This window comes from Sphingomonas sp. RIT328 (assembly GCF_000632225.1).
GTDB lineage: Bacteria > Pseudomonadota > Alphaproteobacteria > Sphingomonadales > Sphingomonadaceae > Sphingomonas > Sphingomonas kyungheensis.
This window is the reverse complement of record NZ_JFYV01000025.1, coordinates 1-43,884: the sequence shown is the minus strand read 5'-3', so window position 1 is coordinate 43,884 and position 43,884 is coordinate 1. Positions and strand designations below refer to the sequence as shown.

The following is a 43,884-nucleotide window of genomic DNA, read 5'->3' as shown; positions in this document are numbered from 1 at the left end:
GGCCGGGGCGGCGGGATCGACCAGGGTCAGGCCGCCGAAGCCGGCGAACATGAGCCGCCCGTCGCCCATCGTCGCGCCGCCGCCGGTCCAATAAGCGGTGAACGGCACGCCGTCCGCGGCACGCAGCGGCGTCACCGTCAGGCTGGCGGGGTCGATCTGCGCGATGCCGCCGTCGGTGCTCGCCCAGATCGTGCCGCCGCGGTCGGCCAGCAATTTGTCGACCGTATCGTGCGGCAGGCCGTCGCGCCGTCCGATATGCGCCGCCGCCCGCCAGCCTGCCGGTCCTCGCGCGAGGATGGTGATGCCGCCGCCGGCGGTGCCGGCCCACAGCCGCCCCTGCCGGTCGGCGAGCAGGGTAGATACGTAGTTGCCGCGCAGGCCGGACATTGCGTCGCCGCGGACCAGCCGCGTCACCGCGCCGCTGGCGAGATCGACGCGATTGAGGCCGCGCGCGGTGCCGACCCAGAGCAGGTTGCCGGGCATCATTGCCAAGGAGCGGACGCGTGGATCGGTCAGCCGGCCGCTCCATGGCGTCGGCACCGGCGCACCGGGGTGCCGCAGGTCGACCGTCGCGACGCCGCCGCTGCGCGCGCGTCCATTGTCGCTGCCCCCGCCGACGAACATCTGCGTCCCCCGGATCAGCAGCCGCGACCAGGGCAGCGGCGACAGCATGCGGCTGCGCCGCCCGTCGCGCGACACCTGATTCAGGCCATCGCCCCCGGCGACGAAGCCGTCGCCGGCCGGGGTGAAGGCAAAGCTCTGCGCGTCGCGGCGCGCGCCGGGCAGTCGCCGGACGGCGCCGGGCTGGCCCTTGCCGGTCGGCGCCAGGCGGGACGCGGGACCATCGGGCGAGCCGTACCAGATCGCGCCGTCGGGTGCGGCGCCGAGCGTCCAGGCGACGTCCACCGCCTCAGTCGGCGTCGGGCGCAGCGCGCCGACCAGCCCGAGCACCCGGCGCGGCGCTGGATCGACGTAGCTCAGCACGGCATCGCTCGCGATCCACACCAGCCCCGATCGATCGCGGAACAGGTGGTTGATGCCATTCTCGGGCAATGTCGCGGCGAGATTGGCGTCGTGGACGAGCCGGTTGATCTGCAAGCGGAGCGGATCGATCGTCACGATGCCCGCGCGCGAGGTCACCCAGAGCTGGCCCGCGCCGGCATCGATGATCGCGCCGAGCGGCGGCGATCGGCCATCGACGCGTAGTGGCCAGTGGCGCACGGTCCCGGCGGCGAGCCGATGCAGTCCCGATCCATGCGTCGCCAGCCACAGCCCGCCGGCGGCATCGTCATGCAGCCCGGTGATCTCGCCGTCGACGCCGGCGAGCGCGATCGGGACGAACCGTGCGCCCGCCTGACGGAACAGCCGCGTGCCGACCGCGACCCACAGCGTGCCGCCGCGGCTGCGGTGCAGCGCGGTGATCGCGCCGGCGGGCAGATCGCGAACCATCGTGGCGCGATGGTCGCGGCCGCGCACACGGCCGAGCCCGACGTCGCTGCCCACCCACAGGCCGTCACCGCCATCGTCGACGATCAGCGTGATATGCGCCTGGTCGAGCGCGGTGCGGTTGAGCGGGCGGCGGAACCGGTCGCTCTGCGGATCGCGCCACCACAGGCCGTCGGCGCTCATCCCCAGCCAGAGCAGCCCGGCACGGTCGGCGTAGACCATGTTGACCATCAGCTCGGGCAATGCGCCCGACCCGTCGGTCGGATCGGTCACATAGCTTTTGAAGCCGGTGCCGTCCCAGCGCGCCAGCCCGCCATCGGTGGCGAGCCAGATGAAACCCTCGCCGTCCTGCGCGACCGCGCGCGGCACGCCGGCGTCCGGGATCGCATCGTCGCGCGCGGCGATCTTGAAGAACAAATCGGCGGCGGCGACCCAGGGATCGGTGCGCGCGGCCGCCGCGGCCGGCGCACGCACCGGCGCAGCGATCATCGCGACCGCGACCATCATCGCAGAGAAACCATAGCGCCACGCCATGATGCTTCATTGCTGAGAGGCGGTTGAAGACTGCTTAATGTAAGTTATGTGATCCGTTTGGGATCACTTTGTTTCTTATCATCAGAACCAGCTTCGCACGCCGAGCACCAGCGCCGCGCCGTCGCCATCCCCGCGGCGATGCTCCCAGCTGATGCCGGCATAAGGGGCGAACTCCCGCCGGATCTCGTAGCGCAGCCGCACCCCCGCCTCGGCCTGCGACAGGCCCGCCGCGATTTCGTCCTGCGGCACGGCCTGGGCGGCGAGGTTGAGCTCGACACGCGGTTGCAGGATCAGGCGCTGGGTGATGCGCTGGTCGGTATAGGCCTGCACCCGGCCGAGCAGGTCGCCGCGATCGGACAGAAACAGCGCGCCCTCGACCTGGAACCAATAGGGGGCGAGGCCCTCGACCCCGATCGTCGCATAGCTGCGTCGCGACGCGGCGCCGACGTCCTGGCGCAGGCCCGCCTGAAGATCGAAATAGGGGCCGATCGCACGCGAATAGAGCGCCTGCACCTCGGCGCGATCGATCCGGTCGATGCGGCCATCGCCTTCGCTCTTGACGACGAGCCGGTCGCGATCGCCGCCGAACCAGCCTTCCCCGTCCCAGCGCAAGCCGTCGCGGCCGTCGCGGATCTGCACCTCGGCGAGATCGAACATCACTTGCCCGAAACGCATCCCGCCATGGTCGCGGCGCATCTGCCGATCCGCCGCCGCCATCGCTGCCGGATCATAGAAGCGCGCGGCGGCGCGATCGCCGGGCGGGGCGGGTGGCGGCGCATCGCCGGCGGGCTGATCGGTACCGATTGTGGCGGCGGCTGCGGGCTTCGCGGGAGCCATGGCCATGCCGGGCATGTCCGGCATGGCGGGCGCTATCCGGGGTGGCTGGCCGGCGGCGGCGCAATGGCCCATCGCCGCATGCTCCGGCGGGCAGGGGGCCGGTGTCGCCGGGGCAGCCTTGTGGAGAGGCGCGGCTTTCGGCCGGGGCTTCGGTTTGGCGCGGGCGGGCCTGGCCGGCGGCATCGGCATCGTCATGCCGGGCATGTCATGCATCTGCATCTGCGCGACCGGTGCGAGCAGCAGGGCGAGCGCGATCATGCCCCCGCCACCGCGCCGTCGGGGCGGACGCTGACCACCTGCATCATGCCCGCATGCATATGATAGAGAAGATGGCAGTGGAACGCCCAGTCGCCGAAGGCGTCCGCGGTCAGGTCGAAGGTCACCGTGCCGCCCGGCGCGACGTTGACCGTGTGCTTGCGCGGCGCGTGATCGCCATGGCCGGTGACCAGCTCGAAGAAATGACCGTGCAGGTGGATGGGGTGCGCCATCATCGTATCGTTGACCAGGGTGACGCGGACGCGCTCGCCCTGACGGAAGGGGATCGGCGCGGTGACGGCGTTGAGCTTCACCCCGTCGAACGCCCACATATAGCGTTCCATATTGCCGGTGAGGTGGATGCGCAGCTGCCGCGACGGCGCGCGGGTATCGGGATTGGCGGCGAGCGCGACGAGATCGCGATAGACGAGCACGCGGTGGCCGGTATCGGCGAGGCCCTGCGGCGGTTCGCCGGTGCGATCGGTCGGCATCGGCGCGATCGTCTGGACTGCGGGCGTGCGAGGCAGTTCGGGCGCGGTGGCGAAGTCGCGCATGCCATGCTGCATCGGCGCCGCGTCGTGCGTCATCCCCGGCATGTCGGGCATCGCCGCCATGCCGCTCATCGCGCCCATCCCCATGTCGCGCATCGTCGCGAGCGGCCGGGCGCGGAGCGGCGGCACCGCGGCGGTCAGGCCGGGACGCGGGGTCAGCGTCGCGCGTGCCATTCCCGAGCGGTCCCAGGCCTCCGCGACCAGGGTATAGGCGCGATCCTCCGGCGTGACGATCAAGTCGTAGGTTTCCGCCACGGCGATCTGCAGTTCGTCGACCGTCACCGGCCGCACATATTGCCCGTCCGCCTGCACGACGGTGAGCGCAAGGCCGGGGATGCGCAGGTTGAAGTTGGTCATCGCCGCAGCGTTGATGACGCGCAGCCGGACGCGCTCGCCCGGCGCGAACAGGGCAGTCCAGTCGTCCTGCGGGCCATGGCCGTTGACGAGATAGGTATAGGTCGCGCCGGTGACGTCGGAAACGTCGGTCGGGTCCATCCGCATCCGGCCCCAGTCGCGTCGCTCGGCAGCGGACTGGTCGCGCCCGGCGATCAGGCCGGCAAGCGTCTGCTTCTGATAGTTGAAATAGCCGCCCTGCTGCTTGAGCTTGGTGAAGATGCGGTGCGGATGCAGCGGGCTATGATCGGACAGCACGACGACATGCTCACGCTCCGCCGCGACCGTCTCGGGCCCGGCCGGGTCGACGACGATCGGGCCGTAATGCCCCATCTGCTCCTGCAACCCCGAATGGCTGTGATACCAATAGGTCCCCGACTGGACGACGGGGAATTCATAGGTGAAGGTCTCGCCCGGAGCGATGCCGGGAAAGCTGATCCCGGGCACGCCGTCCATCTGGAACGGCACCAGCAGCCCGTGCCAGTGGATCGAGGTCGGCTCGGCGAGGCGATTGGTCACCGCCAGCCGCGTCCTCTGTCCCTCGCGGAGCCGCAGCAGCGGCGCCGGCCAGCTGCCGTTGACGCTGATCGCATGGCCCGTGCGGCCGTCGATCGTCGCCGGGACATGGTCGACGGTGAGCGCGATGTCCGGTCCGGCGAGGGTCGGCCGGCCGGCGAGGCCGGACGAGACCCGCTGCGCCCAGCCCGGTACCGCGATCGCAGTGAGCCCCAGGCCGGCGTGACGCAACAGCCCGCGACGCGACGGACGAAGAGGGGATGTCATCGCCGACATCTGCGCATCGCGACGGCCGCTGGCAAGGTGTGTCACGTCGCGCGCGCGCGATGGCGATGCACCGCCACGGAACATCGACACGCGCCTTGCGCTATCCGGCGATCCCCGCCAATCGCGGGGCAGTCAGAACCAAAGAGGTATCCCGTGGCCGCAGACAAGCTCGACATCGACACCGCATCCGTGCTCGACAATCCGAACGAACGGCAAGTGGAGTTCTCCGGCGAGGTCGACGCCGAAGAATTGCAGTTCGCGGTGCAATATGACGTGCTCGAGGCGCTGAGCGGCGATGCCCCCGAAGACGACGATGCGGTCGAGATGTTCAACCGCTTCTCGGACGAGATCGCCGAGGCGGGGCTGGCCGCGCTGGCGCGCAATCCGGACCAGTCGCTGATCGTGATCAGCGAGAACGATCTCGAATAGGCGGAATTTTCGGCGCTTGCGGGACCTCCCGCAGGTGCCCGGCCTGTGGCGGCGGTGACCGCTTCGGCTTAAACCGGAGGCGGCACGGTCCTTTTTTCTGCTTCGGCTGGTTCAGGTTTCGAGCGAAGCAAGACGGTCGCAGACCTGCCAGTGCTCCAGCGAAGGCGGGCGCCAATTGTTCTTCGGCCCGCAAGCGATGGGTCTGATTGGCCTTTCGATTCCCGCCTGCGCGGGAATATTGGAGTGGCTTGGTGATGCGCGCGATCATCGACCTGGCGGAAAGCCTAGACGCCGCGTGCGCGGGGCAGGGGCGGCAGCGATAGCGGTGCCGCCCCGACTGTCTTATTCTTCGGTGCCGAGCGTATCCTTGGCGGCCTGCAACGCCGCCTTGGCGTTCTTGCGCGGTGCCTTGGGGGCGTCGGTGCCGTCCTCGCGCTTCTGGCCGGACTTGCGGCCGAGGCCGATCGTCTTGGCCATCGCGCTGCGGCTCTCGCTGTAGGAGGGCGCGACCATCGGATAATCCGACTTCAGGCCGTAGCGTGCGCGATAGTCGTCCGGCGTCAGGCCGTGCGTGGTCAGGTGGCGGCGCAGCGTGCGATAGGGCTTGCCGTCGATCATCGAGATGATGTGATCGCGCGAGGCGAGCGACTTGCGCACCGATACCGCCGGCACATGCTCGGGCGAGGCCGTATCGCCGTCACCGGCTTCTGGGCTGGCGAGTCGTTCGACCGCGGCGTGCATCGACTGGAGGAAGGCGGGCACGTCATCGGCGGTGGTGCGGGTGTTGGGGTTGCTGAGCCAGGCGATCGTCAATTCGGTGGCCAGCTCGACCGTGTTGGTTTCCGTCGTCATCGGGGGGTTCTCGCTTAGTCGGACATATCGCGCCGACGTCCTGGGGGAGACGCGGCGACAAGCGTTCATGCAGTTGAGCGAGGTAAAGTCAAAGGTCAATTTGCGAAAAACGGTGGACCGCGTAAATCTTGAAACATTTGTAACACACGTTTGCCGTTTTCGCCTCTTGTCGGAGCAATGTATCGGCGCGGACCGGCAAGTGGCAGCGCGACGAACGTGGGTTCGATCAGGCGGCGGGGAACGCATGGCGGCGCTTAACCGTATCGATAACGTCCGCTTGGCAAACAGGATTATCATGGCTCTCAACCCCCGCCTGTCCGGGCGTGTCGCGGCACGGGCGCACCATTCGCCCGCCGCGGCGATTTTGCAGAAGATGGAGCCGTTCTTCGCGATCGGGCAGGTATCGGGTGGGCCGTTGCTGATCGCCACGATCATCGCGCTGGTCGCGATCAACTCCCCGATCGGGGCCGATTATGCGCGGATGTGGGATCGGCCGCTGCGACTCAGCTACGGCGCCTGGAGCGTCGCCCGACCCGCCGCCGAATGGATCAACGATGCGCTGATGCCGTTGTTCTTCCTGATCGTCGGCACCGAGGTGAAGCGCGAATTCGTCAAAGGCTCGCTCGCCTCGCTGCGTACCGCGGTCTTCCCGATCGCCGGCGCGATCGGCGGCCTCGTCGTTCCCGTCGCGCTCTACGTCGCCTTCAACCACGGCACCGATGCGGCGCATGGCTGGGGCGTGGTCGCGGCGATGGATACCGCCTTCAGCCTCGCCATCGTCGCGATGTTCACCACCCGGCTGCCGATGGCGGTGCGCGCGGTGCTGCTCGCCTTTGCGGCGATCGACGACGTGTTCGGGCTGCTCGTCATCGCCTTCGCCTATACCACGTCGATCGCATGGGGGTTCCTGGCGCTCGCCGGCTGCGCCTATCTCGGCATCCTCGCGCTGCTGCGGCTGCGCTGGGTCGCATCGGTGCCCTATGTGCTGCTGGGACTGGTGGTGTGGATCGGCGTGTTCGGATCGGGCGTGCATCCGACGATCGCCGGCGTCGCGGTCGGGCTGCTGCTGCCGACCAGCTCGCGCCTGTCGGAGGCGGTGTTCGCGAAGCGCGTGCAGGACCCGGTCGACCGCTTCAAGGAAGCACAGGCCGCCGCCGAACGCGCCGACGATCCGGCGGAGGAGGAAGAGCAGCGCGACAAGGCGCAGCGCCGGCTGGGCTATATCCACGAGATGGCGGCGGCGACCGACGAGGCGGCGGACCGGCTGGTGCGGCTGCTCACGCCCTGGGTGTCCTATGTCGTGCTGCCGCTGTTCGCGCTGTCGAACGTCCGCATCCACTTCTCTGCGGAGCTGATCGGCAAGGCGGTGCACTCGCCGCTGACCGGCGGCGTCGTCGCCGGGCTGGTGATCGGCAAGCCGCTCGGCTTTCTCGGCGCGAGCTGGCTGGCGACCAAGATCGGTCGCGCCGCCTTGCCCAAGGACGTGACCTGGCCAATGGTGCTTGGCATCGGCGGCGTCGCCGGCATCGGCTTCACCATCTCGCTGTTCATCGCCGAGCTCGCCTTCACCGATGCGGTGCAGACCGAAGAGGCGGCACTCGGCATCCTGGTCGCCTCGATCGTGTCGGGGCTGTTCGGCTATGCGATGTTCTGGAAGGTCAGCCGCCCCGCCGCCGACGCCGGCTGACCGCGCTCAGCGCCAGCCGAGCGCCGGCGCGACGTGGCGCAGGATCGCCTCGATCACATGCGTGTTATAGGCGACGCCGAGCTGGTTGGGCACGGTGAGCAGCAGCGTATCGGCTTCGGCGATGCCCTCGTCGGCACGCAATTGCTCGATCAGCGCCTCGGGCTCGGCGGCGTAGGACCGGCCGAAGACGGCGCGCATATTGTCGATCACGCCGATCTGATCGCTGGTGTCGCCGCGGCCGAAATATTGCCGGTCGCGATCGGTCATCAGCGCGAAGATCGAGCGTGAGACCGATACGCGCGGGGTGCGGGCATGGCCGGCCTCCGCCCAGGCGGCGCGATAGGCGCGGATCTGCTTCGCCTGCTGGACGTGGAAGGGCTCGCCGCTCTCGTCCGCTTTCAGCGTCGAGCTTTGCAGGTTCATCCCCTTGCGCGCCGCCCAGATGGCGGTGGCGTCATTGCCCGAGCCCCACCAGATCCGCTCGCGCAGGCCCGGCGCATGCGGTTCGAGCCGCAGCAGCCCCGGCGGATTGGGGAACATCGGTCGGGGATTGGGCTTGGCGAAACCCTTGCCGGCGAGCAGCTCGAAGAACAACTCGCCGTGGCGCCGGCCCATGTCCGCATCGCTTTCACCCGCGGCCGGTCCATAGCCGAAATGCCGCCAGCCCTCGATCACCTGCTCGGGCGACCCGCGGCTGATGCCGAGTTGCAGACGGCCGCCGCTGATGAGATCGGCCGCGCCGGCATCCTCGACCATGTAGAAGGGATTCTCATAGCGCATGTCGATGACGCCGGTGCCGATCTCGATCCGCTTCGTCCGCGCAGCCACCGCGGCGAGCAGCGGAAAGGGCGAGGCGAGCTGCTGCGCGAAATGGTGGACGCGGAAATAGGCGCCGTCCGCGCCGAGTTCCTCCGCCGCGACGGCAAGGTCGATCGACTGGAGCAGCACGTCCTGCGCGGTGCGCGTCGCCGAACCGGGGGCGTCCGACCAATGGCCGAAGGAGAGAAAGCCGATGTTCTTCATCGCACGAAGCTGGGCGTTGGCGCCGCCGGCCGCAAGGCTTCACCCGGAATGGTAGCGTTTCCCAAATCAGCCCGGCGCGGAGCCGGTCTCCGGATCGAACGCCGGATTGGTGAAGTCGAGCGGCTCCGGCGTGATCCGCGCGGGCGGCGTCGCGCTTTCCGCCCAGGCGCGGCACAGCATGTCGCGCAGCATCGCCGCCCCCGCGCCGGTGCGTTCGTAGACGAGCGCGCGCACGTCCCGATCGGCGAAATCGTGGAAGCCGCCACGCTGTTCGAGCCGGTAGACCTCCTCCATCCGGTTGCCGGCGGTATCGAGGAAGGCGAGGATCGCGTCGAACATGTCGCCGGTGTGATGGCCGGGCGTGCCGAGCCGCGGCGCGATGTCCGCCACGGTCAGCTTCATGCCGTCGACGAAGCCGCTTTCGAAGCGGCCGTGGATCGAACGGTCGGTCGTATAATGCCGCGGATTGGGGCCGCGCCAGCCGTCGCTGTTGACGGAATCGTGCAGCGGTTGCGCGCCGTCGCCGATATAATGGCCGAGGCGGATGACGTCGAAGGCGCAATGCTGTTCGGCGAAGGCGGGGTCGCCGCCGGTCGCCTGCGTGGCACGGACCTGGCGCATGCAGACGATGATCCGCTGATAGGCCTCCATCGCTGCATAGGGCAGGGTGCCGGTCCAGCGTACGTTGGTGCGCGCCGCGGTGGCGGGGTCGCTCGCCTTGATCGCCTCATAGCGTTTGAACAGCGCGATCACGAAGGCGTAGCGCGAGCGCGGGATCGGTTTGAGGAAGGCGAATTGCTCGCGGAACCAGCCGTGGTTCGGGTCCTCCTCGATCTTGGCGAAATTCTCCGCATTGTTGCGCCAGCTGTCGGGCACCGCGGCGGAGGCGGCGATATAATCGACGTGGCGGCGCAGGAAGACCGGGCCATCGGCGGGAATCGCCTCGATCGCGGCGCGGTCGATCACCGCATGCGCGGTGCCGCCCCAGGCGAAAGCCGGGGTGGGCAGCAGCGTGAACGCGAGGGCGAGGAGGGCGGGGCGCATCGGCAGGCTCCGGATCAGGGATCGAGCGGGTCGCGCGGGTCGATCCGCAGCGACGACGGCGAGGGGCGGAATTCCACTTCGGTCGGCGACAGCCGTGCACCGATGCGGCCCGGCATATAGCCGAGCTCGCTCTGGTTGCGCTGTGCGAAGGCGGCGCTGGTGATCATCTCGCTTTGCCCGGGATTGCAGACGATCAGCGCCTCGCGATCGAAGGGCGCGCCGACCGCGGCGAGCAGCCGCGCGGCATTGCGCAAATTGGTGGTGGTGTGCCGCGCATAGGGCTCGATCAGGATCGCGTCGGCGGGAATGCCGTATCGGTCGATCAGCGCCTGACGCATCTGCTCGGCCTCGGTGAAGCGCGTCGCGCGCGGATGGGCGCGGCCGCCGGTGACGATGATCGTCGCGATATCGCCGCGCGCGAACCGCTCGGCGGCGAGGCGGATATGGTATTTGCCATAGGGGCTGAGCGGCATGTCGGGCGTTTCCGGCCCGACGCCGGTGAGGATTAGCGCGGTATAGTGCCAGTGTGTCCAGTCCAGCCGCCGTGCGCGCGCGGTCGCCGCGGCGTTGCGCCCGCCGGTGAGCGGGTCGAAGCCGATCGCGTCGGTCCGGTCGCTACCGTCGAGCAGAGCGAGCGCGAAGTCGACGCTGGGGTCGATCGCCTGCGCCGATCGCGCCCGCGGGGTCCGCGCCAGCCAATCGGCGGCCTGCACCCGCGCGCGCAGTTCGAGCGGATCGATCGGTCCGGCGCCGTCGATCTGCGGATAACGCGGCACCTGCGCTAAGCCGTAATCGCGCAGGATCGTGTTGATCCCGCCCGTCTCGCGCAGCGCCTGGGCCGCCGCGCCGTCATCGGCATGGCTGAGCCCGGCGGGCAGCGCGGCGGCGAGCGTCGCGCTCTCCTCCGGCGTCCAGACCAGCGCCTGCACCAGGCAGGCGAGGTCCGCGGTGCAGGCGGTACGCCGCGCCGCACGGCCGGCGAGCATCGCGGCGATCTGCGGCTGCGCCGTCAGCCGGGCGGTGGCGGCCGGATCGGCACCGACCGCGTCGAGCAGCGGGAACAGCCGCGCCGACAGCGCCGCGGTGACGCGATCGCCGACCGGCGCCTGCGTCACGGCCTGCGGCGCGCCGGCGACGGCCGGTGTCGCCAGCATCAGCGCGGCCGCCAGCGCGGCCCGCCTCACCACGACCGACCGACGACGAGGCGGACGTTGCGGCCGAAGATCGGCCGGCCATAAATGGCTTCGGGGCTGCCCTGGCCGCTGACCTGATCGGTGCGCGTATTGCCCTCGGTCAGGCCATGCGCGTTGAACAGATTGTCGCCGACCACCTGCAACTGCCAGCTGCCGTGCCGCACGGTCACACCCGCGCCGGTCGTGCCATAAGCGGGCAGCGCCGTGCGATTGTAGAAGTCGACATAGCGCTTCCCCATATAGGTGTAGCGGCCGTAGAGCGAGATCGCATTGTCCCCAAGATCGAAGTCGAAGCTCGGGCGGATGTTGCCGTAGATCTTGGGCTGGCGGATGATCTGCTTGCCCTCGGCGAGGGCGGGGTCGGCGCCGTTGGCGTTCTGGAAGTTGCGATAGGTCGGATCGCTGACGGTGAGCGCGCCGTTGAGCATGAACCATTTGGTCACCGCCAGCGCACCGTCGAACTCGACGCCCTTGACCTTCGCCTTGCCGATGAACGGCACGTTGACGTCGTTGCGTCCGGTCGTCGGGTCGAAGGCGAGGAACGAGGCATTGAGCGGATCGAAATTGGTATAGAAGCCGGTGACGTAAAGGTAGGACCGGCCGGCGGCGAGCTTGAGCCCCGCCTCATATTGGTTGGCGATTGTGGTGATGATCGTCGGGTTGATGCTCATCACCGTCTGCACGCTCGGCGGCGTTTCGAGGTGTGCGGCGCGGCCATAGATGCCGATATGGCGGTTGAAGTCGTAATTGGCGCCGACCGTCCAGTTGGTCGCATGCGTGCGCAGCCGCTGGTTGAGGATGCCGCCGGTGAAGGCGCGCGTCGAATCATCGGCGAGCGTCGTCGGGTCGCCGAGATTGGCCGCGCCGGTGAGCAGCGCATAGCCCTTGTAGCTATAGCCTTCGTAGCGGATGCCCGCGTCGATGCGCAGGCCGGGGATGATCTCCCACGTGTCGTTGGCGAACACCGCCGCCATCTTGGCGTCCGAGTCGCCCTGGGTCAGCGTCGCGGCATAGTTGAGCGCACCATTGTCGGTGACGCGGCCGATCCGCGCGCCGGCGGCATTATAGGCGACGAGATCGAGCAGGCGCGGGCGGCTCGCCACCTCAATCAGATAGTTCTGATAGATCGTGCGGCTGTCCTCACCGTACAGGCTGCCATAGACGCCGAGCTTGAGGTCGTGGCTGCCGATCGGCGTGTCGAACTTCTTGGCGACCGACAGATTGGCCTGGTTCGAATAGAAGCGCGAGCGCACGTCGCGATACTGGCCCTGCATGACGAGACCGGAGGCGGCGGCGGGATCGTAGATGGTGTTGGTGCCGGCGAGGACATAGCCGAACGAGGCGACCGGGCCGAAGGCCGCGGCGGCCTTGCTCACATAGCTGCTCGGGAAGGCGGTCGCATCGGCCGGATTGGTGGTCGAATAGAAAGCGGTGAAGTCGAGCCGCCCCATGGTGAAGCCCGCCTTGGCGGAAACCAGCCAGCCGTCGAATTCGGCATCATATTGCGTGCCGATGTTGACCATCCGCATATGCCGGCCGTCGCCGAGGTCGCTCGCCTCGTTCTGCACGACGCCGGCGCCGTTGCGATAGCGCAGATCGACGTTGCGCAGCGCCGGCGAATTGAGCGTGCCGCTGAAATAATCGATGTAGCGATCCAGCGACACCGCCGGGTTGCGCGGATCGGCGGTCGGGATCGGCAGATAGAAGACGTTGTGATCGTTGACGTAGTTGACGCTCAGCCGCAGCGAGCCGTTGGCGAGGTCGTGCTTGATGTTGGCGCGGAACTGGCCGCCCTTGTCATTGGGGAAGCCATTGTCGCGATAGCCGTCGTGATAGCGGACGAAGCCGCCGAGCGCGTAATAGGTATCGTTGCCGAGCGGGCCGGACTGGACGACGTCGCCACGATAGAGGCCGGTGTCGCCGAGCGTCAGCTGCGCCTTGCCGCGCACCGTGTCGCGCCCGGTCACCTCGATCGCGTTGACGATCGCACCCGAATAGCTGGCATAGACCGGCGCCGGGCCGCCGCGCACCACCTCGACCCGCTCGGTCATCAGATCGGGCTTGAGGATGGCGTCGCCGCGGAAGAAGACGCCGTCATTCTCGTGGAACAGCGGCAGGCCGTCCTGCTGGAAGCTGACGAAGCCGCCGTCATTTGGCAGGCCGCGGATGCGGTAGATGTTCTGCACCTCGCCGCCGGTGATCTCGGTCTGGAAACCGGGAAGCTGGCCGATCAGGTCGGCGAAATTGACCGGCGCGATCTTCTCGATATCGGTCTGCGTCACCGTGTTGATCGCATAGGAGGCATCGAAGCGGCGCTGCGCGCGCGTCGATCCTGTGACGATGATGTCGCGATCCGCAGGCTCGGGCGTGGTCGCGCCGCTCTGCTCGGCCGGTGCGGCGGCGGTGTCGGCGGGTGCGCTGGTCTGCGCGGTGGCAGGCGCGGCGAGCGCGACCGACAGCGATGCGAGCGCCGAGCCGGCGGCGAGAGCGGATGTCAACATAAGGCCCCATTGATGATGATCGTCTGATCGGTGCCGCCGTTGCGGCGTGCAGGGGCTCTTTGGTCATTGTTTGTGACATTTCCGCGCAATCACGCGGAAAAAGTCGGGCGGCGCAGGATCTTCACCCGCGCCGCCGGTCACCGTTCAATAACGGATCGCATCGAAGTCGCTCGCGTCATGCCGTTCGCGCAAGGTGGCGGCGGGATCGCCGTTCACCTTGTTGACGATCCGTCCGCGCCGCACCGCCTCGCGCGCGCTGAGCTCCGCATGCCAGCGGCGCAGGTTGGGGTAATCGTCGAGCGACAGGAAGGTGCGCGCCGAATAGATGTCGTCGAACAGGCCGCCGTACCAGGGGAAGATCGCCATGTCGGCGATCGTATAGGTGTCGCCGACCATGTAGCGCCGCTCGGCGAGTTGCGTGTCGAGCACGTGGAGCTGGCGCTTGGTCTCCATCGCATAGCGGTCGATCGCATATTGGATGCGGAACGGCGCATAGGCATAGAAATGGCCGAAGCCGCCGCCGAGGAACGGAGCCGATCCCATCTGCCACATCAGCCAGTTCATCGTCTGCGCCCGCGCCTGTGCGTCGCGCGGCAGGAAGGCATCGAACTTCTCGGCGAGGTAGAAGAGGATCGAGCCGCTCTCGAACAGCGGGATCGCCGGATCGACCGAGCGATCGAGCAGCGCCGGGATCTTCGAATTGGGATTGAGCGCGACGAAGCCGCTGCCGAACTGGTCGCCCTTGGCGATCTCGATCAGCCAGGCGTCATATTCGGCGCCGCTGTGGCCGGCGGCGAGCAGCTCTTCGAGCAGGATCGTCACCTTCTGGCCGTTCGGCGTCGCTAGCGAATAGAGCTGGAGCGGATGCTTGCCGACCGGCAGCTCGCGCTCGTGCGTCGCGCCGGATATCGGGCGGTTGATGCTGGCGAATTGGCCGCCGTTGCCGGGCTCCCACGTCCACACTTGGGGCGGGACATAGCCGGCGGGCTGATTGGCGGATGCGTCGTCGCTCATCGTGATCTCCTTTGCTCCCTTGATAGGAAGCGGTGGAGCGGTTCGCAAAGCGTCACGCCGGATGCGAGCGGAGCAGCGCGAGGCCGAAGCCGACGAAGATCACCGCGGTGACGCGATTGAACGCCCGCTTGACCCGCGGCGCGGCGAGATGCGCGGCGAGCGAGCGCCCGCCGAGCGCATAGACGCCGTACCAGAAGCATTCGAGCGCGGCGAAGGTGACGACGAGGATCGCGAACTGCGGCGCCTGCGGCGCGACGCGGGTGACGAACTGCGGCAGGAAGGCCGCGGCGAACAGGATCAGCTTGGGGTTGCTGATGCCGATCGCAAAGCCGCCGCGGAACAGCGCGGCGAGCGAGACGGTGCGCGGCAAGGGCGCCGCGCCGACGTCGATCGGTGCGACCTCCGCCCGCCACGCCCGCCAGCCGAGGTAGAGCAGATAGGCGACGCCCGCATAGCGCAGCAGCGTGAACGCGCCGGGCACCGCCAGCAGCAGCGTGGTGAGGCCCGCGGCGGAGGCGGCGAGCACCAGCACGAGGGCGGTCAGGCACCCCGCCATCGCCGCGACGCTGCGCCGGGCGCCGAGCTCGACGCTGCGCGACAGGATATGCAGCATGTTCGGGCCCGGCGTCCCGCACAGCAGGAACACCGCGCCGACGAACAGCCACCAATGATGCAAGGTCATGCGCCGCTCCCTCCGGGGCCGACGCCTATAGCGTCCAGTCGAGCTGGAGCCATAGCTTGCGCGTATCGACAGCGAAACGGTCGGCGCGATAGTCGGCATAGCGCAGGCCGGCGACGGTATGGCCGATCGTCGCCTGGGCGAGCAGGTCGATCTCATTGCCGTAATGGCGGCTCAGCCGGTCGCTGTCGAAACGGTGGTAGATCGCCTGCACGCTGACCGCGCGCAGGCCGGCCAGCCGGGGCCAGCTCCAGCCGGCGCTGCCATAAGCGTCGCGGACTCCGTCGGCCGGGGTGGTGGTGAACTTGTCCGCCCAGCCCTGGAACTTGAATACCGAGGCGACCGGCGTCTGGAAGCTCGCCAGCGTCGCGCCGCGGCTGCGTCCGCGTCCGGCGCCGAGCACTTCGTAGCCGCCGCCGAGTTTCGGCCCGGCGAGATCGAGCGCGACGTCGGCGAGCCAGTAATCGGCGGCATAGGCGTTGGGGTTGCGGTGATAGCCGGATTGCCGCGCGTGGCTGGCGCTCCAGGCGAGCGTCGTGCCGCCGATGCGGCGCGAGCCGACGAGGCGCGCGCCATAGGTCTGGCTCGACAGGCGATAGCCCTGAACAAGCCGCTCGTCCTGATCGACGAGATAGCCGAAGCCGGTCAGCGTGCCGACCGGCGTCGCGACGCCCAACGTCGCGAAGACGTTGTCGCCGGCGACCGCCTGCTGCCGCGCACCGACCCCGTCGATCCCCCAGATCGTGCGGACGCTCCACGCATAGGTCAGATCCGCCTTGACGCCGCGCAGCGGTCTGAGCTCGGCGCGCACGGCGTCGAACGTCTGGCCGTTGTTGCGGAAGCCGGCGGCACCGACGAAACGCTCGTCATCGATCTGCAACCGCTGGCGTCCCGCGGTCACGGTCAACGGATCGCTGCGATATTGCAACTGGGCGCGGTAGAGCGCGATGTTCTGCGGATCGCCGATCTGCGGACGCTGCGTCGCCGATCCGTGCAGCCCGTCATAATAATCGCCGACGATCGCGAGATTGCCCTGCGCCTCGGCCAGCGCGGTCCAGGCGCCGCGCTTCGCCTGCACGCCGGCGCGGATCCGCGCGGTCACCGCATCGGAGCTGTCGGGCAGGCCGTCCTGCACGACATGCTCTTCGCGCAGCCGCGCCTCGACCAGCGGCGTCAGCGTCTGTGCCGCCGCCGGCATCGCGATCCCCGCCAGCACCGGCAGCGCGCAGGTTAAAGTGATGCGTCTCAACGCCTTAGTTCCCCTATCTGCTCGTCCGCCGCCCCTAGCGTCGCGAGGGCGTGCGCGGCCAGAGCGGCGATGTTACAAAAGATGGCCCGGGCGGCGATCGCGATGGGCGCCGCGGCACGGGCTCCGCCGCGATATAGATTTTCTTCGCCCGCAAACTCAGCCCGACCGGTCTATGCTGCGCTGCACGCGTAATAGCGCACCAGTCCAAGGGGTTGTTTGTGACGATCATCAGCGAACTATTGCTCGCGGCAAGCTCCGCCGCGCTCGCCGCCCAGGCTGCGCCGGCGCCGGCCGGTCAGGAGCAGCCGCCCGCGATCGATCAGGCCGCGCAGGCCGCGCCGGTCGCCGATGCCGCGGCTCAGCCGAACGAAAGCGACGATATCGTCGTCACCGGTACGCGCACCGCCGGCCGCAGCCGCCTCGACAGCGCCGCGCCGGTCGACGTGCTGAGTGGCGCGACGCTGCAGCGGCAGGGCACGACCGAACTCGCCAGCGCGCTCGCCGCCGTCGCGCCGTCGATCGATTTCCCGCGGCCGTCGGCGACCGACGGCACCGACGCGATCCGCCCGGCGACGCTGCGCGGCCTGTCGCCCGACCAGACGCTGGTGCTGATCAACGGCATCCGCGGCCATGCCTCATCGCTGGTCAACACCAACGGCAGCATCGGCCGCGGTTCGGCGGCGGTCGATCTCAACACGGTGCCGACCGCCGCGCTCGACCGGATCGAGGTGCTGCGCGACGGCGCCTCGGCGCAATACGGCTCTGATGCGATCGCCGGCGTCGTCAACCTGCGCCTGCGCGAGGCACGCAGCGGCGGCGGCGCGTCGGTCACCTACGGCTTCTACGACACGCAGATCGACACCGCCAACAACCGGCGTAACGTGAAGGGCGAACATGCCGTCACCGCGAGCGGCTGGCAGGGGATCGGCTTCGGCGACGACGGCTTCATCACCGTGTCGGGCGAATATACCAAGCGCCAGCCGACCAACCGCGCCGATATCGACCTGCGCGTCGCGCCCAATCGCGTGACCGGCCGCTATGGCGATCCCGAGGTCGAGCAATATACCGGCTTCGTCAATGCCGGCACCTCGCTCACCGACAATCTCAAACTCTATGCGTTCGGCGGCTATCAGGATCGCGACAGCCGCAGCGCCGCCTTCCCGCGCATCAGCCCCGCGGCGCAGACGGCCGCCGCCGCCGCCACCCGCGCCCAGCTCGCGCTTGCCGGCTATGCCGACGGCTTCCTGCCGATCATCAACACGAAGTCGCGCGACATCAACTCGGCGGTCGGGCTGAAGGGTGACGTGTCCGGTTTCACGGTCGACCTGTCGCTGAGCTACGGCCGCAACAAGATCGACTATCGCACGCTCAACTCCGCCAATTATGCCTATGGCTCGGCAACGCCGCGCGCCTTCTACGACGGCGCGACGATCTACGACCAATATGTCGCCGGGCTCGACGTCAGCCGCCAGTTCGACGTCTTCCAGTCGCTGAACGTCGCCTTCGGGCTCGAAGGACGGCGCGAGGGCTATCGGATCGTCGCCGGCGAGCTTGCGTCCTACGGCTATCCGGCGGCGGGCACCGTCACCGGTGCTCTGGCGTCGGCGGCGCCCGGCGCGCAGGGCTTCGGCGGCTTCTCGCCGGACAACGAGACCAAGCGCAGCCGCCGCAACGGCAGCGCCTATCTCGACCTCGAAGCGCAGGTCACCGACAAGCTGCTGGTCGGCCTCGCCGGTCGGTTCGAGGATTATTCGGACTTCGGTTCGACGGTGAACGGCAAGGCCTCGCTCCGCTATGACCTGACGCGCTGGTTCGCGCTGCGCGGCACCGCCTCGACCGGCTTCCGCGCGCCGTCGCTCCAGCAGCAATATTTCACCCAGACCGCGTCGGTGGTGACCAACGGCGTGCCGATCCTCACCGGCACCTTCCCCTCGGTCAGTTCCGTCGGCAGCGCCCTCGGCGGCCTGCCGCTGCAGCCGGAGAAGTCGACCAACTTCTCGGTCGGCACGGTGATCCGCGCAGGCGGCTTCGACCTGACGGTCGACGGCTATCTCATCAAGATCCGTGACCAGATCGGCCTGTCGGAGAATATCCAGGCGACCGCCAGCACCCAGGTCGCGGCACTGCTTGCACCGTACAACGTCTCGGCAGCGCGCTTCTTCCTCAACGGCCTCGCCTCGACCACGCAGGGCATCGACGCGGTCGCGCATTACCGGCTCGCCACCGACGGCGCCGGCGCCTTCGACTTCACGCTCGCCGGCAACGTCAACACGATCGACGTCACCCGCGTGCCGACCTCGACCGCGACGCTCGATCCGGCACCGACCCTGTTCGCGCGCAGCCGCATCCTGACCCTCGAACAGGGGACGCCGGGCGAGAAGGTGACGGGGCAGATCGACTGGTCGCTCGACCGGCTCGGCGCGCTCGCCCGCGTGACCTATTACGGCGACGTCAACCAGCCCGGCACGCTCGCCAGCGGCACCGCCGACGTCCACACCGGCAAGCATGCGATCACCGACCTCGAGCTGCGCTATGCCGCTCCCAAGGGCGCGCAGATCGGGCTCGGCGTCAGCAACCTGTTCGACGTCTATCCCGACCGGACGATCGCGGCGAACAACACGACCGGCGTGCTCGGCTTCCCGTCCTATTCGCCGTTCGGCTTCAACGGCCGCTATCTCTACGCCCGCGTCGGCCTCAACTGGTGAGGCGCGCGGGTTAGAGGCCCTCGCCGCCGACCCATTGCGCATGGGCGAGGCGGCGGGCCAGCGTCCAGTTCTGCTGACGGATGTCGGGGACGGCGACGACCTCCCACAGGCCACCGCGGGTCATCGGCCCGATGCAGAACAAGCGCGGATCGGCCCGGCCGTCGGCGTCGATCACCTGCGACTGGGCATCGACGTCGAGGCCGATGCGCAGTGGATCGGGCCGGATCAGCCGCTGGCGCAGCAGGTCGCGCAGCAGCGGCTCGTCCGAGCGAAGCAGATCGCCCTGGGGGCCGGTGCAGTTGACGATCCGCGCGACGCGCGTCGTCGTCACCGCGTCGCTGCCGCGCGGTCGCCAGTGGAAGAGGGCGCGATCGCCGTCGGTCGCCGCTGCCACCGATTTGCCGGCGACGAAGTGCAGCCGTCCCGAGTCGCGCAAAGCCGCGATCTTCGCGGCGACCGAGGGGGCGAGGCGATGGCGATGCACGTCCCAATAGGGGCGGAGGTGCCGCAGGAAGCGGCGGCGCGTCGCCGCATCCGCCGCGCCCCACATGATCTGCGTCATCGGTCGCAACGCGTCGACCGCGGCGCGCCAGCCGATCGCGGCGGCGCGCGTGCGGAGCTGCGCGACCTGCTGCGCGAGGCCGCCCGCGGGGCGTTCGCGCAGGCCCGGTTGCGCCGGCGTATCGGCATGCGCACGCGGCACCAGCCCGCGGCGCGACATGGCGACGATCTGCCCGGTGAAGCCGGCCGCATCGAGCAACAACGCCGCATCGATCGCGGTCAGCCCGGTGCCGATCAGCAGCACGCTGTCCTCCGCCGCCAGCCCCTCGCTGATATTGCCGGCCCAGGGGTCGGCGCGGTAGCAGCCCGGCGGCAGTGCGGCGGGATCGAGCCCGGGCGGCGTATGCGGCGGCAGATTGCCGATCGCCAGCACCGCGACATCGGCGGCGACATCGCGGCCGTCGTCGAGGCGCACCGTCACGCCGCCATCGTCCCGCGCCAGTCCGACGGCTTCCCCCTCGATCAGCGTCAGCCGCTGCGGATGCGCGGCGACCGCGGCATCGAGCATCTCGCGCAGATAGGCGCCGTAGATGCGCCGCGACACGAAGGTGCGCGCATCGCCGAGCGCCTTGCCCTCCAGCCAGCGGACGAAATGGTCCGGATCGTCGGGGAGCGCGCTCATATTGCCGGCGCGGACATTGAGCAGGTGATCCTGATGCGCGGCGCTATAGGCGACGCCGCGCGCCATCTGGGTCGGGCGGCGCTCGATCAGCGTCGCGCGCGGCCCGTCGTGCCGCATCAGGTTGATCGCGAGCAGGCTGCCCGAAAATCCGCCGCCGACGATCGCGACATGATCGCCCTGCACTTCGTCGCTCCACGTCTCGCTTGTCGTCACCGCCGGTCTCCTGTCCGCCGCCCGTAGGCGCTCGGCGGCGTCGCGGCAACGGGCCGGCGGTGGACATGCGCGGGGCCGGTGGCCATGGTGCGACAGAGACGGATGCGGCAGGACGGAGCAGGGCAGGGACGGATGACGGTGACCATCGACGACCAGGGCCGCGACAGCGGCGCGGCGACGGTGCAGCGGCGCGCCGGTCGGCCGAGCCGTGAGGAAGCGCTGGCGATCGAGGCCTTGATCCTCGACGGCACGATCGATGCGATGCGCGACGCCCGCTATGCGACGCTGTCGATCGACGCGCTGGCGCAGGATATCGGCGTCACCAAGCAGACGATCTATCGCCGCTTCCCGAGCAAGGATGCGCTGATCGACGCGGCGATCCGGCGCAAGATGGACCAGCTCCACGCCTTCGCGCGCGATACCGCCAGCGCCGCCGCTGATCCGATCGAAAGCCTGCGCGCCTTCGCCCGCCATATGTTCGATATGATGCGCAAGCCCGAGAATGTCGGTCTTTCGATCTTCATCGATCATGCCTCGCTCACCGATGTCGCCTTCGCCCGCCGCCGTCAGCAATGGCACGTCATGCTGATGGAGCCGATGAAGACCGCGATCGCGACCGCCCAGGCGCAGGCGCGGCTCGCACCCGGCGATGTCGAGGTGATGGCCAATATGCTGTTCGATCTGCTCGCCGGGCCGGTCAACCGCATGCGCTATTGCGTCGCGCCCGACACCGCGCTCGGCGGGATGTGCGAGGACCGGGCGTTCTCCGCCCGCTTCGACGTGTTCCTGCGTCTCTACGCTCTGCCGCCGGATTGCTGCGCTGCAATAAAATAAAGGAACCGGGCGGTATTGTAATCGTTCAGGATCGCAGCCTAAGGGCAGCGCCCCGCGTCACTCATTGTGCGCGCGTCCCGTGTCGAGAGTTCCGCATGACCACCGCCGCCCTGCTGCCAGACGTGTCGACCGAACGCGGCTTTGTCGCGGCGATCGACGCGGTGCTTCCCGCGCTGCGCCGCTATGCGCGGCAGCTCAGCCGCGATCAGGGCGACGGTGACGATCTGGTGCAGGAGACGATGGTCCGCGCCTGGGCGGCGCGCAGCCGCTTCCAGCCGGGCACCAACTTCCGCGCCTGGCTGTTCCGTATCCTGCGCAACCTGTTCCTCAGCGGTCGTCGTCGCGCCGGTCGCAGCGTATCGTGGAATCCGGCGGTCGACGACGACCGGCTGGTCACGCCGGCGGATCAGGAATCGGGCGTGATGCTCGCCGATCTCGATGCGGCGCTCGACAGCATCACGCCGGGGCAGGCCGAGGCGCTGGTCCTCGTCGCACAGGAGGGGCTGTCGTATGAAGAGGCGGCGCTGCGGCTCGGCGTGCCGATGGGCACGGTGCGCAGCCGCGTCTTCCGCGCCCGCGCCGCGGTGATCGACCGGCTCGGCGGCAGCATGCCGGTCGCGTCGCTCCCCACGCCGGTCGTGGCGGCGTCGGCGGGTCATGCCTATCAGCAATGGAAACAGGCCGGCACCGGCCTGATCGGCTGATCCGGCGCTAGGCGTTGGCGCCGTCGCCGAATGGCGGCGGCATCGTCACCCATTCGACCCGCTGCGGCACCGTGCCGAGGTCGATGCCGTCCTCCCGCATCCGTCGCAGCAGCGTCAGCAAGACGTTGCTGCGCGCCTCGCCGGTGCTGCGCGGGCTGGAGACATGGGCGAGGCAGTTGAAGACGATCCGTCCGTCGGCGATGCCGTCGACCAGCGCCACCGGGCCCGGCGTATCGAGCACCATCGGCTCGATCGCGAACGTCTCCAGCACGATCGTGCGGACCCGATCGGCGTCGGTGGCGATCGGCACCGAAAAATGGATCTGGATCCGCCCCATCGGCCCGGCGAGCGTCTTGTTGAGCACCGACTTGGTGATGAGTTCCGAATTGGGGACGATCAGCGTCGAATGATCGGCAAGCTCGATCTCGGTCGAGCGCACGCTGATCCGCTTGACGTCGCCCTCGTCGGTGCCGACCCGGATCAGGTCGCCGATCTTGATCGGCCGCTCGGCCAGCAGGATCAGGCCCGACACGAAATTGGAGGTGATCGCCTGCAGGCCGAAGCCGATACCGACCGACAGCGCCGAGAGCAGCAGCGCGATCCGCTCCATGCCGATGCCGAGCGAGGCGAGCGCCCAGACAACGGCAAGCGCGATCGCCAGATATCGCGCGACCAGTCGGATCGAGTTGCGCACGCTCATGTCGAGATCGGTGCTCGGCAGATAGCGCTGGTCGAGCCAGGCGGTGAACTGGCGCACCAGGAACAGGCCGAGCGCGAGTACAGCGACGAATTTCAGGATCGTCCCCGGCGATATGGCGATGCCGCCGACGGTGACGCCGCGCGCCAGCCCGCCGACCCGGTCGAGCAGCGACCCGAACCCCGCGCCGAACGGGTAGAGCAGCAGCCCGAGCGCGACGACGATCACGGCGAGCCGCAGCACCGCCGACAGCAGCACGCCGAATTGATCGACCGCGCTGCCGCCGATCCCCATGCCGTGGCGCAGCGTCAGCCCAATGCGGCTGTCCCGCTGGAACAGACTGGTGGCGACATCGTCGATCACCACCATCAGCAGATAGGTGCTGACCGCGAGCAATGTCGCCCACAGCACCGCCTGCACGGTGACGATCGCCAGCCCGATATAGCCGATCAGCAAGGCGATGGCGGCGCCGGCGACGACCAGCCACAGCGCCAGCGTAATCGCGCCGACCCCCGCGCTCGCCGCCGCTTCCGCCGCGCTCTCGCCGTCGGCCGCCTCGGCGGCGCGCAGCCGGCCGATGACGATCAGCGTGCCGGCGATCAGGATGAGGTGGAGGATGATCTCGATCACCTGCGTCGTCACCAGCGCGGTCGGGCTCACCCCGGCCGCGGTGTTGAACGCATTGACGAGGATGACGAAGAAGGTCAGCGCCGCGCAGCCCCAGGCGACCGGACGCAGCGCCGCCGCCGTCGCGTCGGTCAGCGCCACCACCCGCCAGGACGGCTGCCGCGCCATCAGGAACGCGGCACCGACCGCGGCGATCAGGCCGCTGAACCCGGCGGCGGCGACGAGCGCATCGGCGAGCGCGTTCCACGACGGCGCGAGCAGCGACGACCAGCGTAGCCCCTGGACGAACAGAAAGGCGGCCCCCATCGGCATCACCGTGCCGACGAACACCCGCCACAGGGCATTGGCGGAGCGGCGGACGCGATGCCCCGGCGCATCGGCCACCAGATAGCGCTGGCCGAGCCGCCGCAACGCCTGCCGCACCGGCAGCAGCAGCGCGAGCGCCGCGAGGCCGCCGAGCAGCGCGCCGATCGGGAAACCGCCGCGCAGGCCGATCTGCACCTGCGACCAGCCGCGCCCGACGAAGCTCGACACGCGCCGTCCGTCACGGGGCAGCGCCGAGACGATGTCGCTCCAGAAATGCGGCGAAAGCGGCGAGGGCGTCCGCGCGGCGATGCGCTGGTTGATCTCTTCCGCCTGCGTCTCGTCGATCTCGGTGACGAGCTGTCCCGCCTCGACGGTGACGAGCTGGCCGCGCTTGACCTTCGAATCGAGCGAACTGCGCGCCTGCGCGAGCAAACGACGTTCGGCGCGGATGTCGGGAGCCTCGACGACGCCGGCGACCGGCGGCCCGAGCCCGGCGATACGCGCGTCGATCAGCGCGAGCTGGTCGCGGAGCTGTTCGGCCGCGTCGCGCGCATCGCTCTGCGCACCGAGCGCCTGGTCGCGCAACTTGCCGCGCGTCTCGCGATCGACCTTGGTATCGAGCGCCTTGTCGACCGCATCGAGCGCCGCCTCGGCGGCGGCGAGCTGCTTCGTCGCGGCATCGACCGGCGAAGTCTGGGCGGCGGCGGGGAGGGCGAGCGCCAGCATTACCAACGCCAGCAAACCGATCCACCACCGCCGCGCCAATGCCGTCATCACGCCCTCCGCTCGATCGTCCGTCTACGGAGAGATGAGCGACAAAGCGAGGGATCGAACAGCGCAGGGCTCCGATCCGTGCCCGGCCCGGCCAACCACCCAAGTCCAGCCCCCGCAGATGCGATCGGCGAGCTATCCCGCCTCTCGATTGCCGTTTACGAGTGTCTACTTCTCGCGACGAAGGGCTATGTCGTGATACCCCTGCGGATGGAATGCGAACCAAGCGATCGAAAAATCTTCAGCGTGTCCAAGTTGAAACTCGCATACCGCCTGCATCACGCCGTACGGGATCATTTCCAAGGGCGACCATGATGTAAAGTCGTTGAATATGAGATAGCCCCCCGGTTTTACTTTGTCCCAAGATGCAACGATATCCTTGGTTACGCTCTCGTAGTCATGACCGGCATCAATGTAGATCCAATCAAAGCTATCTTTTTCAAAATCGTTGACGATAGACCACGATACGCCTTCATGGAGGATTACTTGAGACGATGAAATGTAGTTGTCGAACCACGGCTTGTCGAAAAGATCGTAAGTTATATCGACGAGATGAAGTTGTTCAGGCTCGGCAACCTGGAGCATATGTTTGGCGAAATTCCCCCGTTGCGTACCGATCTCCAGTCCGCGGCCGCCTTTTGGCAGCCGAGCGATGATGGCTTCCCGATTCGGCAGTAGCTGAGCCTTCTCCATGACGGCTTCTGGGAGAGTCGGTGACGAATTTCCATAGTATTGCAGGATAGGAAGCTGCTTTGTGCACGCGTAATAAGCTGATATCGCCGTTTGCGAGCATGTGATGGAAGCATGTACCGCCTCGCCCAGTCTTCGCTCAAGCTGTTCTATATAGTTGTTTAGGTCATCCCGACTAATTTGATCTGTCATTATGCTGTTCCGTCATCCACGCCTAATTGGCAGGCAAGAAACGCGGTCGCCCGTCAACGGCCACCAAGATGGCCGGGTTACAATTTGGAGCGACCACGCTCTGCTGCATTATAGGGCGATCAGGAACGCTATCGCGTAATCGAATCAAATTGCACAATCCGCCGGTATGGTAGCCGGAGGCGCATTCGGGGTGCTTATCTGTTGGGTGAGGCGGTGCCCGTCCGCCCTCACCTTTGAACGGTTCACCGCCAGCCGGCGTCCATCCAGTAATTGTGCGCCGTGCACATCCTCGCGTCGTCCGAGGCGAGGAACAGCACCAGTGCCGCGATGTCCGCCGGCTCGATCCGGCCGTCGAGGCATTGCGCGGCGACGATCTCCGCCTCGCCCTCGGGCGTGTACCATTTCTCCTGGCGGGGCGTCTTGACGTTGCCGGGCACCACCGCGTTGACGCGGATATTGTCGCGGCCGAGGTCGCGGGCGAGGCTGCGGGTCAGGCCTTCGATCGCCGCCTTGGCGGTCTGGTAGAGGACGAGGTCTTCGAGGCCGAGATGCCAGCTGATCGAGCCGAAGTTGATGATCGATCCGCCGCCGGCGGCCTTCATCGCCGGGATCACCGCCTGCGCCGCGAAGAACTGATGGCGCAGGTTGACGTTCATCCGCTCGTCCCAATAGGCCGGCGTCACGTCCGCGACGGTATGGCGATCGTCGTTGGCCGCGTTGTTGACCAGCACGTCGACGCCGCCGAGCTCGCCCTGCAACTCGGCGAACACCGTCGCCAGCGCGGACAGGTCGGTGAGGTCGAGGCGGCGGAACAGCGGCGGATAGGCGGCATCGCCGAGCCGCGCCACCAGCGCCTCGCTGTCCGCCACCGCCACGTCGACGAAGGCGACGCGCGCGCCCTGCCGCACGAACGCCTCGACCAGTCCGGCACCGATGCCCGATCCGCCGCCGCTGATGATCACGCGCTTGCCGCGCAGGGATGGGTAAACCGCACGCGCGTCGGTGGTCGTCAAGGTCGTCTCCGTCGTAAGGGTCATGCGAGCAGGCCGCGGCCGGCGAGGTTGCGGATCAGCGCCGATATGCCGAAGCGCCACGCCGGCGCCGCCTTGGAGGTGCTGACGGTGTTGATCAGCCGGCCGAGCCGCGGCGTCGCGATCGCCACCGTGTCGCCGACCTTGTGGGTGAAGCCCTGACCGGCGACGTCGCGATCCTGCGTCGGCGCGAACAACGTGCCGAGGAACAGGACGAGGCCATCGGGATAATGATGCTCGCTCAGCGCCTGGCGGAGCAGCTCCTCGGGATCGCGGCTGATCTGGTTCATCGAGCTTGCGCCGTCGAGCGTATAGCCGTCGGTGCCTTCGATGCGCAGCGTGATCTCCGCCTCGCGCACGTCGTCCATCGTATAATCGGCATCGAACAGGCGGACGAAGGCGCCGAGCGAACAGGAGGCGTTATTGTCCTTGGCCTTGCCGAGCAGCAGCGCCGAACGCCCCTCGAAATCGCGCAGGTTGACGTCGTTGCCGAGCGTCGCGCCCACCGCCTTGCCGTCGGGGCCGGCGAGCAGCACGACCTCGGGCTCGGGATTGTTCCAGGTCGAGTCGGAGCGGATGCCGACGTCCGCGCCCCAGCCGACCGTCGCCAGCACCGGCGCCTTGGTAAAGATCTCGGCGTCGGGGCCGATCGCGACCTCGAGATATTGCGACCACAGGCCTTCATCGATCAACGCCTGCTTGAGCGCCGCCGCTTCGGGCGAGCCGGGGACGACCGCGCGCATGCTGCCGCCGATCCGGCCTTCGAGCCGGCTGCGCACCTCGGCCGCCGCGCCGGCATCGCCGCGGGCGCGCTCTTCGATGACGCGCTCCATCGCCGAAACCGCGAAGGTCACGCCCGCCGCCTTGACGCATTGCAGATCGATCGGGCTGAGCAGCCGCGGCAAACCGTCGACGGACAGGCCGATCGCGTCGAGGGCGCCGACCGCCTCGCCCTGCGCCGCGTCGAAGCGACCGCCGGCGACGAGGTCGGCGACGGTCGGGGCGACGCGTGCCATGTCATGCACGATGCCGTCGACGATCAGCACCGGGCTGGGGCCGGCGCCGAAGTCGATGCGGCCGAGCCAGCGCGCGCTGCGCCAGTCGCTGCCGAGCGCATCGGCGGGGTCGAAGGGGATCGGCATAAGCATCTGTCTCCGGATCGGTCGCGTCGACCGTCGGAGCGGCCGGCGCGGCGGTGGGGCTGGCCGCGACGGGATTGGCATCACCGCGGCGGGCGGGCAAGGTGCCGCGCGCCCGTGGCTGTCGCCCTCCATCCTCCCAGCTCGTTATCGCTACCATTACCTGCCGACTTCGCCGCCGCAAGCCGAAACCGCATACCATTTGTAGACGGGGCGCCCCGGATCGCAGCGGCCGGGGGCCGCGATCGGTCGCGCGGGTTGCCATTTTGCCCCCTCGCTGGTAGGGGCGGCGTTCGAACGGCGCGGACCATCGTCTGCCGCCGCTATTGCTATTGACCGAGGTGTTTCAGTTCCATGCAGATCGTCGTCCGCGACAACAACGTCGACCAGGCTCTTCGTGTGCTCAAGAAGAAGTTGCAGCGCGAGGGCGTGTATCGCGAGATGAAGCTGCGCCGTCACTTCGAAAAGCCGTCGGAAAAGCGCGCGCGCGAGCGTGCCGCGGCGGTCCGCCGTTCGCGCAAGCTCGAGCGCAAGCGCGCCGAGAAGGACGGCGCGCGCTAAGTACTGCCCGCGCCCCGTGGCCGCGCCGGTCGGGCGCAGCCGCGGGGCGCGACGTGAACCTCAACCGGTGACGGCCGGCCCGGCACCATAACCCTCAGGTGCCCCAACGATGTCGACTGTCACCGCCGTCCCGCTGCGCCCCGTCAAGCGCACCTATCTCATCTACCTCTGGGTAGGCATCGCGGTCGCGATCCTCGCCGCCTTCCTGCTGGCCCGGCAGGGCGACGATTTCCTCGCGCGGAACGCGCGCCGCAGCGACGTGGTGACCACCGCCTCCGGCTTGCAATATCAGGTGATCCAGCCCGGCGCGCCCGGTGCCGCCAAGCCGACCGACAGCGATGTCGCGCTCATCAACTATGAAGGCAAGCTGCTCAACGGCACCACCTTCGACAAGTCGCAGCAGCCGACGCCGATGCCGGTCGCCGGCGTCGTCCCCGGCTTTTCCGAGGCGCTGAAGCTGATGCCCAAGGGGTCGAAGTATCGCGTCTGGATCAAGCCGTCGCTCGGCTATGGCGCGGAGGCCAAGGGGCCGATCCCGGCCAATTCGACTTTGGTCTTCGATATCGAGCTGATCGACTTCCTGCCGGAGGCGGTGGTCCGCCAGATGCAGGCACAGGCCCAGGCGCAGCAGGGCGGCATGCCCGGTGGCCTGCCGCGCGGTGCGATGCCTCCCGGCGCGATGCCGCAGGGCGCTCCCGGCGGTCGCTGATCGATCCGCTCACGCCGGCGGCGGATCGTCCGCCGCCCGCGTCTTTTCCGCTCGCGTCGATCTGCGCCGGACAAAAAAATAGCGGCCCCGGTCGGGGCCGCCATCCTTTCCGCCGGAGCGGACGATCAGCTTAGTTGCTGTCCGAATTGTCGCTGCTGTCCGCAACCACGACGATGCCAGCGATCACCGCAGCCGCCGCGATCACCGCGACGATGATGCCGCCGCCGGCAAGCTCGTTCTTCTTCGCCGACGCCGAACCGGTGCGCACCGACTTGGCGACCGACAGGCTGGCGGCCGGATTGGCCGACGCCGCAGCGGCGGGGGCGACCGCCATGGTGGCGGCGGCGAGGGCGAGGATGGTCTTGCCGAAGGTCATGTCAAATCTCCCGAATAAGCTCGTCCGTTCGGCGCATGACAGATGATGGGAGCGCCAACAATCGTTAAGCCGCAGCGGCGCGGTTTCGAGCGACGCTGTTGCCGCCGCGCCACAGAGCAATATGTCAGCCGTCGCGCCGCGCCTGCACCAGCCAGCGCGCGGCGCCCTCCAGCCCCAGCGCGCTCAACACCCCGGTATCATAGGCGCCGGTATCGACCCCGATGCGATGCACCTGTTCGTCGAGGCCGTCGCTGATCGTATGGCCATGGACGATCATCTTCTCGAGCGCGCGATCGTGGTCGAGGAACGGATTGCGGATCCAGCGCAGGTCGGCGCCGCGCTGCGAGGCGAGGTCGGTGCCGGGGCGCACCCCGGCATGGACGAAGGCATAGTCGCCGATCGTCACCATATTCTCGAACTGTTCGAGAAAGGCCTGATGGTCCGCCGGGATGCGTGCGCGCATCGCGACGTGCAGCTCCTCATAATCCATCCGGTCGTAATCGGCGGCGTCGATGCCGTAGCTTAGGATCGTCTCGCGCCCACCGATCCGGCAAAACATGCGCAGCGCCTTGGGTTCGCCCTTCAACGCTTCGAGGAACACCTCCTCGTGATTGCCGAGCAGGAAGTGCGTGTCCGGCCGTTCGGCGGCGAGCGTGCGCAGCCGTTCCAGCACACGCGCCGAGGCGGGGCCACGATCGACCAGATCGCCGAGGAAGATCATCGTCGTCCGCGCCGGGGCGCGGCTGCGGTCGTCCGCGTCGATCCGGTCGAGCAGATCGTCGAGCAGATCGGCGCAGCCGTGCACGTCGCCGATCGCATAGACGCGCTCGCCATCGGGAATGGCGGTGGTGGGCGCTACGGGAGCGCGGCCTACCTTGAGCAGCTTCTTGAGCATGGAATCCTGTCGATCGTGAGCCAAGGCAGGTAGAACGGCATGAGTCTGGCTGCAACCGTCTGAACGCGACGTGACGCTCAGCCGACGAGTCGCAGCGACTCCGTCTGCCGTGCCGCGGCGGGCTGGTCGGGCCAGATGCCGCGGGTGTCGAGCACCAGCTTGTCGCTGCGCTCCTCGACCGGCACCGATCGGAACACGTCATGATCGACCAGCACGATCATGATCGGGCAGCCCTCGATCGCAGTGTCGATGTCGATCAGCGTCGCACCGGTGCCGTCGAATGGCGCGGGCAGGGTGCTGGCATAGGGTTCGACGATCCGGACCCGCTCGCCGTAGCGCTGCGCCAGCGCCTGCGCGACCTTGAGTGCGGGGCTTTCCCGGAAATCGTCGATGTTGGCCTTGAACGCGAGACCTAGGCAGGCGACCGGCGCATCGGGCCGCGCCTCGATCATGGCGCTCGCCTGGGCGATGACGTGATCGGTCTTGCCGTCGTTGACCAGCCGGGCGGTGCGGATCAGCGGCGTATGGTCGGGGGCGGCATGGACGAGGAACCAGGGATCGACCGCGATGCAATGGCCGCCGACGCCCGGTCCGGGCTGGAGGATGTTGACGCGCGGATGACGGTTGGCGAGGCGGATCACCTCCCAGACGTCGACCCCCATCGTATCCGCGACCAGGCTGAGCTCGTTGGCGAAGGCGATATTGACGTCGCGAAAGGCGTTTTCGGTGAGCTTGGTCATCTCCGCCGCCGGCGCCGTGGTGGTGACGCAGGCGCCGCGGACGAAGCGGCGATAGAAGGTCAGCGCCTTGCGCGCGCACCGCGGGGTGATGCCGCCGATGACGCGGTCGTTGTCGATCAGCTCGACGAGGATGCGGCCGGGCAGCACGCGCTCCGGGCAATAAGCGATGGCGACGTCGGCGGCCTCGCCGGCACGCCCCGGCACGCGCAGATCGGGGCGAAGCTGCGCGAGCAGGTCGCGGACGCGTTCGGTGGTGCCGACCGGCGAGGTCGATTCGAGAATGATCGTATCCCCCGCCTTGAGCACCGCGGCGATCGTCGTCGCGGCTTGCAGCACATAGGTGATGTCGGGCGCGTGATCCGCGGCGAAGGGCGTCGGCACCGCGATCACGAACACGTCCGCCGGCGCGATCTGCGCCGAGGCGCGCAGCGCGCCGCGCGCGACCACGCCCGAGACGAGCCCGTCGAGATCGACCTCCTCGATATGGACGCGCCCCGAATTGACCGTCTCGACGACCGACTCGGTGACGTCGACGCCGAGCACCTTCGCGCCGGTGCGGGCGATCACCGCCGCGGTCGGCAGGCCGATATAGCCGAGGCCGAGCACGACGACGTTCAATTCAGTGTCCGATAGCATCGGCGATGATCCTCGCGATCCGGGTGCTGGCGTGGCCGTCGCCAAACGGGTTATGCGCGCGCGCCATCGCGGCATAGGCCGATGTGTCGTCGAGAAGCGTGAAGACTTCGGAAACGATGCGCTCTTCATCGGTACCGATCAGCCGTGCGGTGCCGGCGGCGACCCCTTCGGGCCGCTCGGTGGTGTCGCGCATCACCAGCACCGGCTTGCCGAGCGCCGGGGCTTCCTCCTGCACGCCGCCCGAATCGGTCAGCGCGAGATCGCACCAGCCGAGCGCGCGGATGAAATGCGGATAGTCGAGCGGCGCGATACGCGCGACATTGTCCGGTGTGCCGAGCCAGCGATCCATCACCGCACCGACGTTGGGATTGGGGTGCATCGGGAAGAGGATGGCGACATCGTCACGCGCCGCGATCCGGGCGATCGCCCGTGCGATCGCCGCCATGCCGTCGCCGAAATTCTCGCGCCGGTGCGTGGTGACGAGGATGATCCGCTTGCCGGCGAACCGCTCCGCCAACGGGTCGAGCGTGGCGGCGAGGGCCGGGTCGGCGGCGATCCGCTCGCGCGTCCAGTGCAGCGCGTCGATCACCGTATTGCCGGTGACGTGCACCCCCGCGGTGACCGTCTCGCGTGCCAGCGCCGCCGCGGCGGTATCGGTCGGGGCGAAATGCAGGTCGGCGATCGGTGCGACGATGCGGCGGTTCACCTCCTCCGGCCACGGCTGGTAGATGTCGCCCGATCGCAGCCCTGCCTCGACATGCGCGACCGGGATCTTGCGGTAATAAGCGGCGAGCGCGCCGACCATCGCGGTGGCGGTATCGCCCTGGACAATGACGCGATCGGGCCGCACCGCGTCCATCACCTCGCCGAGCCCGGTGAGCAGCCGCGCGGTCAGCCGGTCGAGCGACTGGCCCGGCTCCATCAGGTCGAGGTCGATGTCGGGCGTCAGGCCGGCGATGGCGAGCACCTGGTCGAGCAGGCCGCGATGCTGCGCGGTGACGCAGGTCACCGTCTCGACTTCACCGGTCGCATCGAGCGCGCGGATCACCGGGAACAGCTTGATCGCCTCGGGCCGGGTGCCGAACACGGTCAGGATCTTGGGGCGGGCACGGGTCATCGGCGCTGACTAGCCGACCGGGCTTAATTTCGGGCTAAGCCGCAGGTCGGGCAGCCGGGGTCCTTGGGCAGGGTCAGCGTGCGGAAGCGCAGGCCCAACGTGTCGGCGAGCAGCAGCCGGCCAGCGCTGTCGTCACCGAACGGGTGCAGCGCGCGCATCACCTCAAGCGCGGCGAGGCTGCCGATCATCCCCGCCATCGGCCCGAGCACGCCGTCCTCGGCGCAACTGACGCCGGGCCGGTCGGGATCGGCGCCGACGAAGCAGCGATAGCAAGGCTTGTCCACTTCCCAACCGCGGAACACGCCGAGCTGGCCATCGAACTGGCCGATCGCCGCCGAGACGAGCGGGACCCGTGCCGCATAAGCGGCATCGGCGACGAGGAGCCGGGTGGTGAAATTGTCGCAGCCGTCGAGCACGACATCCGCCGTCGCGACCAGCGCCGCGACCGTGTCCGCAGCGACGCGCGTCGTCTCCGCGACGGCCGCGACATGCGGATTGAGCCGCCGCGCCGCCGCTGCCGCACGCTCGGCCTTGCCGGCGCCGATGTCGTCGCTGGTGTAGATCGTCTGGCGCTGGAGGTTGGAGAGGTCGACGTGATCGTCGTCGACGATGGTCAGACGTCCAATACCGGCGGCGGCGAGATACTGGATCGCCGGCGAACCGATGCCACCGGCACCGATCACCAGCACCCGCGCGGCGGCGAAGCGCTGCTGCCCGGCGCCGCCGACCTCCTTCAATACGATATGACGGGCGTAGCGGGTCAGCTCCGCGTCGGACAGCGTCACGCCGGCCAGGTGAAGGTCAGACTGGTGCGATACCAGCTGTCGGCATCGGTATCGCCCGGGGTGACATTGCCGCGCGCCATGCTCGACACCAGCCCGGCGGCATATTGCTCAACCGAAGGACAGGCGATGGCGCGGGGCACGACCCGCTTCGGCGTGCCGCCGGGCCCGACCAGCACCGCCAGATCGACCTTGAGCACATAGCCCTGCGCCGACAGCGTCGCCGCGTTGCAGCGGCCGGCCTTGACCTCGGCGCGGACGAAGCTGGACAGAGTGCCGCCGTCATCGGGATCGCGGCTGTAGGGGAGGGGACGGAGCTGGCTCCAGTCCTGCGGCGGCATCGGCGGGGCCGAGACGCCGGCAAGCTGTGCCGCCAAAAGCCATGCTGTAATCATCGGCCGGTCGATCCAAATCCTCCGCTGCCGCGCGCGGTATCGTCGAGTGCGTCGACCAAGACCAGCGTGGCGCGCTGAACCGGGGCGGGGACGAGTTGGGCGATCCGCTCGCCGCGCGCGATATCGACCGGCTCGGCGCCGAGATTGGCGAGGATCACCTTGATCTCGCCGCGATAATCGCAGTCGATCGTGCCCGGCGTGTTGAGGCAGGTGATGCCGTGCTTGAGCGCGAGGCCGGACCGCGGCCGAACCTGCACCTCATAGCCTTCCGGGATCGCCACCGCGAATCCGGTCGCCACCGCCGCGCGCGCGCCGGGGGCAAGCGTCAGCGTTTCGGCAGCGACGATATCGAGCCCCGCCGCGCCTGCGGTCGCATAGGCCGGCGGCGGGAGTCCCTCGCCATGGGGCAGGCGGCGCAGGCGAAGCTCGATGTCAGGACTCATCCGGGTTGAGCTACTCCGCCTTGTCGAACGGATCAAGAACCAGCGCCGCCCCGATCCGGTCGGCGAGCCGGCGTGCGACCGCCGCCTTCGGCAGTTGCTCCCATGATTCGACGCCATCGGCGGTGACGAGGTGGACCGTATTGGCCTCGCCGCCGAATACGTCGCCGGACACGTCGTTGGCGACGATCCAGTCGGCCCGCTTGCGGATGCGCTTCGCCGTCGCCTGTTCGACGACGCGTTCGGTCTCCGCGGCGAAACCGACGACGAGGCGCGGCCGCTGCGGCCCTTGCGCGAGCGTCGCGAGGATGTCCGGGTTTTCGGCGAGCACCAGCGCCGGCGGTTTATCGCCCTTCTTGACCTTCTGCGGCGCGGCGGCGACGTGCCAGTCGGCGACCGCGGCGACCATCACCGCGGCATCGGCGGGCAGCGCCGCCGCCACCGCCGCCGCCATCTCCGCGGCGGTGACGACGTCGATGCGGCGTACGCCCGGCGGCGTGGCGAGCGTCACCGGACCGGCGACCAGCGTCACCGCGGCACCCAGGTCGGCGAGCGCTGCGGCGATGGCGAAGCCCTGCCGCCCCGACGATCGGTTGGCGATATAGCGGACCGGATCGATCGGCTCGTGCGTCGGCCCGGCGGTGACCAGCACGTGGCGCCCGGCGAGCGGTCGTTCGCGCGGGGCGAGCATCGCCGCCACCGCCGCGGCGATCGCCGCGGGTTCGGGCAGGCGGCCGGGGCCGAACTCGCCGCAGGCCATCGCCCCGGCATCGGGTTCGAGGATGGTGACGCCATCGGCGTGCAGCTGCGCGACGTTGCGCAGCGTCGCGGGATGCTGCCACATCCGCACGTTCATCGCCGGCGCCGCCAGCACCGGCGTGTCGGTGGCGAGCAGCAAGGTGGTGGCGAGGTCGTCGGCGAGGCCGCCCGCCATCCGCGCCAGCAGATCGGCGGTCGCCGGCGCCACGACGATCAGGTCGGCCTGCCGGCTGAGCTGGATATGCCCCATCTCGGCCTCGTCCTTGAGGTCCCACAGGCTGGTGTAGACCTTGTCCTCGCTGAGCGCGGCGAGCGTCATCGGCGTGACGAAGTGGCTGGCGCCCTCGGTCATCACGCAGCGCACCTGATGCCCCTGCCGGCGCAGCAGCCGGATCAGCTCGCAGGCCTTGTAGGCGGCAATGCCGCCGCCGACGATCAGCAGGATACGCGTCATCGCACCACCCTCTTCACCGTAATCCGCCGCCGGTCGCCCGCCGCCTCGATCAGGTCGCGCAGGCCGTCGGGCGCGAAGACGAGGCCGACGAGCAGCAGCGGCGCGATCAGCAGGCCCCAATAGAAGGTATCGACGCGGCCGAACACGCTCAGCACCACGGCATAGCCGAGCAGCACCGCGAGCACGCGCAGTCCCGTCCGGTCACGCCACGCCGCCCAGCCGAACAACGCGAGTCCGACCAGCGGTGCGGCCAGCCACAGGGGCGCGATCATCAGCGCGGTCGACACGGTCATCGTCCGCACGAAGAAGCCGAACCCGAGATGCCCCGACCAGCCCGGCGACGCCGGATCGAGCGGCCCGACCACCTGCGCCACCGCATGGGCATGCGCCGCCAGCGCCAGCGTCAGGATCGCCGCGGCGACCGCCCAGGCCGCCGCCTCGCGCCGCTCGCCCTCGACGAGCGCGCCGACCGTCATCAGGAGCAGGTAGAGTCCCGCGGTCTCACGGATCACCGCCGCCGACAGGCCGAAGGCGACCGCGGGCAGCCACTGGCCGCGCCGGTGCACGCCGAGCGACAAAGCGATCAGCAACCCCGCCCAGATCTCGTGAAAGGCGAGCAGTTCGCGCTGGACGAACGCCATCAATCCGCCGGCGAGCAGCACCATCGCGATCACCCGCGGCGGCGGTCGCGCAAAGACGGGGGCAAGCCGCTGCCACCAGGCGAGCATCACCGCGGCGGCGAGCAGATAGAGCAGCAGCACGACGATCGCATGGGGAACCGAGGCCTGGACGATCGCCAGCGTCGGCAGGCGCACGGTGACGAACGGCCGCAGCGGATAATTGCCGGCGCGCATCGCCTCGGTCGCGGTGTCGTAATAGCCGGCGCCATGGCGGACGTTGGCGACGATCGTCTCGTACAGCACGACATCGGCCAGATCATCGTCGCGCCGCCCGGCATCGCCGCTCGCGGCGGGCGGCGTCGGCGCGGCGAAGACGAGCAACGTCGCGAGCAGCAGCAGCGCCAGTGCCGCCAGCGCCGCCGCGGCATTGCGCGGCGACAGGCCGGCGAACCGCGACGGCTGCACCAGCCATAACGGGGCGGGGCCGCGCCGCATCATCGGCTCAGTGGACGACCAGCCAGGTCGCACCGACGCTCGCCACCGCCGTCGCGGCGGCGACCGCGGCATAGCGCCAGCCACCGCCGATCCGCACCACCTCGATCTCGCGCAGCGGCGGGGCGGGGGGCTCGCCGCCCGGCGCCGGGTAGCGCGCCTCGATCCGGCGGATGAGTTCGGGCAAAGCGGCGATCGTCTTGACGTCGGCGATCAGCCGGTCGGCAATCGCCGCCTCCGGCCCCAATTCGGTGCGGATCCATTCGCGTACGAACGGCGCGGCCGACTCCCACAGATTGATGTCGGGATCGAGCCGCGTCGCGACGCCCTCGACCATCACCATCGTCTTTTGCAGCAGCAGCAGATGCGGCTGCGTCACCATGTCGAAATCGCGGGTGATCGAGAACAGCCCGTCGAGCATCATCCCGATCGACATGTCCTTGACCGGCAGGCCGCGCATCGGCTCGCCGACCGCCCGCAGCGCGGTGGCGAATTCCGCGACATTGTGGTGGCTCGGGACATAGCCGGCCTCGAAGTGGATTTCGGCGACGCGGCGGTAATTGCCGGTGATCAGGCCATAGAGGATCTCGGCGAGCCAGACGCGCGCGCGCCGGTCGATCCGCCCCATGATGCCGAAGTCGATCGCGGCGATGCGGTTGCCGGGCAGAGCGAACAGATTGCCCTGATGCATGTCGGCGTGGAAGAAGCCCTCCGCGATCGCCTGGCGCAGGAACGCCTGGACCAGGGTGTTGGCGAGCTTGGGCAGGTCATAGCCCGCCGCGACCAGCGCGGCACGATCGGACAATTTGATGCCGTCGATCCACTCGACCGTCAGCACGCGCGCGGTCGACCGTTGCCAGTCGATCGCGGGAACGACGAAATCGGGTTCGGCGGTCATCGACTCGGCGAGTTCGGACGCCGATGCCGCCTCGCGTCGGAAGTTGAGTTCGCGCGCGGTCCAGCGTTTGAAGTTCTCGACCGTCAGCCGCGGCCGCAGCCGCCGCGCCTCGATGCTCATCCCTTCGAGCTGCGCCGCCGCCCATTCATAGGTGGCGATCGCGCGGGTGAAATCCGCCTCGACGCCGGGGCGCAGCACCTTGACCGCGACGGTGCGGCCGTCGGTGGTCACCGCGCGATGCACCTGCGCGATCGAGGCGGCGCCGACCGGCTGCTCCTCGATCTGGCGGAACAGGTCGGACGGCGGCCGGCCGAGGCTTGCCTCCATCGCCGCGGCGATCGTCGCATAGGGGACGGGCGGCAGCTGGTCCTGCAGGCGCAGCAGATCCTGCGTCGCCTCCTCGCCGACCAGATCGGGGCGGGTGGCGAGCGTCTGGCCGAGCTTGATCGCGGCCGGCCCGATCGCCTGGAACGCATCGGCATAGCGCGGGGTCTTGGGCACGCGCGCGCCGAACCGGGCGACGCGGGCGAGCCGGCGCACCGGCGCGGGCGTGTTGGGATCGCGCTCGATGCCGCGCAGCGCGCCGTGACGGGCGAGGATGCGGCCCCATTTGAGCAGCCGCCAGACGTGGGTGACCGCCGCGGTCATCGGACGCGCCTTACGATCGTCAAATCTTCCACCCCGAATGGATCGCGACCAGCCCGCCGAGGATCGACTCCGCCTTGGTGCGGACGAAACCGGCCTCGCCGATCATCGCCTGGAAGCGCGGCATGTCGGGGAAGCGGCGGATCGATTCGATCAGATAGCGGTAGCTGTCGGCATCCTGCGCGAGCAACTGGCCGAGCTTGGGGACGAGCTTGTGCGAATAGCTGTCGTAGACGTCCTTGAACCCCGGCCAGGTCGTCGTCGAGAATTCGAGGCAGAAGAAACGGCCGCCGCGGCGCAGCACGCGATGCGCCTCGCGCAGCGCCTTGGGAATGTCGGTGACGTTCCGGATGCCGAAGGCGATCGTATAGGCATCGAAGAACCGGTCGGGGAAGGTCAGCGTCTCGGCATTGGCCTCGGTCCACACCAGCCCGTCGATGCCGCGCTTGGCGGCGCGCTGCATGCCGACCTCGAGCATTGCCGGATTGATGTCCGCCACCGTCACCGAGGCGCCCGATGCGGCAAGCCGGAACGCGATGTCGCCGGTGCCGCCCGCCATGTCGAGGATCTGCTGGCCCGGCTGCGGCTGCACGCGCCGGACGAAGCGGTCTTTCCACAGGCGATGCATGCCGCCGGACATCGCATCGTTCATCAGGTCATAGTTTTTGGCGACGCTGGAGAAGACGCCGCCGACGCGCGCGGTCTTTTCGTCGGGGGCGACGTCCTCATAGCCGAAGGAGACGGTTCCGGGGGGGGCGGTGTCGGTCATGGCTCTGCCCTAGCCGCCGCTTGTGGCGGGGGCAAACGCAACCTAGCTGTTTGACGTGCCTGAACTCCCCGAAGTCGAAACCACCGTCCGCGGTCTCACCCCGGTGCTCGCCGGCCAGCGGCTGACGCTGGTCGAACCGCGCCGCGCCGACCTGCGCAAGGCGATCCCGCCCGACCTGCGCCAGCGGCTCACCGGCGCCACCGTCACTGCGCTCGGCCGTCGCGCCAAATATGGCCTGATCGACACCGATCGCGGCGACACCCTGATTTTCCATCTCGGCATGTCGGGGCGCTGGCGCGTCGATCCGGCCGAGCCGCTCGCGCACGATCATCTGCTGATCGAGACGGCGGACGGGCGGAGCCTGGCGCTCAACGATCCGCGTCGCTTCGGCTTTCTCGATCTCGTCGAGACGTCGGCGCTGGCGTTCTATCCGCCGTTCCTGGCGATGGGGCCGGAGCCGCTCGGCGAGGATTTCACCGGCGCCTATCTCGACGCCGCGCTTGCCGGCCGCGCCGCACCGATCAAGGCGATGCTGCTCGACCAGCGGATCGTCGCCGGGCTCGGCAACATCTATGTCTGCGAGGCGCTGCACGTCGCCCGCATCGCGCCGACCCGCGCCGCCGGGCAGATCACCCGGCCGCGACTCGACCGGCTCGCCGTGGCGGTGCGCGATGTGTTGCTCGCGGCGATCGAGGCGGGCGGATCGACGCTGCGCGACTATGCCCGGCCCGATGGCGAGCTCGGCTATTTCTCCAAACAGTTCCTCGTCTATGGTCGCGAGGGCGAGCCGTGCCATTGCGGCGGCACCGTCCGGCGCCGCGTCGATAGCGGCCGTTCGACCTTCTATTGCCCCAAGTGCCAGCGGAATTGAGGTGCGTCGCCATTTCGCCGCACGACCGGGATGCTCGGAGGGCGAAGGAAGGAGCGAGGTTGACCTCGCACACCGCCTTCGCTAAGGGCGCTGCCTTCGAGAGGGCGTAGGGTGATCCGGCGCCGCTCTGACCAGACCCTATACTCGCAAGGACGTACCGAATGGCGAATACGCCGCAAGCCAAGAAGCGCATCCGTCGCAACGATCGCCGCGCCGAAATCAACGGAAACCGCGTCGGCCGTATCCGCACCTTCATCAAGAAGGTGGAAGCGGCGCTCGCCTCGGGCGACAAGACCGCGGCGACGACGGCGTTGGCGGCGGTGCAGCCCGAGCTGCAGCGTGGCGTTGCCAAGGGCGTGCTCCACAAGAACACCGCGAGCCGCAAGTTCTCGCGTCTGACCAAGGCGGTCAGCACGCTCGCCTGATCCTCCTGTTTCAGGTCGATTTCGACCCGTCGGGACACGCGTCCCGGCGGGTTTTTTGATGTCGATTTCGGGTCGATCGGGAACGAAAACGGAAAGCACGGACTTCCCGCGATTCGAGTGCCGCGGATTTGCGCCCTTCCGCGCGGTCCGCCCGAAAAATCGAGCAATAACAAGCACTTGTCATTTTCCCGGACGCGTTTCTGCGGGGCAGGGGCTGTCAATCCCGTTTATTTCACCAATGTGACCCGGCGAGGGGTTGATCGACTCGCCCCAGGCCTCATAACTCCGCTCCACCGCAGCGATATTCATCGCCGGCGGGGACCTGAACAGCGTGGGCATGCCGAACGGCCGTTGGCCGTCAGGGGGATTTGTCTGTCTTGAATACGGCCGCCGGGCGACATGCGTCGCTTTCGGCAACGAAGGGGTATGCATTGAACGATCGGCAGGCAGTGGCGGTGACGGAGAGCGAGGCGCATCGCGCCTGGACCCGTGTCCGCAGCAACCTGCGTGAATCGGCCGGTGCGCGCCTGTTCGAACAATGGCTGAAGCCGATGGAGCTGATCGAGGACGGCGACGCCGAATCGATCCGCCTCGGCCTCCCTTCGGCGTTCATGACCAACTGGGTCCGCAACCATTATGCCGACCGGCTGCTGCTCGAATTCCGGGCATTGCTGCCGCAGGTGCGCGGCGTGTCGATCGAGACGCGGCTCGCCGCGCCCGCGGCGATCAAGCTGGTCGCCGAGACGCCGGCACCGGTGCCGGCTCCCGCTCCCGCCGCCGCGCCGGTTGCGGCCCCGGTGGCCGCCGCCGCGCCAACGCGCCCGGCTGCCGAGCGCCCGCCGCTCGATCCGCGCTTCACCTTCGATCGCTTCGTCGTCGACGCGGCCAATCGCGTCGCCTTCAACGCCGCGCGGATGCTCGCCGAGCCGGGCGTGCCGCGGTTCAGCCCGCTGTTCCTCCATTCGGGGACCGGGCAGGGCAAGACGCACCTGATGCACGCGATCGGCCATGCCTTTCTCGCCGCGCATCCGGACGCCATCGTGCTCTGCATGTCGGCCGAGCGTTTCATGTTCGACTTCGTCGCGGCGATGCGCGCGCGCGACACGCACAGCTTCAAGCAACGGCTGCGCGGCGCCGACCTGCTGCTGATCGACGATCTCCAGTTCATCGCCGGCAAGGACGCAACGCAGGAGGAGTTCTTCCACACCGTCAACGAGATCATGAGTGCGGGCAAACGCCTCGTCATCTCGGCGGACCGGTGCCCGCAGGCGCTCGACGGGGTCGAGGCGCGAATCGTCAGCCGCATGTCGGTCGGCCTCGTCGCCGATATCAAGGCGCCCGACCTGACGTTGCGCCGCACGATACTGGACAGGAAACTTGCAGACCTGCCCGAGGCAAAGGTCCCCAACGACGTGCTCGACCTGCTCGCGGCACGCATCCACGCCAATATCCGCGAGCTGGAAGGCGCGCTCAACCGCGTCGTCGCCTATGCGCAGCTGACCGGCGACAGCATCGATCTCGACTTTGCGGTGGCGACGCTGGGCGAGGTGCTGCGCGGCGCGCAGCGGCGGGTGACGATCGACGAGATCCAGAAGCTGGTCAGCCAGCATTTCGAGCTCAAGCCGCTCGACCTCGTCTCGGCGCGTCGCAGCCGCGCGGTGGCGCGCCCACGCCAGATCGCCATGTACCTCGCCAAGCGGCTGACGACGCGCTCGCTCCCCGAGATCGGCCGCAAGTTCGGCGGTCGCGACCATTCGACGGTGATCCATGCGGTGCGCAAGATCGAGGAGCTGCGCGATCAGGACCGCGACATCGATGCCGCCGTGCGCACGCTGATGCGCGAGCTCGAGGCGTAACGCGGGCCTGGGGTTCGCGGCAAGGCGCAGAGGTCTCGGAGGCAGTGCCTGCCGCGACAGCGGCACTTCACCATGTCCCGTCGTGACGGGTACACTAGCTCCTCAACCGCCGCTTCTCCGCGCCCCCGCGCCTCCGCGCGAACGCGTAAAGAATTCTCAGCGCCCCTTGCGAAGCACGATATAGAGCGCGCCCTGGCCGCCATGGCGCGGATGCGCGCCGCGGACGGCGGCGATCGCATCGGCATGGCGGGAGGCGGCGAGCCAGTCGGCGATTGCCGCGCGGATCGCGCCGCGGGCGTGCGGACGCTCGCTTTCGGGGCGCGGCGGCTTGCCGGTGACGAGCAGCAGCACGCGATCGCCGCGCGCGATCGCCCGGCCGAGGCCGTCGTCGAGCATCGCATAGGCGGAGCTCAACGTATGGCCATGCAGATCGAGCGAGGCGTCGGGATTGACGATACCGCGGGTCAGCCGCTTGTCCCAGCTGCCGTCGAGCGTGTTCTGGCGCGGCGGCGGGGACGCGACGAGCGGTTGCGGCGCCGGCGCGCGCGTCGCCATCGCGCGGGTCAGCGCCTTGGAGGCCTTGGTCGGCTTGGCGGCGGCGGCTGCCGTCGGCGGCGGCGGCGCGACCGGGCGGACCGGGGTCGCGACGGCGCGCAACGGCTTCACCGTCGCCATCACCCGCGCCCAGAGGTCGGCTTCGTCAGGGTTGAGCTGGCGCATCGCTGCCCGATCCATAGGGCGTATAGCGATCGGGCTGAAGCCGCGCGACCGTGCCGATCGGCAGCAGCAGGAAGGCGGTGCCGCGCGCCGCCATACCGCCCGCCGTCGCCTCCGCCACCGCGCCGCCGCCCCAATAGGTATCGAAGCGGTTGGCGCCCTTGATCGCGCCGCCGGTATCCTGCGCCACCCACAGGCCGCTGGCATCCTGCCGGTCCATCGACAGGAAGACGGGCGCGCCGAGCGGCACGTATTTGACGTCGGCCGCCGCACTGACTCCGCCGTTGACGACATAGCCCATCGCCCCCACCGGCGGCGTGTTCAGTTCGCGAAAGAAAACGAAGCTCTTGTTTTCCTGCATGATCGCTCGGCCCTCGGCGGGATGCTCGCGCAGCCAGGCGACGATGCCCTGCATCGAGGTCTGGCCGGGCTGGAGCAGGCCGCGTGCCTTCATCAACGCGCCGATGCCGGTATAGTCGCGCCCGTTCTGCGTGTCATAGCCGACGCGCATCACCGAACCGTCGGGCAGCCGCAGCCGGCCCGAACCCTGGATCTGGAGAAAGAACACCGCTGCCTCGTCGGCGCCCCAGGCGAGCACCGGAGCGCGGCCGTCGAGCGCGCCACCCTCGATCGCCGCACGATCAAAATAGGGGACGAGGTTGCTGCCATCGACGCGACCGCGGATCTTCTTGCCTTTGAGCGCATCGCTGAACTTGCCGAGATCGACGTCGATCAGATCGTCGGGCCGCGCGTAGATCGGGACGCTATAGCCGGTGCGGCGTTCGCGCGAGGCGGCGATCTCCGGCTCGTAATAGCCAGTGGCGAAGGCCTTGCCGTCGCCGACCTGCACCGCTTCGAAATAGCTTGCGAAGAAGGCGCGCGCGCCACCGCGCGGGACGCTCGCGGCGGCGGCGCAGGCCGCCTGCCAGTCGCTGCCGCGGGTCAGGCCGGAGGCATCGGTGCGCCGCATCAGGCCGGGGCAGCTGGTGACGAACGCCTGCCGTGCCGCCTCCGCCTGCGCCTCGGTGATCGGCAGCGACGCCAGTGCGGGGCCGGCGGTGATACCGGCGGTCGCGGCCGTGGTCGCGCCGGCGGTGGGGACGACGGGGGGGGGGGGGAGGGGGGGGGGGGGGCGGGTGGGTCCCTCGAAAGGGGGACCGCCGGG

At 68.9% G+C, this 43,884-nt stretch carries 39 protein-coding genes; 10 read left to right on the top strand and 29 right to left on the bottom strand.

The window, feature by feature from the left end; translation table 11 throughout:
• The 3 genes from BW41_RS12600 to BW41_RS12590 all read right to left on the bottom strand — a co-directional run.
• Nucleotides 1-1,980 (bottom strand): ligand-binding sensor domain-containing protein (locus tag BW41_RS12600; RefSeq protein WP_037534870.1); only part of this gene is annotated, 1,980 nt, incomplete at its 3' end.
• 81 nt (nucleotides 1,981-2,061) lie between these two features.
• On the bottom strand, nucleotides 2,062-3,075 hold the full coding sequence (locus BW41_RS12595) for a copper resistance protein B (protein WP_037534869.1): 1,014 nt from the start codon (nucleotides 3,073-3,075) through the stop codon (nucleotides 2,062-2,064).
• On the bottom strand, nucleotides 3,072-4,799 hold the full coding sequence (locus BW41_RS12590; protein ID WP_081793079.1) for a copper resistance system multicopper oxidase: 1,728 nt from the start codon (nucleotides 4,797-4,799) through the stop codon (nucleotides 3,072-3,074). Before BW41_RS12590 ends, BW41_RS12595 begins: the two co-directional genes overlap by 4 nt.
• A 153-nt stretch (nucleotides 4,800-4,952) precedes the next feature.
• Between BW41_RS12590 and BW41_RS12585 the strand changes: the two genes are divergently transcribed.
• The gene (locus BW41_RS12585) at nucleotides 4,953-5,228 is read left to right on the top strand and encodes a DUF1488 family protein (RefSeq protein WP_037534868.1); all 276 of its coding nucleotides are present in this window, start codon (nucleotides 4,953-4,955) and stop codon (nucleotides 5,226-5,228) included.
• 342 nt (nucleotides 5,229-5,570) lie between these two features.
• Here the strand turns inward: BW41_RS12585 and BW41_RS12580 are convergent, their stop codons facing one another.
• The gene (locus BW41_RS12580) at nucleotides 5,571-6,080 is read right to left on the bottom strand and encodes a MucR family transcriptional regulator (protein ID WP_037534867.1); all 510 of its coding nucleotides are present in this window, start codon (nucleotides 6,078-6,080) and stop codon (nucleotides 5,571-5,573) included.
• Nucleotides 6,081-6,375: 295 nt separating this feature from the next.
• Between BW41_RS12580 and nhaA the strand changes: the two genes are divergently transcribed.
• The gene (nhaA, locus tag BW41_RS12575; RefSeq protein ID WP_037534866.1) at nucleotides 6,376-7,767 is read left to right on the top strand and encodes a Na+/H+ antiporter NhaA; all 1,392 of its coding nucleotides are present in this window, start codon (nucleotides 6,376-6,378) and stop codon (nucleotides 7,765-7,767) included.
• Between the two features lie 6 nt (nucleotides 7,768-7,773).
• On the opposite strand, the gene BW41_RS12570 is transcribed toward nhaA, so the two are convergent.
• The 7 genes from BW41_RS12570 to BW41_RS12540 form a co-directional block, all read right to left on the bottom strand.
• Nucleotides 7,774-8,790: an LLM class flavin-dependent oxidoreductase gene (locus BW41_RS12570; RefSeq protein ID WP_037534865.1), complete on the bottom strand. Its 1,017-nt coding sequence runs from the start codon at nucleotides 8,788-8,790 to the stop codon at nucleotides 7,774-7,776.
• A 66-nt stretch (nucleotides 8,791-8,856) separates the two neighbouring features.
• Nucleotides 8,857-9,834: a nuclease gene (locus BW41_RS21260; protein WP_037534864.1), complete on the bottom strand. Its 978-nt coding sequence runs from the start codon at nucleotides 9,832-9,834 to the stop codon at nucleotides 8,857-8,859.
• A 14-nt stretch (nucleotides 9,835-9,848) separates the two neighbouring features.
• A complete protein-coding gene (locus BW41_RS12560) occupies nucleotides 9,849-11,018 on the bottom strand; it encodes a YdcF family protein (RefSeq protein ID WP_235199754.1) in 1,170 nt (389 codons plus the stop codon).
• Nucleotides 11,015-13,528 (bottom strand): TonB-dependent receptor, encoded by a 2,514-nt coding sequence (locus tag BW41_RS12555; RefSeq protein ID WP_037534862.1) that lies wholly within the window; start codon nucleotides 13,526-13,528, stop codon nucleotides 11,015-11,017. The genes BW41_RS12560 and BW41_RS12555 overlap by 4 nt, the downstream gene beginning before the upstream one ends.
• A gap of 144 nt (nucleotides 13,529-13,672) precedes the next feature.
• Entirely contained in the window at nucleotides 13,673-14,542 is an 870-nt protein-coding gene (gene yghU, locus BW41_RS12550) for a glutathione-dependent disulfide-bond oxidoreductase (RefSeq protein WP_037534861.1), read from the bottom strand.
• A 52-nt stretch (nucleotides 14,543-14,594) separates the two neighbouring features.
• On the bottom strand, nucleotides 14,595-15,224 hold the full coding sequence (locus BW41_RS12545; protein ID WP_037534860.1) for a LysE family translocator: 630 nt from the start codon (nucleotides 15,222-15,224) through the stop codon (nucleotides 14,595-14,597).
• A gap of 25 nt (nucleotides 15,225-15,249) precedes the next feature.
• Complete coding sequence (locus BW41_RS12540) at nucleotides 15,250-16,470, bottom strand: alginate export family protein (RefSeq protein WP_037534859.1); 1,221 nt, start codon at nucleotides 16,468-16,470, stop codon at nucleotides 15,250-15,252.
• Nucleotides 16,471-16,688: 218 nt separating this feature from the next.
• On the opposite strand from BW41_RS12540, the gene BW41_RS12535 reads away from it, so the two are divergent.
• Entirely contained in the window at nucleotides 16,689-19,175 is a 2,487-nt protein-coding gene (locus tag BW41_RS12535; RefSeq protein WP_037534858.1) for a TonB-dependent receptor plug domain-containing protein, read from the top strand.
• A 10-nt stretch (nucleotides 19,176-19,185) separates the two neighbouring features.
• Here BW41_RS12535 and BW41_RS12530 read toward each other — a convergent pair whose 3' ends face one another.
• The gene (locus tag BW41_RS12530) at nucleotides 19,186-20,571 is read right to left on the bottom strand and encodes an FAD/NAD(P)-binding protein (RefSeq protein WP_081793078.1); all 1,386 of its coding nucleotides are present in this window, start codon (nucleotides 20,569-20,571) and stop codon (nucleotides 19,186-19,188) included.
• Between the two features lie 132 nt (nucleotides 20,572-20,703).
• Here BW41_RS12530 and BW41_RS12525 point away from each other — a divergent pair, with 132 nt between their 5' ends.
• Nucleotides 20,704-21,405: a TetR/AcrR family transcriptional regulator gene (locus BW41_RS12525; RefSeq protein WP_037534856.1), complete on the top strand. Its 702-nt coding sequence runs from the start codon at nucleotides 20,704-20,706 to the stop codon at nucleotides 21,403-21,405.
• A 95-nt stretch (nucleotides 21,406-21,500) separates the two neighbouring features.
• Nucleotides 21,501-22,109, top strand: coding sequence for an RNA polymerase sigma factor (locus tag BW41_RS21360; RefSeq protein ID WP_051583478.1), 609 nt, complete (start codon nucleotides 21,501-21,503; stop codon nucleotides 22,107-22,109).
• 7 nt (nucleotides 22,110-22,116) lie between these two features.
• Here the strand turns inward: BW41_RS21360 and BW41_RS12515 are convergent, their stop codons facing one another.
• The 4 genes from BW41_RS12515 to BW41_RS12500 all read right to left on the bottom strand — a co-directional run bounded on the left by BW41_RS12515 (nucleotide 22,117) and on the right by BW41_RS12500 (nucleotide 27,565).
• Nucleotides 22,117-24,513: a DUF3772 domain-containing protein gene (locus BW41_RS12515; protein WP_037534855.1), complete on the bottom strand. Its 2,397-nt coding sequence runs from the start codon at nucleotides 24,511-24,513 to the stop codon at nucleotides 22,117-22,119.
• Nucleotides 24,514-24,678: 165 nt separating this feature from the next.
• On the bottom strand, nucleotides 24,679-25,203 hold the full coding sequence (locus tag BW41_RS12510; protein ID WP_051583477.1) for a class I SAM-dependent methyltransferase: 525 nt from the start codon (nucleotides 25,201-25,203) through the stop codon (nucleotides 24,679-24,681).
• Nucleotides 25,204-25,634: 431 nt separating this feature from the next.
• Nucleotides 25,635-26,429, bottom strand: a complete 795-nt coding sequence (locus tag BW41_RS12505) for an SDR family NAD(P)-dependent oxidoreductase (protein WP_051583476.1) — start codon at nucleotides 26,427-26,429, stop codon at nucleotides 25,635-25,637.
• Nucleotides 26,426-27,565 carry a fumarylacetoacetate hydrolase family protein gene (locus BW41_RS12500; protein ID WP_152542305.1) on the bottom strand — a complete coding sequence of 380 codons (1,140 nt, stop codon included), beginning with the start codon at nucleotides 27,563-27,565 and terminating at the stop codon, nucleotides 26,426-26,428. The genes BW41_RS12505 and BW41_RS12500 overlap by 4 nt, the downstream gene beginning before the upstream one ends.
• Nucleotides 27,566-27,916: 351 nt before the next feature.
• On the opposite strand from BW41_RS12500, the gene rpsU reads away from it, so the two are divergent.
• Nucleotides 27,917-28,123 carry a 30S ribosomal protein S21 gene (gene rpsU, locus BW41_RS12495; RefSeq protein WP_037534854.1) on the top strand — a complete coding sequence of 69 codons (207 nt, stop codon included), beginning with the start codon at nucleotides 27,917-27,919 and terminating at the stop codon, nucleotides 28,121-28,123.
• Between the two features lie 109 nt (nucleotides 28,124-28,232).
• The gene (locus BW41_RS12490; protein WP_037534853.1) at nucleotides 28,233-28,832 is read left to right on the top strand and encodes an FKBP-type peptidyl-prolyl cis-trans isomerase; all 600 of its coding nucleotides are present in this window, start codon (nucleotides 28,233-28,235) and stop codon (nucleotides 28,830-28,832) included.
• A gap of 130 nt (nucleotides 28,833-28,962) precedes the next feature.
• Here the strand turns inward: BW41_RS12490 and BW41_RS12485 are convergent, their stop codons facing one another.
• From BW41_RS12485 to BW41_RS12435, 11 genes are all read right to left on the bottom strand, one after another.
• On the bottom strand, nucleotides 28,963-29,208 hold the full coding sequence (locus BW41_RS12485; protein WP_037534852.1) for a hypothetical protein: 246 nt from the start codon (nucleotides 29,206-29,208) through the stop codon (nucleotides 28,963-28,965).
• 124 nt (nucleotides 29,209-29,332) lie between these two features.
• Nucleotides 29,333-30,103, bottom strand: coding sequence for a metallophosphoesterase (locus tag BW41_RS12480; protein WP_037534851.1), 771 nt, complete (start codon nucleotides 30,101-30,103; stop codon nucleotides 29,333-29,335).
• A 77-nt stretch (nucleotides 30,104-30,180) separates the two neighbouring features.
• On the bottom strand, nucleotides 30,181-31,479 hold the full coding sequence (gene wecC, locus BW41_RS12475; protein WP_037534850.1) for a UDP-N-acetyl-D-mannosamine dehydrogenase: 1,299 nt from the start codon (nucleotides 31,477-31,479) through the stop codon (nucleotides 30,181-30,183).
• A complete protein-coding gene (wecB, locus tag BW41_RS12470; RefSeq protein ID WP_037534849.1) occupies nucleotides 31,463-32,596 on the bottom strand; it encodes a non-hydrolyzing UDP-N-acetylglucosamine 2-epimerase in 1,134 nt (377 codons plus the stop codon). Before wecB ends, wecC begins: the two co-directional genes overlap by 17 nt.
• 23 nt (nucleotides 32,597-32,619) lie before the next feature.
• A complete protein-coding gene (locus BW41_RS12465; RefSeq protein WP_037534848.1) occupies nucleotides 32,620-33,381 on the bottom strand; it encodes a HesA/MoeB/ThiF family protein in 762 nt (253 codons plus the stop codon).
• A complete protein-coding gene (locus BW41_RS12460; protein ID WP_235199753.1) occupies nucleotides 33,378-33,755 on the bottom strand; it encodes a hypothetical protein in 378 nt (125 codons plus the stop codon). The genes BW41_RS12465 and BW41_RS12460 overlap by 4 nt, the downstream gene beginning before the upstream one ends.
• Nucleotides 33,756-33,769: 14 nt before the next feature.
• The gene (dut, locus tag BW41_RS12455) at nucleotides 33,770-34,216 is read right to left on the bottom strand and encodes a dUTP diphosphatase (RefSeq protein ID WP_037534846.1); all 447 of its coding nucleotides are present in this window, start codon (nucleotides 34,214-34,216) and stop codon (nucleotides 33,770-33,772) included.
• A gap of 10 nt (nucleotides 34,217-34,226) precedes the next feature.
• Entirely contained in the window at nucleotides 34,227-35,426 is a 1,200-nt protein-coding gene (gene coaBC / locus BW41_RS12450; protein ID WP_037534845.1) for a bifunctional phosphopantothenoylcysteine decarboxylase/phosphopantothenate--cysteine ligase CoaBC, read from the bottom strand.
• Nucleotides 35,423-36,541 (bottom strand): hypothetical protein, encoded by a 1,119-nt coding sequence (locus BW41_RS12445; RefSeq protein WP_235199752.1) that lies wholly within the window; start codon nucleotides 36,539-36,541, stop codon nucleotides 35,423-35,425. The genes coaBC and BW41_RS12445 overlap by 4 nt, the downstream gene beginning before the upstream one ends.
• Before the next feature lie 7 nt (nucleotides 36,542-36,548).
• Nucleotides 36,549-38,084, bottom strand: a complete 1,536-nt coding sequence (gene ubiB, locus BW41_RS12440; RefSeq protein ID WP_037534843.1) for a 2-polyprenylphenol 6-hydroxylase — start codon at nucleotides 38,082-38,084, stop codon at nucleotides 36,549-36,551.
• Between the two features lie 19 nt (nucleotides 38,085-38,103).
• On the bottom strand, nucleotides 38,104-38,850 hold the full coding sequence (locus BW41_RS12435; RefSeq protein ID WP_037534842.1) for a class I SAM-dependent methyltransferase: 747 nt from the start codon (nucleotides 38,848-38,850) through the stop codon (nucleotides 38,104-38,106).
• A 55-nt stretch (nucleotides 38,851-38,905) separates the two neighbouring features.
• On the opposite strand from BW41_RS12435, the gene mutM reads away from it, so the two are divergent.
• The 3 genes from mutM (at nucleotide 38,906) to dnaA (ending at nucleotide 42,002) form a co-directional block, all read left to right on the top strand.
• Nucleotides 38,906-39,721, top strand: coding sequence for a bifunctional DNA-formamidopyrimidine glycosylase/DNA-(apurinic or apyrimidinic site) lyase (gene mutM / locus BW41_RS12430; protein WP_037534841.1), 816 nt, complete (start codon nucleotides 38,906-38,908; stop codon nucleotides 39,719-39,721).
• 161 nt (nucleotides 39,722-39,882) lie between these two features.
• Nucleotides 39,883-40,146, top strand: coding sequence for a 30S ribosomal protein S20 (gene rpsT, locus BW41_RS12425; protein WP_037534840.1), 264 nt, complete (start codon nucleotides 39,883-39,885; stop codon nucleotides 40,144-40,146).
• A 431-nt stretch (nucleotides 40,147-40,577) separates the two neighbouring features.
• Nucleotides 40,578-42,002 (top strand): chromosomal replication initiator protein DnaA, encoded by a 1,425-nt coding sequence (gene dnaA, locus BW41_RS12420; RefSeq protein ID WP_037534839.1) that lies wholly within the window; start codon nucleotides 40,578-40,580, stop codon nucleotides 42,000-42,002.
• Nucleotides 42,003-42,158: 156 nt separating this feature from the next.
• Here dnaA and BW41_RS12415 read toward each other — a convergent pair whose 3' ends face one another.
• Nucleotides 42,159-42,722, bottom strand: coding sequence for a Smr/MutS family protein (locus BW41_RS12415; protein WP_235199751.1), 564 nt, complete (start codon nucleotides 42,720-42,722; stop codon nucleotides 42,159-42,161).
• Nucleotides 42,703-43,884: murein transglycosylase A (gene mltA / locus BW41_RS12410; RefSeq protein ID WP_037534871.1), on the bottom strand; the 1,182-nt coding region annotated here is incomplete at its 5' end. The genes BW41_RS12415 and mltA, both read right to left, overlap by 20 nt.

Excerpts from the sequence above, each read along its gene's own strand:
- BW41_RS21360 (WP_051583478.1), top strand. The coding sequence starts at position 21,501 with ATGACCACCGCCGCCCTGCTGCCAGACGTGTCGACCGAACGCGGCTTT.
- BW41_RS12435 (WP_037534842.1), bottom strand. The coding sequence starts at position 38,850 with ATGACCGACACCGCCCCCCCCGGAACCGTCTCCTTCGGCTATGAGGAC.
- BW41_RS12580 (WP_037534867.1), bottom strand. The coding sequence starts at position 6,080 with ATGACGACGGAAACCAACACGGTCGAGCTGGCCACCGAATTGACGATC.
- coaBC (WP_037534845.1), bottom strand. The coding sequence starts at position 35,426 with ATGACGCGTATCCTGCTGATCGTCGGCGGCGGCATTGCCGCCTACAAG.
- BW41_RS21260 (WP_037534864.1), bottom strand. The coding sequence starts at position 9,834 with ATGCGCCCCGCCCTCCTCGCCCTCGCGTTCACGCTGCTGCCCACCCCG.
- BW41_RS12515 (WP_037534855.1), bottom strand. The coding sequence starts at position 24,513 with ATGACGGCATTGGCGCGGCGGTGGTGGATCGGTTTGCTGGCGTTGGTA.
- rpsU (WP_037534854.1), top strand. The coding sequence starts at position 27,917 with ATGCAGATCGTCGTCCGCGACAACAACGTCGACCAGGCTCTTCGTGTG.
- BW41_RS12570 (WP_037534865.1), bottom strand. The coding sequence starts at position 8,790 with ATGAAGAACATCGGCTTTCTCTCCTTCGGCCATTGGTCGGACGCCCCC.
- BW41_RS12500 (WP_152542305.1), bottom strand. The coding sequence starts at position 27,565 with ATGCCGATCCCCTTCGACCCCGCCGATGCGCTCGGCAGCGACTGGCGC.
- BW41_RS12510 (WP_051583477.1), bottom strand. The coding sequence starts at position 25,203 with ATGGAGAAGGCTCAGCTACTGCCGAATCGGGAAGCCATCATCGCTCGG.
- nhaA (WP_037534866.1), top strand. The coding sequence starts at position 6,376 with ATGGCTCTCAACCCCCGCCTGTCCGGGCGTGTCGCGGCACGGGCGCAC.
- dut (WP_037534846.1), bottom strand. The coding sequence starts at position 34,216 with ATGAGTCCTGACATCGAGCTTCGCCTGCGCCGCCTGCCCCATGGCGAG.
- wecC (WP_037534850.1), bottom strand. The coding sequence starts at position 31,479 with ATGCTATCGGACACTGAATTGAACGTCGTCGTGCTCGGCCTCGGCTAT.
- BW41_RS12445 (WP_235199752.1), bottom strand. The coding sequence starts at position 36,541 with ATGCGGCGCGGCCCCGCCCCGTTATGGCTGGTGCAGCCGTCGCGGTTC.
- rpsT (WP_037534840.1), top strand. The coding sequence starts at position 39,883 with ATGGCGAATACGCCGCAAGCCAAGAAGCGCATCCGTCGCAACGATCGC.
- BW41_RS12545 (WP_037534860.1), bottom strand. The coding sequence starts at position 15,224 with ATGACCTTGCATCATTGGTGGCTGTTCGTCGGCGCGGTGTTCCTGCTG.
- BW41_RS12595 (WP_037534869.1), bottom strand. The coding sequence starts at position 3,075 with ATGATCGCGCTCGCCCTGCTGCTCGCACCGGTCGCGCAGATGCAGATG.
- wecB (WP_037534849.1), bottom strand. The coding sequence starts at position 32,596 with ATGACCCGTGCCCGCCCCAAGATCCTGACCGTGTTCGGCACCCGGCCC.
- BW41_RS12505 (WP_051583476.1), bottom strand. The coding sequence starts at position 26,429 with ATGACCCTTACGACGGAGACGACCTTGACGACCACCGACGCGCGTGCG.
- BW41_RS12485 (WP_037534852.1), bottom strand. The coding sequence starts at position 29,208 with ATGACCTTCGGCAAGACCATCCTCGCCCTCGCCGCCGCCACCATGGCG.
- BW41_RS12590 (WP_081793079.1), bottom strand. The coding sequence starts at position 4,799 with ATGACATCCCCTCTTCGTCCGTCGCGTCGCGGGCTGTTGCGTCACGCC.
- ubiB (WP_037534843.1), bottom strand. The coding sequence starts at position 38,084 with ATGACCGCGGCGGTCACCCACGTCTGGCGGCTGCTCAAATGGGGCCGC.
- BW41_RS12525 (WP_037534856.1), top strand. The coding sequence starts at position 20,704 with ATGACGGTGACCATCGACGACCAGGGCCGCGACAGCGGCGCGGCGACG.
- BW41_RS12490 (WP_037534853.1), top strand. The coding sequence starts at position 28,233 with ATGTCGACTGTCACCGCCGTCCCGCTGCGCCCCGTCAAGCGCACCTAT.
- BW41_RS12480 (WP_037534851.1), bottom strand. The coding sequence starts at position 30,103 with ATGCTCAAGAAGCTGCTCAAGGTAGGCCGCGCTCCCGTAGCGCCCACC.
- BW41_RS12415 (WP_235199751.1), bottom strand. The coding sequence starts at position 42,722 with ATGCGCCAGCTCAACCCTGACGAAGCCGACCTCTGGGCGCGGGTGATG.
- yghU (WP_037534861.1), bottom strand. The coding sequence starts at position 14,542 with ATGAGCGACGACGCATCCGCCAATCAGCCCGCCGGCTATGTCCCGCCC.
- BW41_RS12555 (WP_037534862.1), bottom strand. The coding sequence starts at position 13,528 with ATGTTGACATCCGCTCTCGCCGCCGGCTCGGCGCTCGCATCGCTGTCG.